The following is a 56,064-nucleotide window of genomic DNA, read 5'->3' on the forward strand; positions in this document are numbered from 1 at the left end:
ATGTAACGATTACTGGACTGTTTTCAATATCTGCACGTAATTTATCCTTGTTTGCAGTAAGTCCATCAATTAGATTGGCAGAAAATATTGGCAAGAAATTCTTTAACATATCTGTTGACTCTAACATGCACTTTAGCATTCCCGGCAACATTACATTAAGCTCAAACTGACCACTTTGTGCTGCATAGGATACTGCAGTATCGTTTCCAATTACATTAAAGCAAATCATATTCATACATTCAGCTAATGATGGGTTTACTTTACCTGGCATGATTGATGAACCTGCATGAACTGCAGGAATTCCAAGTTCTGCTAAACCTGCAATTGGACCTGATGCCATTAATCTAATGTCATTTGCAAGTTTACCAATCTCTAATGCCAAATTACGTAATGCTCCTGAACAATTTGCAACAGCATACTTGCTTTGCAGTCCATGTTGCATATCCTTTTCAGGCTTTAATGATAATTTTGAAATTTTTGCAAGCTCTGATATTGCAATTTTTCTGTAACCTTTTGGTGTGTTAGCCCCAGAACCAACAGCAGTTCCACCAAGTGCAACATTTTGTAGTTCTTTTTGTGATGCAGCAATTTCGTTTCTTGCTTTAGTGATAGATGTGACATAAGCTGCAAACTCACTACCTAAAGTTACTGGTAGTGCGTCCATGAGGTGAGTTCTTCCAATTTTCTTAAATGATGAAAATTGTTTTGCTTTCTTTGATAATGATTTTATCAAAATATCAATAGCTGGAATTGTTTCTTTGAGATTCATCAAAATTGCAACATGCATTGCAGTGGGATATGTATCGTTACTTGACTGTGACATGTTGACATGATCATTTGGATGTAAGAATTCATACTGTCCTTTCTTTTTACGCAAAGTCTCTAATGCAACATTTGCTATAACTTCATTTGAATTCATATTAAACGCGGTTCCTGCTCCAGAATTTATCATATCTACAACAAATTGATCAACATGCTTTCCTGCCAAAATTTTATCACACGCAGAAACTATTGCTTTTCCACGTTTACTGTCAATAGCCTTTGTTTTCATATTGGCTACTGCAGCTGATCTTTTGATCATTACAAACGACTTTACCAAATTCTCATGAGACTTGTTTCCTGTAACGTGATACTGTTTGATTGCTCTGCCCGTAAATGCTCCATAATATGCGTCTGCAGGAATTTTGACTTTGCCTAGTGAGTCTTGATCTAATCGAAACTTCATTCTATACTCGGTTGTTTTAACCCATTATTCATTCTTTTTCAGAGATCTTCATATTTTCATATACCAATAATGGGAATTATTATATAGGATTCAGGGGGCACCGTGCTTAATGAATAAGCGTGTTAGTATGCTCTTTACAATTGCAGCAGTAGCTGTAATGGGCGCAACCTTATTCGGAAGCACATACACACAAACCCAGATTACTGGTCAATCCCTTGACATGTCCCAAATGGACGTCGATGTCATGGATAAAATCAGAAATATGGGAGGTTTACAGCTTGTAATGCCTGAAGCATTCGCAGAAACTGATTGTGGTGTTCTAGAAAATTCTGGTAGAAAAGTAGTCGAGTTCAACTTGACTGGTGAAAGTGTTGAACTTCCAATTATGGGAGGAAAAACTTACAACGCCATGACTTTCAGTGGAACAGTCCCAGGACCAACCCTTAGAGTCACACAAGGTGATGTTGTAAAAATGACACTTGTAATTCCAGATGATGAAGTTACTGGACACGGTAACGACATGCACGCATCACAAATGTCAGCAGGAAACTTTGAATCAGTTAATCCTGGTGAAACAAGTCAGTACTGTTACATCGCTGAATCCGCTGGTATTTTCAAATACCATTGTTCTGGTGTTAAACTCATTGGTATGGACCAACACGTACTTTCCGGCATGTACGGAATTGCAATCGTTGATCCAGCAAATGGTTACAAGAAACTAATGGTTGAAAAAACAAGTGGCAGTGGTGAACTTGACAGAAAATTCTATGATGCAGATGCATTAGAGTTCCAACTCCAATATAATCAGTTGTACCTTACACCTGAAGGCAACTATGATGCAGGAGCAATGTTCCAACATCATAACACTGCAACAGTTGTTAACGGAATGCAATTTGGTTATGTACCAAACATGGCTCATAACTTACTCGTCAATGGCGATGTAAACAAGAACATCTTTGTTGCACAACCATGGAACGGACTTGAACACAAGCAATACCAATCACAACTCTTATTTGTTGAAAATGATCAACACGTAAGATTATTCGTTGAAAACCAAGGTAACGAACCAGTATTCTTCCACATTGTTGGTGAAATATTGGATAGAGTTGTCCAAGGTAACAGAGTACAATCCGCAGCAACTGAAACATGGTTACTCGGTGGCTCACAAGGAATGATTGTTGACTTGGTATTTGATGAACCAGGTGCATATGCAGCAGTAAACCATGATTATGCAGCAATTTACACTGGCGCAGCTACAGTCTTTGTAGCAGGTGACCCATTCGGCTTGAACCCAGTTCTAGTTGAGAAAGGAGTTATCCCAGCACCAGTAGCATCTTATGCATATGCTTTAGGCAACCCAAGTGATGCTGTCCCACCAATGGGAATGAACAGTATTGCTCATCCTGCACTAAACATTCACGGTTTATACACTGATGAAGTAGCTTCTGAAATGCAAGCAAGTGGCGATTATGTCGCATTATGGGAAGTAATTCCTGTAGTAGCAGAAATCCTAACTTCTTGATCATTTAACATCTTTTTCTTTTTATTATTTTGAATGAATTATATTCCGTAGCTCCGTTTTGAATTTCATGGGATTTGATGATTCTGTACTAATCTGTGATGAAGTAGATCCAATTTTGAATAAAATTTTACAAGATAATGGATTGAAGGTGTCTTATGAACCAGAGATCACTCCTGAACAAATATTAGAAAAAATTTCTGATTACAATATTGTAATTGTTAGAAGCAGAACTACTATTACTAAAGAAATGATCGATAAGGCAGATAACTGTAAAATCATTGCACGTGTTGGAGTTGGACTTGATAATGTTGATCAAGAAGCTGCCAAAGCAAAGAACATCCGAGTAATCAATGCTGTAGAAGGTGCAATGAACGCCGTTGCTGAATTAGTATTGGGTTTGATGTTAGCCCTTGCAAGACAAACCGCCAGAGGTGATAGAGGAATTAGAAATGAACAGTGGCTCAAAAAAGAATTGAAAGGAACCGAACTTGCAGGAAAATATCTTGGAATTATTGGATTAGGAAATATTGGAAAAAGATTGGGAAGGCTTGCACGTGCACTTAACATGAATATTATTGGTTATGATGTTGTTCCAATCGATGAAGAATTTTCAAAAGAAGTTGGTTTGATGAAAGCTGATTTGAATACTTTGTTACAAAGTTCTGATTATATCTCAATTCACGTTCCACTATTAGATTCGACTTATCATCTCTTAGATGCACAAAAAATGTCTACTATGAAAAAGACTGCCAAAATCATCAACACTTCTAGAGGTGGAGTAGTTGATGAAGATGCACTTTATGACGCACTCAAAAATGGAACTTTGGGTGGGGCAGCTTTAGATGTATTTGAAAAAGAACCTGCTATTGGAACAAAGTTGGCAGAACTTGATAATGTTATTTTAACTCCTCATATTGGAGCTCAAACAAAAGAAGCACAATCTTTGGCTGCAAATGTAATTGCTGAGAAAATCGTCCAAATTTTAAGAGGCGTCATCTAATCATTCCTGCGTGATTCTTAAAAATACGCAAAAAAGTTGACTTTTACGTGATTAATTATCGTCTCTTTGTTTTTAACACCAATTTGGAGGAAGTCAATCGTATTGAACAATCATAGTATCACTCAATTACAATCTGAGAGATTGAGAAATCTGACCAATGGGAATACTTTGCTAAAAATCTCACTAGGACTGATCTTCTTCACTTTGCTTTCTTCAGCTTTTGTATATGCTGAAACAATTTCAGTTAATGTGGATGGAACTAGTTACAATGTTGATTATACTGCAACTGGACTGTCCGTATCTGGTATCGAATCAGACCCTGATTTCATTTCACTAATTATTACTGTTGATGTGACTGACTCTCCCGGAGTTTTAGATATTACATTTGATAGAACCTTCTTTGATTCTATCTATGAAGGCGTAGATGATGACTTTATTATTTTGGCTGATGGTGATGAGCCAAACTTTTCAGAAACTGAAACTAATTCTCAAAGCAGAACTTTGAGCATTGAATTACCTACTGGAACTGAAGAGGTAGAAATCATTGGTTCTGTATTTGGTAGAACCATAGAAGAAACCCCTTCTGGAACTGAGGAAACTCCTGAAGAAACTGTTTCTGAAAAACAAATTCCTGCAGCATTTGTAGATCCTTCAAAAGATCCAAAGTTCTATGTTGAACGTTATGTTACTGAATCATCCTACAAGGATTGGTTTGAAGACAATTATTCTGATTACACTTTCCATGAGGCTTTAGATATCTCAAAATCTGAATTAGACAAACTAATTGCTGAAATTGAAAAAGAAAAATCTGAACCTACACCTGTAGAAACTCCAAAAGAACCTACTAAAACAACAGAATGTGGTCCTGGAACAATTCTCAAAAATGGTGTATGTGTTTTAGATGAAAGATGTGGTCCTGGAACAATTCTCAAAGATGGAATGTGTGTTGCTGAACCTCAAAAATCTTCCCCTGCAAGTACTACTGGACTTGGTAAGGAATTGGGTTATGGATTAATTGCAGCATTTATTGTAACTGGAGCAATTGCAATCATCTTGGCATTAATGTCAAAGGCTAGTAAAAGCCGAGATTAATCACAAGTCAAATCTTCAGCATTCATAATTTCATCAAATTCAAATCCTGAAATTTGTGTAGTTGATGAATATGGAATTATGCCTAGAATTGGCGTTTCAGTTTGAATTACTACCACAAACTTGTTGGCATCCATTCTCATTTCCCCTGAGTCAAATGAAAAATCAAAATTCATGAAAATATGTTGTGCTTCTTCAAAATCTTCAGATGAAAAAACTCCCTCTTGAATTCCTGACGATGATGGATTAAGTGTTAGAGGTTGAACTACATATGATCCAAGATATCGTTCCATGTAAAATACCGAAACTTCAAATTTTTCAAATGTCACCCAAAATGGCAGTGTATTGCAAAACTCTGTTTCACCATGATTTAACATTGTAAAAAATGAAAAGATTCCAGGAGAATTCCATCTGTATTCTAATTGTTGACTGCCAACAATATTCATTACAGAAAATACAAACGGAGTAACTATTACTATAATTGCAATTATGGTTATGACAGAATATTTGTTCATATCTCATTTCCTGTTTCTTGATTAAGTGATATTATGTTTCTCTCGATGAGATTGTTTACTGCATTAACTAAGTCCTCATCTGAAATCAATTCTTCAAGCCACCAGTATCCAACATTTTTCACCCATTCAGGAATTCTTACATCATAAACAGTTGTTTCGTTTATCTCAAAAGGAATTTTGAAAATACCTTGCTCCTCTGTGAATTTTTGGAATGCATCAATTAAAAACCCATCTGATATGTTTCCTGAAAGCCAATTTGCCATAATTGGTTTTACTACTTCTGGAATGCATACTTTGTTTTCATCAATTAATGTAAATTCTGCTGTTGTTTGTACTCCTTCATATTCAACATCAATGAAATATTTCCCTAATGGAAAAATTTCCTTTTCAAAAGCAACTCTTGATGGTACTGGATTTTCTAATTCAGTTATTGGAAATGGAATTGCACTACTTCCTTTACCTACTTCATCTCTGATGTGAATTATTGCAGGATTTCCTGTAATTTCTGAAACCTTGATTGTATAGAATAATTTCTCACAGTAACTGTATGTTGTTTTTTCCATAATAATCTCTACTGTAGACTCTGCATATGCAGATGGCAAAACTGTCAAACTAAGTGCCAAAACTGTGGCTATGACTACAGTTGTGACTTTCATCTTTTTTCTTGTTCCATCTGTTCAATAAAAATCTCAAATCAATTCTCAGGAATCCTTTTTAACAACTCTGGCGTGATTAAATTATCGAGTTTTCTGCGGAAGCAACTCTTAGAGTGCGTGGAATGTGATGCCCCACTCAAGAGAATTTTAATTACTTAGCCGTGCTCAGATTTGTTCGATTTACAGTTATTAAAGGGAGTTTTACTATGCCCGATATGCCTAGTCGTCAAGACCAAGTATGGATCAGACTCTGGAAGGAAAATGCTCCAGAACTACGTGAACGTATAGTTGGCTGGCGTAAACAAAATGCTATTACTCGTATCGACAAGCCTAGCAGAATACAAAGAGCAAGAAGATTGGGATACAAAGCAAAACAAGGCATTATTGTTGTTAGAATGAGAGTTGGAACTGGTGGTATGAGAAAACAAAGACCTACTGGTGGTAGAAGACCAAAACATCTGGGCGTTACCAGAATCAAAGCAGATGACAATATGAAAACTGTTGCTGAACGAAGAGTTAGTGAAAGATATCCAAACATGAAACTTTTGGGTTCCTACTTTATCTATAAAGATGGAAAACACTATTGGTTTGAAGTCATCTTGGCAGATCCAGATCATCCAAGAGTTGCACAAGATAAAGAATTAACTAAACGTATTTCTCAAACAGCATAAATTGAAAATAATATTCTTCATTCCGTTACTTTTACTTTTGATAGTATCTCCTGTGTTTGGTCAAATATCTGATAAAACGGGATTACTAACTCGTCTTGATGTAGATACAAGCGGTCATAATTTTGAAGTTGTCACTGTTTCAAATTTTGAGATTTTAGAACATGAGTTTGAAAAAAATGAAAAGCGCTTAACTCTTTTCATTAAAAGTGGGTTGGAAAATAATCTTGGTGAAGTAACAATCCCAATTAATTTACTTAGTGGTAATTTCACTTTTTACATTAATGAAATTGAATCCATTCAAAAATTCAAATCAAATGAAAGAATTTCATTCATAACATTAAATTTTACTGGAATTGGTAATAACAAAATCGATATCATTGGAACAGATGCACTTGTTGGCGTAAAAGAAATTGTAGAATCTGTTTCTGATGATGAAGAGACTTATGAAGAGCCTGGTGGTGGATGCTTAATTGCAACTGCAACGTTTGGTTCTGAACTGGCACCTCAAGTCCAACAATTAAGAGAGTTAAGAGATAACAAATTGTTAGCAACAGAATCAGGAAAGTCGTTTATCACTTTATTCAACACGTTTTACTATTCATTTAGTCCTCAAGTAGCAGATTATCAAAGGGAGCATCCAATCTTCAATGAAATAATCAAAACTGGACTTACTCCTATGATTACAACTTTGTCTCTAATGAATTACGCAGAAACAGAATCTGAAATTCTATCTATCGGAGTATCGTTAATTCTTCTAAATATTGGAATGTATGTAGGATTACCCACAATTGTGATTTTAAGAATTAAAAGAATCTCAAATCTATTTTTTGAACATAATCCATAATCTTGTCCCAACAAAAATCCCAACTGCTGCTGCAATTAACAATGGAACAATAATTTGTCCTTCTTCCATATTTTGATTTGTTTTAATTTGAATTAATGTTTTTTACAAATCCTTAAAATTTAGACATCAAAATCGAATCTTGTGGATAACTCAAAAATCGCTATTATTGGAGGATTTATCACAGCTGTAGCGCTATCTGTTGCTGTTATTCTAATAAGGTAACCTAGTCTTCGTTGAGTAGTTTTTGAATCATTGATTCTGCTTGTCCAACTTGCCCAAATGAAACATCTCTTAGAATTCCTTTTCTGTCTACTAGAATGGTTGATGGAGTTCCTTGTAGTGCAAACTTTTCAAACGTTTCAGCAGAATACTCTTTTGATTTCATATAATCTTTGACTCTTTGTATGATTTGATTTCTGTATTCTTCAGGTTGTGAGTCAAATTCTGGGATTTGTGGATAGATAAATTGCATTATTTTTTCTTGGCTGATTTCTCCTGTAGTTTTTACCAAATTGTCCATTGCTAAAGGAAATGGAATTTTGTATGGCAGTTTGTTTCCTTCTTGTAATTGTCCGCTCATTTGAAATGCACTTTTAGTTTCTCCTATTACCTCTCCTGTTTCTGCAAGCATTTTCAAATTATCTAGTGTGTTTTTATCAAAATCCTCAAAAGCAGTTGCAATTCCAATTACTCTTACACCTTCATCTTTGTACTTGTTGTAAATCTCAATTGCTTCAGGTAATGCATGCATAAAACACCCTGGACAGTTTACTTGGAAGACCTCCACTAGAACAATATGGTCTTTTTCCTGATCAAAATTTGTTGGTGCCCCTTGAACCCACTCTGAGACCCCAAAATTTGGTACTTTTTCGCCAATTACTGCGCTCATGAGAAATTATCGTATTTTTTCCATTAAATACATACCTCAAAAATTTTAGAATTTCTTCTGATTAACTAAATATAGGACACAAAAATCTCAAAAAACGTTGCAAGTAGTTACTGATGATCGATTGACACTTTTTGCTGAAATGGAAAAAAAGTATGAGCAAAAGGATACCGAATACTTTGTAAAACTTTTAGATCATCCGGATTATGTAGTTAGAACAAGAGCCACTTGTATCTTAGTTGATTTTGGTGGGGAAGATAAAGTCCCCTATATTGCCAAAGTTTTGAAAGATGATGAAAATGAATTGGTAAGACACGAAGCTGCATTTTCTCTAGGGCAAATGTGCTATTCTAGTTCAGTTCCTCCACTAACTGATGCAACACTCAATGATCCAAGCATGTTTGTTAGACACGAAGCTGCAATTGCATTAGGTGTTGTTGGAAATAAAGATGCAAAAGATGCCTTGGAAAAGGCATTAGATGATCCTGATAAACCCGTTGTAGAATCTGCAATTGTTGCACTATCTAATATCGAATTTATGGAAAAGTTAAGTAAGAATGAGAAGTTTGCAAAGTTAACAGGTGGATGAGATGAATTTTTCTTATGGAATTATAGGTGTAGTTGGAGTACTTGTTGCAATATCTATTGGATTCATTGCAATGTCTCCTGATGAAATTATTGAACCTAGAGTAGTTGAAGAAAAACCCACTGTTTGTACTATGGAGTGGGATCCCGTATGTGGTATTGATGGTGAAACTTATGGTAATTTGTGTATGTTAGAAGCAGCTGATGTAAAATTTGTTCATGATGGTGAATGCAGTATTGATGATCCTATAGTTAAACCGAAAGTTGAGACTGTGATGCAAGAGATTTCTGTTACTCCTATGCCTTTGCCTCTTTTAGCAACTGAAGGAAGTATATTGGAAATTGAATCTGAGTTTATTGGTGATGATGGTAAAATAGTCAATCATGTATTTTACACAATTACTGCAACACAAGATGGAAATGAAATCTTGTATGAAGAATCTCATAGACACACAACTGTTGATGATGCTGGAAATCTAGTTGAAGTATACCCTGTTCATCAAACAACTCCCTTAAGTAATTCTGATGTAGTGATCAAAATTCTAGTTACCGGTCTTGGACATGGTGATAATGTTGCAACACCAATTACCACTGAGTATGAAATGATTGTCACTCCAGAATCAAAGGTTGCTGAAGAACTTGACACACAAGTTTTGGGTGAAGTTACATCTGCAGTTCCTGCTCCTCCACAAACACATGTAGTTGAAACTGCAGAAGGCTCTGGTGGTCCAGGATGTGAGGAAACAAACGAATGTTACTTGCCATACACAATCACAATATTTGTTGGCGATACTGTTCAATGGAACAATGTTGATACAGCTGCACATACTGTAACTAGTGGTTCAATGCAAGATGGTACTACTGGGGTATTTGACTCTAGTTTGTTTATGGCTGGAGAAACTTTTGAATTTACATTTGATAAAACAGGAACTTATGATTACTTTTGTATGGTTCATCCTTGGATGACTGGTAAAGTAATTGTCAATGAAGTGACTGAAATGGTTGTAATTGAAGAACCAACAGAAGAACCAGTATCAATGGAACCAGAAGCACTTCCTGAACCAGAATCTAAATCCAATTTGCCAATGTCATTAACCGTCTCTTCACCTGAAGGTTCAGGTGTTCCTGGATGTGAAGAAACTAACGAATGTTACTTGCCATATGAGGCAACTGTGGCAGTTGGTGCAACAGTAACTTGGAGTAATGATGATACTGCAGCTCACACTGTAACAAGTGGAAATATCAATGCGGGTACTACTGGAGTATTTGATTCAGGATTATTCATGTCTGGCGCAACTTTTGAATTTACATTTGATAAAGCAGGAACTTATGATTACTTTTGTATGGTTCATCCTTGGATGACTGGAATTATTCACGTAGAATAATCACAAAAATTTTCTTAGTTTAGTAATACAACTTTACTACCTTGCTCAGATGATTCAAATTTGTAAATCTGTTCTACTGTAGAATCCTCAAAAATCTCTGCATCATGTGTAATTATGATAAATTGCATTGGTGTTTCAGAATTTGAAATGTTTGATAACTGAGAAAGTACACCTACCAGTGATTTTTTTCTCTCTGCATCAAGATGGGTAGTAGGCTCATCTAGAATCATTAGATTAAGATTTGATGCGCCAAGAAGATTTGCCATTCCTAATCTCAAGGATAATGCTACGCTGACCTTCTCTCCTCCACTAAGTGATTCTAAATCCAATTCATCACTTTTAGAATTACAAATTATTGAAATGTCTCTTGCTTTCTCAGTGAGTTGAATTCTTTGTATTTTTGTATTAAGTAATGCAAGATATTCTGATGCCTTTGCTGAAATTGCATTTAGTGCCCATGATCTTAAACTTGTAGCAACCGGACCGTCTCTACTAAACACATTATTTTGAATCTCATCAAGATTTCTAACATATTCTTTTACAATGCTTAGTTCTGAAATTGCATTTTCAAAAATTCTAGTTTGCTCAACTCCTTTTGCAATTTTTTCTAAAATTGCCCCTATTTGCTGATCTATGCCTGATAATTCCATCTGTTTTTCATTAACATTCTTCTTAAGATTCAAAAATTCATGTTCGTCAAAACCACTTGTTTCTAATTCTAGTTTTGAAATGCTCTCAAAAATCGTTCTTGCATGTGAATCAATTTGTGATATTTCAACTAGATTTGTATTGGAAGGAATTTTTTGTATGTTTTCTTTTTTTATTTGTATTTCTTCTTGAATTCTGTCTAATTGTTCTTTAGAAGAAATTGAATGCGCTCTTAGTGTTGCTTCTGCATCTCTTGAAAATTGTAGTTTCTCTGAGAATTCTTTTCTTTTTTGGTTATACATTTGATGCTCTTTTTCTTTTAAAATTATTTGTTCTTGTAGTGACTTTAATTCTTGTTTTAGATGTTCTTCTTGGAATAACGGATTTAATTTTTCTACATCTGAATCACAAACAGGACATTTGTTATCTTTTAGTTGAAGCTTTTCTGCAAGTAATTGTTTTTCTCTAAGAGATGCTTCTTGACTTTTCATTTCTTGCATCTTCTTTAATGTGTCTTCTACGGCTTGTTCTACTTTTTCAATTTTTGATTCTAGATCCTCTTTTAGACTTACATGTTCAAAACACCCTTCACAATCACGTATTTTACGCTCATTTTCACTAATTTCTTGTTGGATTTCATGAATTGCCTCTTTTGCATATGCCACCAGTTCTTTTTTTCTTGATTCTAGTTGATTGAGTTTATCGATTTTTGGTGAATCTGTTTCTACTTTTTTCCTTAATTCATCAACTTCATTTTGTAATTGCTTTTGTTTATTTTCTAATTGTATTTTTTGAGGTTCTGATTCTTTAATTTCCTTTTGATATCTTTCTAATTCTCTTGATAAAATTTCAATATGTGTGTCATCATATCCAATTTTACTTCGAATATTCTCACGAAATTCTTTGTTGACTACTTTCATTGATTCAGAAGCTACATCAAGCTTGTCAATTCCTATGATTGCATTTAGTAACTCTTTGAATTCTTTTGGCTTTGCATTAATTATTGCATTTAATTCACCTTGTTGTACAATTGATGCTACTTTTAGTTTCTCAAAATCAAGACCTATTGCTTTTTCAACTTCTTCTGTCATTGACTCTCCAAACTGCTTTCTTTCACCTGCAGCAATCTCTACTCTTTCATCTCCAACAATCTCTGTGAACTTTGCTGATAGTGTACCTTTACTGTCAATCTTTCTTACTGCCTCAAAGGATTTCCCATTTACAGAAAAATTAACTTTGGAATATCCTTGAGTTGAACCACGTTTGATAAGACCCTTGTTAGATTTTCTTGTATGCTGCCCAAATAATGCAAATGTAATTGCATCAATAATACTTGATTTTCCTGCACCGTTATGCCCTACAAACACAGTTACTCCATTATCAAACTCTAGTTTTGTATCTGAATGTGCTAAAAAATCTCCCAATTCAATTGATGTGATCATTGTTTTCTCTCCTTTTTGAACTTCTCAAAATTTTCAATGATTATCTGTGATGCCTCCTGAATTTGCCCTGACGCTAGAACTGGGAGAAGTTCCTTGATTGCAAGATTGGCAGCATGTTCTGAGCCTAATGCATCAACTGAGAGTCTGTACATTTCATCATCTATGATGTTTGGTCTGTCTAGAAAAACTGAAGAATCAGAAACTTGCTTTGTGCTGATTCTCCAAAAACATCTCAAGACCATTGAATTTAGTCTTGCGATTTGTGCCTGAATGTGATCTGTTTCTATATTTTCTCCATGAATATTTACTTCTACTATGGGTTTTTTTACAAAATCTGTAATTTTCTCAGAAATCTCATCAACGGTCTTTGCTAATTCTTGATAATCTGTTTTGAATGAGAATTGTGGTCTTGTATCTAATTCAATCCAGTTTGGTTTTGCTTCTTGTCCTGAAATGTCTACTTCAAAAAATCCTTTTTTAGTTTCTTTAATTCCTTCACTTGTTGTTAGTTCAATTGAACCTGGATATGCAATTGGTCCGTTTAGATGATTGAATTTTTTAACATCCATGTCGTGAAGATGTCCCATTGCATAATATGTGAAGTTTTTTGGAAGATCCGTTGACTGTAACTCTCCTGCAAATTTGTTAAATTCTGTTATTCCTTGATGTAAAACTAAAATTTTGTGTCCTGTAAAGTTTTTTGCAACTTTGTCTACCTCTGCAAATTTTTCTTCATACTGTGGAATCTCTGTTTTTCTTATCTTGTCAAATCCTGCAAGAAGAATTCCTTTGTATTCAATTGGTTTACCTTGACCAATATATTTTGAGAATTCTAAATTATGATATACATAAGGAATTGGTGTTGTTCTAATTCTACTAATATCATGTTCTCCTAAAATGAAAAATGAATCAATATTATTTTGCTTTAACCTCTTTAACCCATTTGCCATTTGTACAATTGCAGTGCCGTTTGGATTTGGCACATGAAAAATATCTCCTGCAAAAATTACAAAATCGACATGATCTTTAATTGATGTGTCAATTGCTTGATTAAATACATCATAGACGTCCTGCGCACGTTCCTCTGACCCATATTGCACTAATCCTAAATGAGTATCTGAAATATGTGAAAATTGCATTAGTCTAACAACAAATCTTTTTGAACTAGTCCTTGTGTTGATTCTACTGCCACTCCATTCATCTTCTCTGCATTAGCCCATGCATTTACTGCACTTTGGTCTGCTCCCATAATCTTCTCTTTTACTTCTTCAACATGTACTAGTGATGGCAAGTTTGTCCATTGTCCAACAAGGACTGCATCACCTACATTCAATGAGGTCAATTGGGCAATCAATTCACGGCTAGTTGACTCTGTTGCTGAGGCTATTTGGCGTTGATCATCTTCTTGAATTATCTTCATAATTGCAAACGAACCCATTTGACTGAGAACATTAAGGTCTACACTTCGGGGTCTTTGAGATACAACTCCTAACCCTAATCCAAATTTTCTTCCTTCTCTGGCAATTTTTGCTGCCCAATATTTTGCACTTGTGTCATGATCTTTTGGGATGAAGACATGTGCTTCTTCAATAATTACAAAAATTGGAGAATTGAATCTATAGTTTCTTTCTCTTTTGCTTTTCCCGTGTCTTGCAATACTTGCATCTTTTCTATCTTTGAGTAGTTGTTGCAAATAAAATGCAACTGCAACATTTGCTTGTTTCTCAGACAACTCTGAAATATTGAGAATGTTGGTGCGTCCCTCTTTGATGAAACCAATTGGGTCTCCCATGTCTGGATCCAAAATGTCTTCAAATCTCTTCTGTGCTTCTTCTATAATGTCTTGAACTCTGTATGCTGATGTTCTGATTTCTTTTAGTTTTTTATCCTCTGAATTTACAATAAAATCAATTTCATTTTCTAGCTTACTCCAAAATTCTTTTGATTCCTTAACGTGTTTTGTAAATGCCATCCTCAAAACTCTTTGCTGAACGTTTGCACCATCTCTAATCTCTAAAACTTCTGAAAGTTGATCTGCATCTAACAATCTTGGATTAATTTTTGCGTCAACTACATTAATTCTAGGAATGTTTAGTGTTGTATAGTCATTGTGATAATCAAAAATTATTACTGTTCCTTTTAATTTTGAAATTTGTTTTGTAACTAGTGATACAAGATTACTTTTACCCATACCAGTCATTGCCAAAATTCCTAAATGTCTTGAGACAATTTTATCTAAATTCACTTTTGCATCAATTGTTTTGTTTCTCAAAAGATTTCCAATCTTTACCCATCCATTATTTTTAGGACTGAAAATTTCCTCAAGATCTTGTTTGCTTGGCTGAGTGATTTCTGTGCCTGGAATTGGTGGGATTGCAGGAATGATTGACTGTCCTTTTCTCAAATTCTCTAAAAATCCTAAAATTCCAATGTGTGCAGTAAACGTCTTATCTCTTTTGTTTAATTCTGCAATCTCTGTACTTTCTACAGCTTCATCAAAATTTCTAACATCTGCAAATGCTGCACTTGTTACTGCTGATTTTTCTACTAATCCTAAAATTTCACCTTCATCAGAACCAATCTTGATGTATTCTCCAACAGACAAAGCTCTCGATGTAATTGCAGTCACAAATGTTGGTTTTGATTCACCGATTACGAATCCTAAACTCAACCTAATACCTCACGTGATCCAATCTCATTACTTAGACCTAACAAACTAACCATTTTTGCAAGTTCTTTATCAGATATTTTACAGTTATTATGTGCAAGTTTCAATGCGTATGGATATCCGCCGACACTTGTTTTGTATAATTTGTTCAAAACTGATTTTATGTCATTTTCATCATGTTGTTCTCCTAGAAATTCCAATTTTATTATCGGTGTAGAGTCACTAAGTCTAACAAATGTAGATGATATCACTTTGTCCGAACCATACTTTTTTTCTACAAACAATTTACTAAATCCTGGTCTGTTTGTAACATGATTATAGTAAAAAATATCTCCTGCGAGGGAACCCAATTTTTCAAATTGTTTTTTTGTATTTGATGTTTTTGCAATGAAAATCACATTGTCTCTTTTTTTCATTGTTCTAACTACCTGTGCATCCAATGCTGATTGTCTTGTCATAAATTGAGAATGCAAAGAACCATCCATTAAAACTAAATCTACTTGATCTACTGTCTTCTCACACGCATCAATCTCCATCTTACTTGCGATTCGTGAAAGATCAGTATCTGAACCTAATCCTGACTCATGTAAATCTACTAGTACTTCTCCGTCTGCTTTGATGGATACTGCTGTAGTTGCCCAAAGCTCAATTCCTTGGAATTTTGTATTGTTAAAACTTGAATCTATACCTGCAGTAACTACTTCTTCTTTTACAGGAGTAAATTCTATCCAATTCTCTCTTGCTTTTTGTATGATCTGCTCAAATTTTGGACCTTTTAGAATAGATAACATCTTGTCCCTATTGATGATGGCATCCTTGTATACGGTATTGAGCACAACAATAGTTCGTTGGTTTGAATAAAATCTTTAGGTTATACTGAACCTTGACAAAACTGATCCATTTATCCAATTTTTCCTTTGAAAATTACTTTTTCTTCAGTTCCTGATGGTGTACTTTTGTCAATGTATCTAATTTCATACTCGTCTCCGATGTGAATTGTTTTACCATCTATTTCTCTTGGAATTTTGATCTTTACTTCAAATGTGTTTGTGTTTGGTCCAGTTTCAATTAATGCCCAAGAGTTTGCATCAAATCTTGGGTTGGCTAAAGTGGTTCTGATTCCTCCGTCTCCTCTATATTCAAATGAACTAAGCGGAATTTTGTCCTCATCTTTTGAATCTTTGTTTGCATCTGGTTCGTAGATTCTCAATGTAAATTCATGGCCTATTCTAGAACCACCTCCTGATGTTTCGACTTTTGCAAATGTTTTGGTTAAGGTGATTGATTTTGTCAAAACTCTTTTTTCTCCAGAAGGATCTGTTTGATCTAAATATCTGATCAAAACAACATCATCTTGTTTGCTTGTATCTGGCAACTCTAATTTCAAATAAAATTTACCTGTATCTACCCCTGTCTCAATCATTGTATCTGGTCCTTGTATTGGGACACCATTGATTGTAAATTCAAAAAGTCCTTCTGTACTAATTACATCCACTCCACTATGACTTGTATTTAGATCATCATCTAAAATGTAATAATTCACTATGGAATTTTGAGATGCAGGTATAGTTTCAATTTCTCTCTCTGCTTTCTCAAATTTCTGGATAATTTGTATCCAGCCTCTCTCTTCTAGCCTTTCTGCAGTTGTTGGTTTAACACAAACAGGCATACCTGATATTTTTAGCATTAAAACTAGTCCTTCATCACAAGTAATTTTTTCAGGCATAACCCCTAATTTCATCTGTTTTCTCGGTGATTCGATATCTGCGAATGATGGTTGAATTATGATTAAGAGAAATATTGTAAAGACTATTCCAATTTGAAAATACATGATTTTTTCCAAATATCTTTGCATAAATAACTTGATGATGATTTATTCTCTTTAATTTCAATACTGAAAATCAATGGAGAAAATACGAAAACTGATTATATTTGATACTTTTTTACATTAAACATGCAAGGCATGTATTTTATGTTAATTGGGGTTTTGCTAACTGCTATGATTCTTCCAACAACTGTCTACGCAGAACATGTTTTAGATATTGAAGCATTTGGACAATACCTTGACATTTCACAATTAGAATCTGAAAAAGTCACGTTTGTCTTTGATGAAAAATCATATGATGTCTACTATGGATTCCGTGGCAGTCTTGATGATATGAGCTCTCATACCTCATACCCTATATTATCTTCCATGGATATCAACGAGGAAAACAAATCCATTGACATTGTTATGGAATCTGTTCCAGGGAAAACTGATTTTTGGGTTAGAATGCCTGATGATGTAATTTATGCAGAAAATGAAAAATTCACAGTAATAGTTGATGGAGTTGATACTAGATATGATCTAATGAAATTTCCAACAGATCATGTAATTGGATTCATTATTGATGAGGATACCAAAAATATTCAAATCATTGGAACTCGAGTCATACCTGAATTTGGAGCCTATGCCACTCTAATTTTGGCAATTTCTATTATGGGATTGGCATTCTTTGCTAGGAAATTCCCCTTTGCAAATAGTTTACCTAGAATTAATTAAGTGATGTTTTCTAGATATTCTGTTTGAAACGAGTAGCACTTTTAGGATGTGGTTCGATGGGAACACAAATTGCATTGGCAATTGATTCTGAAAATTTTCCCGCAACTCTCACTCACGTTTATGATGCCTCAAAGGATGCCTCTTCTTCTCTTGTTGAAAAACTAAAAAACAAACCAGAAATCGTTGAAAACTCTCACTTGTTGTCTTCTCAACCTATAGACATTGTTGTAGAGGCAGCATCGCAAGACGCTGTAAAGGATGTCGCACTAAGTGTTCTGCAAAACAAAAAAGATTTGATGATAATGAGTGTTGGTGCATTGCTTGATGAATCAATCTATGATATTTTATCTGACGCATGCAAAGATTTCAAAAAAACAATCTATCTTCCCTCAGGTGCTATTGCAGGGCTAGATGGAATAAAATCAATCAAAGGAGAGCTAGAATCTCTCTCTATCACTACAACAAAACATCCGCACTCATTAAAGGGAGCAAAGTTTTTTGAAACTTCTGAAATTAATCTTGATGAAATTACCTCCTCAACTGTTGTATACAGAGGAACTGCAAAAGAAGCAGTTACACTTTTTCCTGCAAACATCAATGTTGCAGCACTTTTGTCTCTAACTGGAATTGGTAGTGAAAAAACCAGTGTAACAATTGTTGCAGATCCTAACACTGACAAAAACACTCACCACATTGAAGCTACAGGAAAGTTTGGAAAGATGACCTTTATCATAGAAAACATTCCTGATGCAAATAATCCTAAAACAAGCCGGTTGGCAATCTTGTCTGCCATTGAAACTCTGAAAAAATATTGCTCAGATGATATCCAAATTGGCACATAACATGGCAATAATTGCCACTATTATTCACATATGTGAAAATTCTAGGCGCGATCCCATTCTTTAAATCCCCACAACCCAAATTTTCAATGGTTTATGCTCGTACAACAAACCCCTAAACTCAAAGAAGAGATTGAACGTCTCAAAAAAGAGAAAGATGTAGTCATTCTTGCTCATAATTATCAAATTCCAGAGGTTCAAGATATTGCAGATTTTACAGGCGATTCTTTAGGATTATCAAGGCAAGCCGCAAAAGTTCCACAAAAGACAATTCTTTTTTGTGGTGTGAATTTTATGGCTGAAACTGCAGCAATTATCAGTCCTCAAAAAAAGGTAATTTTACCTGATTTGGAAGCAGGATGCTCTTTATCTGATTCAATTACTGTTGATGAATTGCGAAATTGGAAGAAACAACATCCTGGTGCAATTGCAGTTGGATATGTTAACACTACTGCAGAAATCAAAGCAGAACTTGATTATTGTTGTACATCCTCAAATGCAGTAAATGTAGTTAAAGCAATTCCAGAAGATAAGGAAATTTTGTTTTTACCTGATATGTTTTTGGGCTCTTATGTTGCAAAAATGACTGGCAGGAAAAATATTCACATATGGGCAGGTGAATGTCATGTCCATGCAGGAATCACTCCTGAAGATGTTACAAAAAAACTAGATTCGATGAAAGATGCAGAATTTGTTATTCATCCAGAATGTAGTTGTACAACTCCAATGATGTATGATGTTGCTGATGGAAGCTTTGACAATCAAAAAGTTTCAATTCTTTCAACTGAAGGAATGTTAAACCATGTAAAAGAATCAAAAGCTAAAAACTTTGTTGTTGCAACTGAGACTGGAATTCTATATAGAATGAGACAACAAAACCCTGAAAAGAGATTCATTCCGGCTTCAGAAAAAGCTGAATGTCAATACATGAAGATGATCACACTTGAAAAAGTCTATGATGCCCTCTTAAATGAAAAAAATATTGTAACTGTTCCAAAAGAAATTGCAGACAAGGCACGTTTGGCAATTGACAGAATGCTTGCAATAAGCTAATTGTGTGACTGTTTTGGTTGGATTATTTAATAGAACTCCTAAGGATCCTAACCAAAAAAGAAATCAAGAAAAATTTAAAGAATTCAAAAAACTTGCAAAGCAAAAAAAGTATGATGAGGCACTAAAGTCAGGCACCGAATATCTCCGAATGGTGCCGAACAATCACGATGCTTTGTTTACTGTGGGTGGAATTTATTATTTGAAAAAAAAATACAAGACTGCAATTTCTCATTTTGATAAAGCTCTTGAAATTGGCTCATATGATGTTGATGTGTTGCTTTTGAAAGCATACTCTCACCAGAAATTAGGTGAAAACAAAAGGGCACTTCAATGCTGTGAAAAAATTCAAGAAGTTGATCCAAAAAACAAGGCAGTTACTGAATTGCTATCTCAATTAAATCTCTAAACTCATGTCAATTCCTTTAACAGAATTTGTAATGCTTCCAACAGAAATTATGTCCACTCCTGTTTGTCCATATTTGGAAATGTTTTTGGAATTAATCCCTCCTGACGCTTCAAGTAAAACTTTATTTCGCAATTTTTGATTTTTTAGAACTGTGATTGTTTTTCTGATCTGATTTGGAGTAAAATTATCTAACATGATTATTGTTGCACCTTCTTTTGCAGCAAGAACTGCATCTGCAGTATTTTCTACTTCAACTTCAAATTTTTTGTACTTTCTCTTTGCTTTCTTGATTAATGATTCTAGTGAATTTCCTACTGCAATGTGATTGTCTTTTATCATGACCATTTCATCTAGTCGTAATCTGTGCTTTTTACCTCCTCCAATCTCCACTGCTTCTTTGTCAAAATATCGTAGTCCTGGAGCAGTCTTTCTTGTTGCATAGATTTTTGTTTTCTTTGGAATTTTTTTTACAAGTTCGTTTGTTTGAGTTGCAATTCCACTCATTCTTGTCAAAAGATTAAGTGCTGTTCTCTCACACGTTAGAATTTTTCCTGCATCTCCTGAAATGATCATTATTGTTTGATTTGGTCTCACTTTTGAGCCATCTTTTCTCAAAATTCTTGCATTACATCCTTTGATTTTAAAAATCTGCTTTGCATGTACAACTCCTCCAACAATTGCTGGTTCCCTTGAAATTATTCTAACTGTGATTCTTTTTTTTGGTAGTAATGCACTTGTGATGTCTCCCTTACCAATATCTTCAGCTAGAAATTGTGATAACTGCTTTTTGGAATTAAATGACAACATTATGATAAAACGTAAGTTTGATTTTAAAGATTTAGAAATTTTATGTTACTTTGATTGCATACTTGCCTTTCTGAGTAATGCCAAGTGTTTTTGAAATCTCAGAGTTTGTTGGATCTACTACTAGTACTACTCCGCTCCAATCTGGTGTTAAATCTGATGATTTGCATACTGGACAAACTTTTCCAACAGTTACATACTTGCATTTTCTGCATGCCATTTCTCGTGCCATCTTAACTTGCCTCTACTTTAGCTTCTTTTGCTGGTTCTTCTGCACCGCCAGAAGATTTCTTAATCTCTTCTTCAATCCACTCGTCTGCACCAAGGAATGGTTGTCTGCATGTGATTCCGATTTTACCCATTGCAGCTGCTTTGCCTAATGATACTGCAGTGATTCTTGCACGAAGTGTAGAACCAACTTTTAGTGTTCTTCCACTTTGATTGGCCAAAATCATTCCAGACTTTACATCACTCTTTAGATAATCATCCATAACTTGTGACAAGTGAAGTAATGCATCGGTTGGACCAATTCTTACAAATGCTCCAAAGTCTGTAATGTCTACGATTTCACCTTGTACAATTTCTTGTAATTTTGGATAAAATGTCAATGCTTCAAATTGCACTCTATGGAATGTTCCACCGTCTCCGGCAATCATCTTTCCCATTTCGTCTACTTTAGCATCTAAAATCATAATGATGTAACCTAAATCTGCATTAATCATACTCTCGTACTTTTCTTTGAGGATGTTTACTGCTGCCTTTTTGAGTGTGGTTCCAAACAAGCTTGGAGGAATCCTGACAACGTCAACTAGGGTAGATATAGAAAACAACTGTGCTGTTTTTCTTGAATTTCAATTTATGAATCTTTGGGTAATTTGAGCGCATTTTTCCAAAGATTTTGCTAATTTTGCAAAATTATGACAATTTCTTTTTGTCTCCGACTTATGTTTAAATAATGTAAACGGGTTTTTTGACGCAATGGTTGGCATAGATCAAGTTCTTGAAAAACTCAGTACTGTAATTGATCCTGACTTGAAAAAAGACATTGTATCGATGGGAATGATCAAAGACTTGGAACTCAATGATGGCAATTTGAAATTTACATTAGAATTAACTACTCCTGCATGTCCTTTCAACGTCGAAATTGAAGATGATGTAAGAAAAGCAATTGGCGAACTTACTGAATTGAAAAATTTTGACATGAATGTAACTGCAAAAGTTATGGAAGGACGTTCACTTGATGCAGACACTGGAATGGCTACTGTCAAAAACATTATCGGTGTTGCAAGTGGAAAAGGTGGTGTAGGAAAATCAACAGTGTCTTTGAATTTAGCTTTAGCACTACAACAAACAGGTGCAAAAGTTGGATTACTAGATGCTGATATCTACGGGCCAAGTATTCCTTTGATGCTTGGAATGAAAGATGGATTCATGGAAGTTGAAGACAACAAACTTCAACCAGCAGAATCAAATGGACTCAAAGTTGTTTCATTTGGTTTTTTTGCTGAACAGGCACATCAAGCAGCAATTTATCGTGGTCCAATTATTTCTGGTATCCTTAAACAATTTCTAGTTGATACAAATTGGTCTGACTTGGATTATCTTATTGTTGATCTTCCTCCAGGAACTGGTGATATACCATTAACTCTTGCACAAACAATTCCTATTACTGGAATTCTGGTTGTTACTACTCCTCAAGATGTTGCAAGTAATGTTGCAGTAAAAGCAATTGGGATGTTTGAAAAACTAAATGTCCCAATCATAGGTGTTGTTGAAAACATGAGTCACTTTATTTGTCCTAATTGTGATGAAAGACATTACATATTTGGTGACGGTGGTGCAAAGAAAATTAGTGAACAGTTTAACATGCCTTTCTTAGGTGAAATCCCATTAAACTCTGGAATCATGTCTGGCTCTGATGTAGGAAAACCAATCATGATTACAACTCCCGATTCTCCAAGTGCTGAAGCATTTAGAATTGCTGCTAAGAACATTGCAGCACAATGTAGTATTCTTGCAGCAAAACTTCAAGAAGAGATGGAGTCTGAAGGCTCTAATGAAGAATCAGCTCCAGAGGCAAGTACCAACTAGAATCGATTTTTGTGAAGTTACCTGATTCTCTAAGAGAGCAAATGAAAATTCCTTTAGGTATTCTTTTACCTGAAAGTCAAGCTGATAAGGAAAATATTCTCAAACACATTGAACAAAATTCCTACATAATTACAGTTGGTGATAGAACCACTGAAAAGATGATTAGTTTTGATTTAATCCCCTCATTGCAAATTGTAGATGGTATAGAAAAAAGAGAAAAAAGAGAACCCCCAAAACTTGCAAATGCTACTGAGATAACTGTTGAAAATCCTCCTGCAGAAATTACCTCTCAAAGTATTGATGTAATCAAAAAGGCATTTTTGATGGAATCTCCAATACGGATTCTTGTTACTGGCGAAGAAGACCTTTTGGTCTTGCCAGTTTGTATTCATGCTCCTGAGAATTCTGTTGTATTGTATGGTCAACCAAATGAAGGACTTGTGATAGTCAAAATTACCTCCGAAATTAGAAATAAAGCACAAAGTCTACTTGACTTAATGGAATAACGGGGTATGATGAGACGGTGGCTGTATGATTCGTGATTACACTACTAAAACCTCTGACCCTATTAATTCCTAATTTTGAAGAATGAAAATCAACCAAATTTCTTACAACAATTGACATTCCAAGATAAACACAGATTGCATGATTGGATTATGTGAAACTTGATCCTGAACTGAAATTGCAAATTTTAGAAAAAGTTGGAATTTACTCTAACCGATTTTCCATTCCTGAACCTACAATTCTATTAACTACAAAAGAAGTTCTTGATGCTCCAAAGGCGATGACAGAAGGAAGACGTACATCTGCTTACAAGTATTATGGAGTATCATATCTTCAACACAATCTAGTTTTCATAAATGTAAGAAAAATACCTGATGAGAAGACTCTCGAAAATACAATTGTTCATGAATTGATCCATATGCGATTTCCATATCTTGCACATGGTAAAAGATTCAACAAGCTTGTAAGACAAGGATTACGTGGCAAATCATTTTTGCCATATAGGAAAAGAAGCATAGTCTCCGCTATTTGATTTATATTTCCCAGAAATGGGCAAGCGAGTATTAACATGGAAATCGCTGAGATTCTGCCATTTATCGCAGGAATTGCATCATTTTTAGTTGCTGGTGGATTAGTTGCCTGGATTTCAAAGCAACCTTCTGGAACAAAAGAAATGATGGATATCTCAAATGCAGTCAAAGTTGGTGCTGCAGCATTTCTAAAAAGAGAGATGAAAATTATCATACCTGTTGCAATTGCATTAACTGTGATTATTGGGGCATTTCTTACTCCCTCAAATGGTCTTGCATTTGCAGTTGGCGCAGCATTATCTGCTGTTGCAGGAATTATTTCATTAAAAATTACAGTAAAAGCAGCAGTAAGGGCTGCACATCTTAGTAGTGATGGACTTGGAAAGACATTTGCTATGGCCTTTAGAGGTGGAGCAACTGTTGGTCTTGCAGTACCTGCAATGGCATTAATGGCAATTGCTGGTTTGTATGTTATATTTCCAGACCCAATCACAATTGCAGGCGTAGGAATTGGTGCAAGTCTAATTGCATTATTCATCAGAATTGGTGGTGGAATATTCACAAAGGCTGCTGATATGGGTGCAGACTTGGTAGGAAAGGTTGAGGCAAACATTCCTGAAGACGATCCTAGAAATCCTGCAACTATTGCAGACAACGTAGGAGATAACGTTGGAGATGCAGCAGGAATGGGTTCTGATGTTTACGAATCCTATATTGTTACAATTTTAGCAGCATTACTTATTGCAGCATTAATTGGTGCACCAAACTATTTCCTTTACCCAATACTTATTGGCTCATCTGGAATGATTGCATCAATCATTGGTGTTGTCATTGTTGGCTCTAAAGGAGTAACTGATGTCATGAAACCGCTTAATCGTTCGTTCTATGTTTCAGCTGCAATTGCAATTGCATTAAACTATGTATTTATCACACAATTCATTGAACAATCAACTGCAGGAATTGCATTGTTTGGAACAACTGTAATTGGTGTTATTTTAGTACCTGTTATTCAAAAAATCACAGACCAATATACTAGTTACAAACATGGCCCTGTAAATGAAATTGCAGATTCTGCAAAGTGGGGATATGCATCATTAACATTAATGGGAATTATCAAAGGAATGCAATCAACAGGACCCTTCATGATTGCACTAGTTATTGCAATTATCATCTCATACAGTATTGCTGCCGCTGCAGCTCCTGAAGGTGCAGACCCAGTACTCTATGGAATCTTTGGAACTGCCCTAACTGCAATGGCCATGCTAAGTCTTGCAGGAATTGTTCTAAGTATAGATGCATTTGGTCCAATTGCAGATAATGCCGGTGGTATTGTTGAGATGACCGGAATGGGTGAAGAAAATCGTAAAGTCACAGATGAAATTGATGCTGTAGGAAATACTACTAAAGCAGTTACAAAGGGATTTGCAATTGCAAGTGCCGCATTAGCTGCATTGGCTATGATGCAAGCATTCCAGTTTGAGGCTGCTCACATCTTTGAAGGTGTTTTAGATTTAGATTATAGTTTAACAAATCCAGCAATTATTGTTGGTCTTTTGATTGGTGGATTGATTCCATTTATCATCACAGGTCAACTAATCAATGGTGTATCTCGTGCTGCTGGAAAGATGGTCGATGAGGTAAGAAGACAATTCAAATCCAATCCAGAAATTCTTACGGGTAAATCTAAACCCGATTATGCTAAATGTGTAGATATTGCAACTGTTGCTTCAATTAGAGAACTTTGGAAACCTGCACTTGTTGCAATTATTGCCCCAATAATTTTAGGTGTTTTGCTAGGTCCAACTGCAGTAGCTGGATTACTGATGGGTGCTGTAGTTACAGGAATTCTACTTGCATATCACTTGGCAAACACTGGTGGCGCATGGGATAATGCAAAGAAACTAGTTGAAATGAAAGGTGAAAAAGGTTCTGAAGTTCACAAAGTAGCAGTTGTCGGTGATATTATTGGTGACCCTTACAAAGATACAGCAGGCCCTGCACTTAACACTGTAATCAAACTCTTAAACACAATTGCAATTGTGTTCGTATCTGCATTTGTTGCAATTATTGCACTTTAATTTTCATCAACAATCAGAGTCATATCCAATTCGTCAATCTGAGCTTGAATTGCTTTTTTCAAAGTTTCATTGTGTGCATCACAGAATTTGAAGTAATTGTCTGCAGTTTGAAAACAACCGCAAATCCACCTTGTTTTCTTTTCTCCTTCCACTGTCCACTTTGAATATTTTTGTTCATCCATGAAACGAAATATGTTGTTGATCTAAAAAATGTGTCTTGTAGAAAAAGGAAAAAGTGTTTAAGGACAGCCTTCCATTTTTTGGATAAAGTAGCCGTTTTCCTTAATTGCCTGTTCAACAGGCTCTGGTGCACCTTGGGAGTGACAGAACTGACATTCATTTTGAGTCATTACTGCATTTTCTTCCCCAATTGATTTTAACCACTCTTTACCATATGTGATGGCCTTTTCGTGATCTTTTTCACCAGTAATTACATCAAAGTGCATGGTATGACCGTCTGCTGCTTTGACATAAGTGTCGTATACGTGAATTTCCATAAATTTAATCAAAAAAAGGCATATTTAATTCAAAAAGAAAGTCTGCGTTCCTAACTAATTTTTATGGAACGCCCTGTTGATTTTTTTGGGATTTTGATTTCAAGCCTACCTTTTTGAAATTTGGCAGATATCCCTTTTGTATCTGCCATGTTTGGCAGTGATACTGATTTTTTGAAATACTCAAACTTTGAGACTTTTCCTAGTTTTTCTTCAGAGTAGTTTTCCTTTAGTTTTGCTTCCACATTTATCATATTTCCATCAAAAGTTACTTTGATGTCTTTTTTGTTTACCATTGGCAAGTCTAATTCTAATGCCCAATGATTGTCAAATTCTTTTAGATATGACAATGGAGACAAAATTCTATGTTCTATATCATCAATCAATGAACTGATGGATGGTAAGATTGTTCTTATCTCAAAATCTTCTTTCATTTAATCACCTGTATATTTGAGGTGTACTTCCCTGTTTTTCTTGTTGTTGTAATGTACGAATTGTCTCTTCCATTAAATTTCGATGTTGAATTCGTAGTTTGTCTATCTTATTTTTAATATCTTGAATGTCTACTTTAACATCTAAAATTCCTGCAACTGTTTCTATTGCAACAATTGACGCTTCAGGATCTGGAAAAAATGGATGGCATTCTGCATATAATACAAGTGCTGGGATCTTTGTTTTTCTGAAAACGGAAATAATTGCAGCATCTGTTCCAAAAATTGAACCGTCTAAGAACTTTGAAATCTGATTGTTGTATAATGTGTTTTCTAAAATTGAATGTGTGACTAGACCAAAAATCTTTGGTGAATCTTTTTCTTTATTTACCGTTTCCATGCCACTGACAATGATTATTTTCTTTACACTGTTTCTCTTACAAAATTCATGTATTGCATGTGCAAAACCTTCTGCCAAGTATTGATTAAATGGAACATCTGAAATTATAACAAAAATATTTTTTTTGTTATAGACTCTGATTGGAGCAAGAATTTCACCATTCTCTACAAACAAAGTAGATGGCAAGTCTGGTACTTCAATTTCTCCGATTTGCCTCATCTTTAACGAATGAATTAGATATGAAATTGCAAATGTCCCAACAAGCCCATTACTTGGGAATCCCACAAGCAATGTGTTTTCTTGAGTATCTGTTTTCACCATTTTCAAATTATCATCCCTCAAAAATTCAATTACTTTGCAATCAGAACTGGTATTTTTGATTTATGCAACACGTAATTTGATGTACTTCCAAAGAACATTTCTTTTGCAGCTCCCATCCCTCTAGACCCAATAACTATCATGTCAAAATTATTTTTTGCAGCAACCTCTACGATTCTTTTTCCTTCATCACCATATGATACTCTGTCAAAAAACATTATCCCTTTCTTTGCTGCCTTTAGTTTTGCTTTTTTCATAATTTTTTGAGCATGCTCTAATAGAATTTTTTCTACAGGTGTGATTGGGTCATTAGATCTAGGTTTTGTGATTCCAAGTATGTATATGCCTGTTATTGTGGCATGACATTCTCTTGCCATGTGGATTGCCATGTCTAAACCTCTAAAAGAGTTTGAAGACCCATCCAGTGGAACGAGAATCTTTGAAATCTTACCTACCATGATGTTATTACTGAGAATTTTTGATTTAAAAACAATTATGATTCTCTTTAATGATTTTCATCCTTGATATTCTGGAAGAGTATAAAATAACGAATTATTGTAATTAATATGTAAAATGGCTGATGCAAAAACCCTGACTATTGGTGATATAATGACAAAATCTGTCATATCTGTCGATTCCTCTATGAATGTAAATGAGGCAGCAAAAATGATGGAAGATGCAAAGGTTGGGGCAATTATTGTGATGGAAGATAATACTCCTGTTGGAATTGTTACTGATAGAGATTTTTCGGCAAAAATTGTTGCACATGCTTATCCTATAACAACTCCTGTAAAACAAATTATGTCCTCTCCAATGTTCTCAGTTGGTTCTGATGATTCTATTAGAACAGCTGCTGATTTGATGCATGAAAGAGGAATTAGAAAACTACCTGTTATTGATAATGACACTGTAGTTGGAATTATTACTGCATCTGATATTGTTAATCTTTTAGCAGTTTCTACTGAGGATGACATTCGAGACATCTACTTTCATTCTGTTGCAAAGATTTTTACAAATTACAGTCCATATAATTAGATAGAAATGGTACTGCCAATTGTTGTATTGATTGTTATTCCTATTTTTCTTGGAATCACTTATGTTGCTCCTTTTGATCAACCTGGGGAAATTCAAGAACCACCAATTCCTGAAAATTCTGGTGCTATGATTCTTTATGTCCTATTGATGGGAATATGGGTTGTCTTTTTACTAAGAATTGTAATCTTGATGAAGAGGGGTTCTTATAAGATCACTCAGAAATACTGATATGAACACGGCACCTTATTGGAACAAAAACATCTGTTCTGATTGTAAAAGAATCAAATGTCAAAAAGGATGTATTTGTGATTGCCATCAATTGCGAGACAGAATAAACTAAGTATTCTTATGTATGTCAAATCTTTTAGGAAATTATGAAACATACTGTGCATGTTGATGTTGATTCGACAAAAATAATTTTAGAATTAGATGATTCTCATTCTCCAAAAACTGTGAATGAGTTTATTGAAAAATTACCCTTTACAGTAGATCTTAATGTTTGGGGCGATGAAATCTATTCTTCAAAATCTCCAATTAGCCAACCTGAAGAAAATGCAAAGTCTCCTGTAGAACTAAATGATGTTGCATATTGGCCAACAGGCAAAGCCATCTGTCTGTTTTATGGACCTACTCCTATAGGCAAACCTGGAGAAATAACCCCTGCATCTCCTGTAAACATTCTTGGTAAAGTGGTTTCTCCTGACAAATCTATACTTGGTATGGCTGATGGAACAAAGGCTACCTTTAGCAAGGCCTGATTATTTTTCTACAATTGGAATTTCTTTAATTTCTGATTCTAAAACATATGCTCTAAAATTTTTGTTTGCTCCTGAGTAAATTATCCATGCAACTGGATTGCTTTGCATAAATTTTTTATCTGTATTTGATGGGTATGCCTCAGAATTTGGATGTGAGTGGAAAATTCCTATTACACTCACTTTTTTCTCTTCTGCAATCTTGTATCCTTCTATAAGTTGCTCATTTGAAATGGTAAAGTTCACTGGTGACTCTTCAATGTTTTTTGTTAGAAATACATCTGAGACTGTATTGTCATTACCAAATAATATTGCACATGACTCATTTGGTTTTTCATTTTCAGCATGCTCTGTTAGAATTTTTTTATCTGAACTTGATAAGATGATTTTCTGCAAATCTATTCTACGTTAACAGTTCCTATCATCCATGGATGGAATGTACAGTAATAATCGTAACTTCCTGCTTCAGTAAATGTAAATTCAAAATTATCTCCTGCCATCATCATTTCTGAATCAAACACTCCTGTTGCATCTGCAGGTGGCATACCTGATGTTACAGTGTGTACTGTGCTATCTGTATTGTCCCATAGAACTGTATCTCCTACAGACACTGTGACTACTTCCGGATCGTAATAGATTTGACCATCTTCTGGAATTGCTGCACCTTCTGGCATTACTACTTTGATTGGCTCTTTTGCGCCTTCAATAGTTAGTGTTGCAACCATCCAAGGATGTACAATACAGAAGTATTCGTATTCACCAATTTCTAAATTAGTTGTATCAAGTGTAAATGATTCTCCTGATCCTAGCAGTCCTGTATCAAATGTCTCTCCAAAGTCTACAGAACTAGTTGCAGTATGTGCAACAGAATCTACATTTGTCCATTCTACAACGTGCCCTTGTTGAACAACTGCTGCATCTGGTGCATAATCTGGATTTCCTTCCTGGGCTGAACCTTCAAGAATTTCAATAGCAAATATTGGTCCTGTTGGTGCAACATCTTCAACACTTGGTTCTTCGACTGCAACTTCATCGGGAATCAAGTATGTGTCAGGACTAACAAATCCAAATGCCACCCATGCAATAATTCCTGCAGCTGATGCCATTCCCACTATGGAACCTACTGGTTTCAAGTATTGCGGGTGCTTCATTGCAAGATATGCTATGATGATTGCTGGAAATGCTATTGCCATCAAAATTCCAGCTATTGTAACCGTATAAGCCGAAGTATTCATTGTAAATGCAAACATTCCAAATCCTAAGGAAATGGATGCAACTACCAAAACTGTTGCCTTTGCTCTATTACTAGTTGAAACCCCTCCATCTAAGATGCCTGTTGCTAAGAAGATTAATCCTACAAACATGGTAAGACCCGTCAAGGCATGCATTCCATCAATGAATGTGTGTGCAATCTCAGCATATGATATGACAACTCCTGCCAATCCTATGGCTGTGAGTCCCATTCCTGGCATCATGAGGTCCCAATTACTCATTTAACGTAGCTGGTAGGGCTGAGATACTTATTCCTTTTGAAATGGTACGGATCAATGGACGAAGAAATTAAATGGCTTTGGACTAGGATAGAGTGAGATTGGGATTTAATGAAATAATGGAGATATCCAAACCAAGGATAGTAGTTCTTCTGGTAATTACTGCAGTTACTTCGATGTATGCTGCAAGTAAGCTTGTTCCAGGTACTCCTGAACTAGATTATTGGTCATACCTGCATATCATTATAGCTGGCGCATTGGCATCAGCTGGTTCTAGTGCTTTGAATCACTATTATGACCGAGACATTGATCCGAAAATGGAGAGAACCAGCAAAAGACCAATTCCATCTGGACGGATGGCGGCATCTAATGTTTTGATTTATGGTTTAGCTGTTAGTTGTATCTCTGTAATTTACGGATTTTTTGCATTAAATGCAGTTTCTGCATTCTTTATTGCAGTTGGAATTTTCTCGTATGTTATTATTTACACGGCTTGGCTTAAACGCCTAAACACATCAAACATTGTAATTGGTGGTATTGCAGGTAGTGCAGCTGCATGGGCTGGTTGGTCTGCAGCTACAGGAAGCATGGATCTTTTGGGATTCTTGGTAGGTTTCCTGGTTTTCGTTTGGACTCCTTCACACTTTTGGTGTCTTGCAATGAAAATTAAAGACGAATATGCACAAGCTGAAGTACCAATGTTGCCTGTTGTAATTGGAATGCAAAAAACTTCAAAGTACATTCTAGGAAACACAATAATCTTACTTCCTTACTCTTTGATACTTTCCTTTATTCCCGACGGAATGGGAGTTGTATACACTGTAATTGCAGCTGTGTCTGGCGGATTAATGTTGGCGTATCATTACAAACTTACAAAAACTCCTACATCTGAGTTTGCTTGGAAAGCATACAAAGTAACTGCACCTTATCTTACAATAATTTTCGTAGCAGTTGCATTGGATGCGGCATTCCACATTCCTTTGTTTTAAGAATTATTTTTCAAAACCTGGAAAACTTGCTTCATAGTCTTTTTCCATCATTTCCTTGTTTTGCTCATCTATTTCATCTACTTCTTCTTTAACTACGAAAACCTCAATTCTGCGCTCATCTTTTGTAATCCAAGACACTTTGATGAGTCCAAGAATTTCTAAATCTAATAAAATTTTGTTAAATTTGGCTTCTGCCATAGTAAATCCATCTTTTGTTAAGACTTTGTAAAGCTCAACATCTGTTAGTGATCCTGCATCTTTAATTTTGTCAAATACTGTATTTCTGATTGGAATTGCCATTTTTATCCGTAGAATGTTTTATCTCCTGTCTTTGGTACTACGTTAGATATACTTTCCTTCACTGATTTGTACCATTGATCAACTTCTTTTGTAATTGAAGGTCTGACCTGTTTCAAACTGTTTGCAAAGTCTTGACTTGATATCTTTGATGCATTATTTTGCATGGCTTGAACTGCAGCTTCTCTACATAATGCAGCTAAATCTGCACCTGTATAGTTTTGAGTTGCAACTGCAATCTCTTGTAATTTTACATCACTAGTTAATGGCATCTTCTTTGTTAAAATTTTGATAATCTCTAATCGTCCTTTCTCATCAGGTGGCTCAACATACAAGACTAAATCTAGTCTTCCTGTTCTTAACAATGAGTTATCTACCACATCTGGTCTATTTGTAATTCCTATTACTACAACACGTGAAGAAGTTCCCTCTTCAATTTCTGTAAGTAACTGGCTTAGTATATTTTCACCAACTCCGCCTTCGCCTGATTTACTACGTGCTAGTGAATCTAACTCATCAAAAATAACCACACATGGGGATGATGCTTTTGCTTTTCTGAAAATTTCTCTAACAGCTTTTTCAGATTCTCCAACCCATTTAGAAAGAATTTCAGGACCTCTAACTAAAATCATATTTGCGCCCGTCTCTGTTGCAAGTGCTCTTCCAAGCAAAGTCTTTCCACATCCTGGTGGTCCGTAAATCAATGCACCCTTTGGCGGTTTAATTCCCATTTTTGTAAATTTACTTGGTTCATTCATTGCTAAAATTAGATTATCTGTCAATGCTTTTTTGATTTCATCTAATCCTCCTACATCTTGCCACCAAACTTTAGGTCGCTCAACATAGACTTCTCTCATTGCAGTAGGTACCACCTCATGCATTGCATCGTAAAAGTCGATTAATTTGATCTTCATTGATTGCAATACTTCAGAAGGAATTTTTTCTGTTTCAAGATCTATTTCTGGTAGATATCTTCTGATTGATTTCATTGCAGCTTCTCTACATAGTGATTTGATATCTGCACCTGTGTATCCGTGTAATTCTGATGCTAAATCTTTTAGATCAATGTCATCATCAATTGGCATTCCTCTTGTATGGATCTGAAGAATCTCTATTCTTCCATCTTCATTTGGAACCGAAATCTCAAATTCTCTGTCAAACCTACCTGGTCTTCTAAGTGCGGGATCAACACTATCTGGTCTATTTGTTGCTCCAAGGACAATTACGTTTCCTCTATCATTTAGTCCATCCATTAAGGCCAAAAGTTGTGCAACTACTCTTTTTTCTACATCTCCGTATGCCTCTTCTCTTTTTGGTGCAATTGCATCAATCTCATCAATGAAAATTATGCTTGGAGAATTGTCTTTTGCTTCTTTGAAAATGTCTCTTAACTTTGCTTCTGTTTCGCCGTAATACTTGTTCATAATTTCTGGACCGTTAATTGGGAACATGTTAGCTTCTGATTCACTTGCCATGACTTTGGCAAGCAAAGTCTTTCCACATCCTGGTGGTCCATAAAGTAAAATTCCACTATGTGGCTCTATTCCTAATCTGGAGAATAATTCTGGATGTCTTAATGGGAGTTCTACAATCTCTCTCATTGCTTTTACTTTTTCACCCAATCCTCCTACTTCTTCATATGTCACTCTAACTTTTCTATCCACTGCAGTTTCAGTTGAAATGTTTAATGTGGTGGAGCGGTCAATCTTTACTACTCCCTTTGGTGTAGTTTTTGTAATTTTAAAGTCCATTGAATTTCCTAAAATCATCACTGAAATTTCATCACCATGTGTAATTGGTAATCCTTTTAGTCTATTTTTTACAAAATCTGTGAATTCTTTATCTACTGTAACTGAATCATTAACTGGAGTTAAAGAAACAGCTTTTGCAATCTTTGATGTAACTTTTCTAATTTTTACAATGTCGTTTAATGATGCGCCAACATTTTTTCTTGTTTGTCCATCAACTCTTATGATGTCTGGGAATTTTTCATCTTCGTCTACTGGCCAAATCACAGCACAACTTGTTCTTGAACCCATAACCTCAACAATGTCTCCTGGAGTTACTTTGAGAAAGTCCATTGCTTCAGGACCGATTCGAGCTCGTTTTTTACCTACGTCTCGTTGTTTTGCTTCTCCAATTCGCATTTGCAAAGGTTCTTCTTTGCGTACCAAAAAATCACCTATTTCATGTCAACTGACATACGGCTCATGTTAAGAACCTCAAATTCACTTACGCCTTCAGTACCTTTAACAGCATTTTCTAATGCGTCACTTTGACCTTCTTTGTCTTCTAACACAAATTCTGCTTTCAAAAATTCTAAACCAAATGCTAATGGTTCTTTTGCATGTCTCTTCATTGTGATTCCTTCTGGCAATGTGTTCTTTAGAGTCTCTGCTAGTTTGTCAAGATCTACATCGGTTCCTTCTGGGAGAATTTTTGTGATAAATAGTAATTGTGCCATTTTCTAAGGTCCCTGTGTGTTACATGATGAACAAGTGTAATTTCTTGCTGACTCTCTGCAACTTTGACATCTCCAAATTAAATCTGCACCACAATCTGGGCAATTGAATTTTACACATTTATCATTAGGCATAATATGTCTGTGGCAACAACTACATGTTGGCAATGATATTGTTGATGATGACATACCACGATTTTCTGCAAACATCATTTATACCTTCCTTAGCATTTGGGCGTGTTTATCGAAGTAGTTTTTTGAATTCTCCGCCAATTAGAGTTTGAGCTGTTTTAATTGATCCCTTCAACCCCAACAGTTTCACAATAGAACTTGTGTGAAAATCAAAATCATCTTTTTCTGATATGTCTTTTAGAATTTCTGGTGTGATTGATTCAAATAATTTATTGATAGTATTGTTGTCTAGTCTTTCTAAAATTTTTCTTGCAAAAATTTGTTTTTCAAATTCTTTTCCAAATCTATCTGTCCATTTTGTTTGATATTCTTCTAGTTTTGATCTGTCTCCTGTTTTTAGAAATTCTACTATTGCTTGTCCTGCATAAACTCCTCCCATACCACTAGTGAAAATACCTCCTGCTGTAGTTGGTTTTGCTTGTCCTGCTGCATCCCCTACAATCACTATGTTATTTTCTACAAATTTTTCAATTGGTCCTTTTATCCAAATTGGCGCAAAAATCTTTCTTATTGTGGAATATTCTCCTTTTTCTTCAAGAATTTTTTCTATTGTTTCAGCAACATTGATTCCCCTTCCTGCAACGCCAATTTTTCCTTTTCCCTCACTAGATGGAATTATCCATGCAAAGAACCCTGGATACTTTTCCTGATCAAAAATTACTTCTACTTTTCCTTTTTTTATCCAGTCTGCATAGATTTCATATTGTGCAGATGATAAAATACCTGTTCTGTCTTTATGGATTAGAGATGACACTCCTCTTGCATCAACAAAAATCTTACAATCAATATTTTCTTCATTTGTTCTAATTCCTGTTTCTGTCATTTCCTGAAACCTGGTTCTAACTTTGATTATAGCTCCATTCTTTTGGGCCTGAAAAGCAATTTGTTTATCTAATTCCCTTCTGCTGATTTCTATTACCTTTTGATTTTTTGAGTTTATCGAAAAAATTTTTCCATTCGGAGCCGTAATCTCTGCTGATTCTATCATATGATCAAATGTTTTTCTAAATGGAATTATTCCCAGTTCTTCTAATCCTGAAATACTGACTAATCCTCCGCAATGCTCTGGTGTGCCTATCTCGTAATCTTCTTCAACAACTAAAACTGAAAAACCCTTTGCAGCAATCTCTCTTGCACAAAGTAATCCTGCAACACTGCCGCCTGCAACCACTGCATCAAAGTACACAGTTTTTGTTTCTTTGTCAATTATTTAATTCAAAAGTTTTTCATTATGCCTGTTTTTGATATTAGTATGGGGGATATCAAACAGGTTATTGTTGTTAGAACTGACCTTGAAATGGGAAAAGGAAAAATCGCTGCACAAGTAGGACATGCTTGTGTTCTTGGTGCAGAACATGTGAGAAAATCTCACCCAGAGTGGTATGAACAATGGTGGGGAGGACAAGAAAAGGTAGTAGTCAAAGTTTCTGGTATCAAGGATTTACAAGAAATAAAAAAACATGCAATTGATTTGAATTTACCTTGGTCTGAAGTTACTGATGCAGGCCATACTCAGATTGCCCCTGGAACCACAACATGCATTTCAATTGGTCCAGCTCCTGAAAATCTTATTGATAAAGTGACTGGAGATTTGAAGTTACTCTAGATATTTGGAATAAGATATAACAAGGAAAGTTTGCTTTTTTATTTGTGAAAAAACAGACCAAAGGGATTTTGGCTTTTGCATTTTTAGGTGGAATTATGGTGACTTCTGGAGTTGTAATTGCAATTCCTGGACTCACTCCTGAAGATGATAATCCTGAACTTACAATCACTGGAACTCCTGCAGATAATTTCCCTGATGAGGATCGTCCTAGGTTTTGCGGTTCTGGAAATGCAAAGTCTACTGATTTTGTAACAGAGTATTCTATTCCAACTGAATGTACAAATCCTTTGGCAATTGTTACTGACTATGATGGCAATGTTTGGTTTGCCCAAACAAATACTGGAAAATTAGCAAAATTTGATCCTAACACTGAAACATTTACTGAATATGACAATCCTACATGGCCAAAAAATGGACGTTCCATGATGTGGGGAATAGATTATGCACCTGATGGCTCTGTATGGTTTACTGATGAGACATTTGATTCTGTCTGGAAATTCTCAACGATTGATGAAAAATATGATAGACTTGGTTATCCCTCTGAAACTGATTCTTTGCCTCAAAGACTTCACATTGATGGGTCTCAAATAATTATTAATGATTTTACTGGAAACAAACTCACATTCTTTGATATAGGTCAATCCACAGGTGATGTTGAATACATTAGCCTTCCTTCTCCTGTTGATAATTCTGTAACTGCTGATTTTACATTGGATGGAGATGGCAATGTATGGTATACAAATTGGCTATTTCAACAAGGTGGTGTTTTAGTAAAATTTGATCAAAACGGATATCGAAACGCAGTTCAAGAATCTGGAAAAGAATTCTTTGCAGGAGAAATGTTTACTGAAATTTACCAATTGCCTGTAGAATTACTAACTCCGAATGGGGCTGTTGTATCTGATGATGGAAAAATCTGGTTAGCTGATACTACGTCTTCTTCTTTCTTTAGTTTTGATCCGATATCTGAAGAGTTTACTCAATATGTGACAGCAGACCCATTACTTAGCACATATGGAAATCAAACTGGCGTGATCAAAACTCCTATCTCTAGACCTTATTGGATTGACTCTGATGAGCAAGGCAGAATTATCTTCAATGAACAAAACGCAAACAATATTTCTGTATTTGATCCAAAATCTAATTCTCTAGTTGAATATCATGTCCCTTCTAAGAATCCTTTTTGGGGTGACTGTGATCCTGGAACTGGTTTAATGGTTGCAGATTGTGGATTGGCACAAATTTTTGATTTTGCAGTTGATGGGAAAAAAATATGGTTTACTGAATGGGTTGAAAACAATATTGGTGTAGTTGATACTTCTGTTCAATTACCGCTTGAAATTCAATTAGAATCTGAAATAATCTCTCTTAATCCTGGCATTTCTCAAAATATTGACTTTGTAGTTTTGCCGAATTCAAACGGTGAAACATTAGGTGGTTCTCTAATACTTGGAACTACCCATGACTTTTTGAATGTAGAACTTAATCCTGACAATTCCCAGTCTTTCCAATTGCTTTCTGGTACTCCGCAATCAATTAATGCAAAAATTTCTGCATCCAATGATGCACTCCCTGGAGAATACAAAGTTCTAGTTGGAATACAATCTTCTGATATTGCAATTAGCAAATATGTTACAGTGACAATAGAGTGATACCCACTTTAGATTCTCAAATTGGAATTTCTGTTTATAGTACAAAATTTGATGGTATTGGTGGAAAAATACGTGTAACTCCAGAAGATTTTGAAGTATCTGAAAAGATTTTAGAAAAAACACAGAACTCTATTAATCAAGAAGAAGGTTATACTGTTTACAAATTAAAAAAGAAAAAAATTGATACAAACCATGCATTATCTGATGTTTTTAAAAAGAAAGGAATTAGATTAAAGTCTCTAGGCCTAAAAGATGCATCTGCAATCACTGAGCAATTTGTTTGTTCTGGGAATAAAGGTAAAACAATAGAAGATTATTCTACAGAAAAATATTCTTTGAAAAAAGTTGGTTTTGTAAAAAAACCCCTTTCAAAGAAAGATATGATTGGTAATCATTTCAAAATTAAAATCTCTGAGTGTTCTCATGGATTGTCTTCTTTTACAGAATTTGAAAATGTTCTAAATTTTTATGGTTATCAGAGATTTGGTTCAAAAAGACCTGTGACTCATTTGATAGGAAAAGCAATACTTCAAAGAAACTTTGATGAAGCGGTTAAACTAATTTTGTCCTTTACTTCTGACTATGATTCAAAAGAAAATAATGAAATTCGAGGTAAACTTGCTGATAAACAGAATTACAAGCAATATTTTGAAAAAATTCCAAAGCAAATGGATATTGAAAGAATTGTTTTAAAAGAACTGATTGATCATGATGACCCTTTCCGTGCAGTACGTGCAATCCCACTATCTTTGAGGCGATTTTATATCCAGGCATATCAATCCTTCATCTTCAATAACTCTCTAAGTGCTGCATTTACTGATGGTGAAAATCTGTTTGAGGCCAAATCTGGTGATGTGTGTTTTGATCATAAAGGGATAATTGGGAAATTCATCCAAGGGTTAGATCAAAATCTTGCATTGCCTTTTGTTGGATATTCCTATTACAAAAAAACAAGATTTGATAATCAAATCTCACAGATACTCAAACAAGAAGAAGTATCTCCAAAGGATTTCTTTATCAAAGAAATGCAAGAGGTAAGCAGTGAAGGTGGATTTAGACAGGCTGCAATTGATTGTTCTGATTATTCTTCACATGATAATGTCGTAGAATTTACATTATCAAGAGGTTCTTTTGCAACAATTCTGCTGAGAGAGATAATGAAACCATCTGATCCAATTTCTGCTGGTTTTTGAGAACTGTTTTAAAATTTTTTTTCTTATGTGTTAAAGTTATGTCTTTGAAATATTTTAGATGTCAAGAAATACTGTATGTTAATTATCTGTGAAATTGGAGAGGAATAATTTTATTCTGAACTAGATGTTACTTAAGTCAAAAACTGTCTGGTGACTTTTGGCAATTATCCTACTGATTTGGTGCAATAATTTGCTTTAACCATGCTCTTTCTGCTTGTAAGATAATTTTGTTAACTCTCTCTTCTTCTAGAATTTCTGCTATTGGCCTGTCATCTTTTTCAATTCCAAAATATGCATTTCTTAGATCATATTTTGAATCCATCAGACGTTTCATGATTTCTTGAGCTTTTTGTTCTTCTACGGTCATCATCATTTGTATCTCAGGATTACTCAATTTACTAATTTTATTTCCATATTCCCAACTTGTTGAATCTTCAAAGTCACTATATTGTTCAATACATAATGGGCAAGTTTCTAATAGTTGGTTCAAAGCTTCATTTGATAGATTTTCTCTATATTCTGCAAAGTCTGAATGCATTCTATCAAATACTAGAGTCTCATCATCCTGAATTCTTTCTTGTTTAATGTAATCTTTCATCCATATTCCATACTGGAATGTCCATGAATCTCCAAACTCGTCAACAGCTGTGGTTTTACTTGTTTCAGTTAAGTGGTAGATATGCCCTTGATTAATTCCCTCATGTTGTTTTGCTGGATTCATTGATGTTCCGATAATTTCAATTCCATGATTATAGTAATTTTGCCATGCTTGTCTAGAATAATCCCAAACATCAGTAGATACAATGTTAAAATCTAATGGTTCTCTGAACATGTGATTTATAGTTATTTCAAGACATTGGGTTGAACCTCCATTACATGAAACCTTGTCAGTTGTAACTGAAACGTTATCAAGTGCATTTTCTGGATCAGTTATGGTTACTGTTTGAGTTCTATCTCTTGCAAAATCAACTTCAATCATTGCCTGACTTTGGGAAATTATTTCACCTTTGCCTAAACCAAATGCAAATGTAAAGTGAGCAATATTATCTGGTCCTCTATTTTCATAAATCTTGAATATTGCTGTGTTTTGTTTTCCTACTTGTGATGTAATTAGTGGATATGGTGTAAAGAATCTCTCAACATCAATAGAGTAACCGTTGTATGTGAATCCATCATCAACAACTCTTTGTCCGTTTGGAAGTACTCCTAATGTTGGTTCTTCACAATCTCCATCACATCCAGAACCTCCACTTTTTGATTCAGTTTTTGCAATGTTGTTGGTAACTGATTGATTACTAAAAGTTGCTAAAGCATTTCCAGTCGGGGTAACTGTATCTTCAATATCATTTGCTCCTCCTGGGGCTGTATAATCTACATCCAATGTTTCTCCAAATAATAATCCGCTAACTGTTAATGTGATTTTGTTCCCTGAAATTGATACTGCAGTTGCAGTATGAGCTCCTGAAGTAGAACCATCTACATTCCATGCAGATGGTTGTGATGTTCCTTCGAATTCAACATTTTCAGACATTGTAACTACGACCGTTGTTGTTGATGTTGCTTCTGCAGATGAAAAAACTGGAGCAACTCCATCTGTGGTACTAGTAAAAGTCACATCTCCCAAATCGTCTCCGTTACCGTCAACTGTTCCATCTGATGCTGCAATTATTGAACCTCCTGAACAGTTTGCAACAGCATAAACTACATTAGGAGTATCACCTGTCCCGAATGCTGTAGTTGTCAATGTAATTGTACTTGAACCACCACCTTCTGTAGTTCCAATGTCAGTTCCACTACTTACTGTGTTGCCTCCAATCCTAAAACAAGAAATGTAACTGGTACCGGTTCCACCTTCATTGAAAACAGGTCCATTGTTAAAATTCACAGTGACTGTAGTTGTTGTTGCTGTTGCTGCAGTATTGATAGTCGGAGTAAGTGCATGTGCCTCTTGCATCATAAAATTAGGAAAACCACTAGTAAGTAAAATACCGAAAAATAACATTAAAAATACTCTTGAAGATTGCCCTTTCACGTACAAACTCGTATGCTTTCAAGTTATAACTATTTCTCAAATAATTACAAAAAATTGATAACTTAACCAAGTTTTTTTTGATTTGGGCTTTAATGATTTTGTTATGACTTTGTAGAATGTATAATTGGACTGACTCGTATGAATCACACGATCACAAATACTTGGGATTAATTTTATTTGGTGCTTCTGCCTCTCTTGCAGTAATTCTATTTCTAATATTCCATCCTCAAATTGAAGAAATTAACAAACAATCTCCAATTCTCATCAATATTATGTTCATTCCTGCAATGGCAGTTGGTTTTCTATATGGAGTAAGGATTACAGAAAGAGCTGTAAAACCATCTGAAATTAGGAGTCCTCTAAAGCGATCAATTGTTAAAACCTTCTTGTTCTTTTTTGTTATAGGTGGTATGTTTAGCTCTGTAAACTTTGCAATAAATGGCGGAAGTATCATGCCTGATATGTCTATTCTTGAGGATGGATTGCTGCCTTGGGCAAATAATTTCATTACTGCAAATGGTGGTGCCACATTTCTGATTATTACTAGCATTACTCTGATGGCAGCAGCTACAAAAAGAATTGTTGGGATGAACTTTGGCTTTCTTAATAGATTGGTAACTTCAGTTGGAACCTTTGTATTTTTCACAATGTTGGCTCTGAGTTTTACAAAATCTGATCCTACATCTTCAGGTGTATTCTTGTATACGTTTTATCAGGCAGGAATTGTTGGTGGTGCATTCTTTGCAATGAACAGACTTACAAAGAATCAAAACATGCTTGAAGATTTCTCAAACGGATATTAGAAATTATTCATCCAAGTCTACGTAAATTCCTGAGATTTGATTGTTGATTCTATCCCAGTATTTTTCACAACCTTCTGTTTTGAAATCATTTACTTTACATTCGTTAAAGTGCTTTGTGTGGTCTCTTTGTAAATTATCTGCATATAATACATCATCTGCCATAAACAATCCCATTATTCCAATAACTGCTAATGAAGCTGCTACTGCAATCATCCCGTATCCGACTTTTGCATGATTGTGAGGCTCTTTCATTTAAAAAAAATCAATCACTCTTGAATTTAATCTTTTCAAGTTCATATACTGCGATCAATTTCATGGCACTAGGCAACTTTCTAAGAAAAGGAGAAAAGACAGTTATTCAAAATACTATTGTTGAGTATTCAAATTTTACAATATGAGTTCCTTGGCCCTATTCCACTTGATGAATGGGGTCCACCAATGGAAAAACTTGTGTTTCTAATCATGGCTAGGGATAAGGATAGATTCAATATTGTATATGCAGGCGATTGCGAAAAAACAGATGATAAATCATTTTTTGTACAACATTCCGGTTTCAAGTGTTGGGTTGAAAAATCGGGCTCTGAAAAATCATTATACTTGGCAATATTGCCTTTATTTGATGCAAGTAAAGATCATCGAGAAAGTGTTCTAAATAAAATCAAAGTCCGATACAACCCACCATGTAATTCTCGTGATGTTACTCAACCCAAACCTGATTATGTTGTTAGGAAATCCCCCGAATCCTCTAAAAAATTTTCATGTCCTTGTTGTGGCTCTGAAATGAAGGCAGAACAATTTCTAGAAAAATCCACACTCTATAGATGTAGTAGTTGTGGAATTAGTGACACAAAACTTAATTCTTGACTTTATTTTGAACATCAAATAGTTGCAATGTTAGTAAATCAATTGCTTTTTTCAAATGACCAAATTCATTTATTGAATGAATTTGTCCTTCTACCAAGGCCCTCATGATTTTAATTGAATTTTTTTGAAAATCATCTGACGCAACAATTTCCATGGCGTTAATTTTTGACAATAAATTGTCTAATTCTTTTATCATCTCGTCTGATGGTTTGTGTTTTTCCATGAGTATTCAAAATGATTTTGATATATGAATTGTTACAACAACTCTTCATCAATTTCTTGTATTGGATCCAAGTATTGTTGACATGTACATGTTGGAATTTGACATTTACCCATTTTCATTAATGAATTACTTTGTTCATTTGGAACATGTGCTTCATCTGTATGATGACATCTATTACAATTCATACTGCCAAACATTCACTCCGATATTTAACTAGTCAAGGAATCAAAACTGCTCTGGCTTCGATACTTGAATCTTTTAATTTTTTGAGAACTTCATTTGCACTCTCTAAAGGAAATGTTTCTGTTATTACTTCAATATTTTTTTCATCACATATCTTGATTACTTCTTCCATATCTGCAGTTGAACCAATAAGCGTGCCTCTAATTGTCTTCTCTTCAAATGCCATGAATGCTGGATTCTCACCAACCGTTGCAATGACTATCATCCCTCCTTTTTTTACTGCTTTGATTGCAGTATCAGTTACAATATCTGCCGGTGCAAACACAATTACTGCATCAAGCATTCCGTGTTTTTCTTTTAATTTTTTCAAAAACTCTTCTTGATTTTTAGAAAATTGTATTGCATCATCTGCACCTAATCTCTTTGCAACATCTAGGTGATTTTGTGATCTTGAAAATGCTATGACCTCACAATCTTTTACTTTGGCAAATTGTACTGCCATGTGTCCTACTCCTCCAATCCCAAAAATTCCGATTTTTTTGTGAGTCTGTGGTTCTGCAGCTTTGACTGCTTTGTATGCCGTAATTCCTGCACAAAATAGCGGTGCTGCATATTCTGGTTTCATATGCTCAGGAACTTTGGTAGCAAAATCTTCAGTTACTGTAATGTATTCTGTATATCCTCCTTTGAAAGATTCTCCTGTAATTGTTGATGATTCACAAAGATACTCTTTTCCTTCTTTACAATATTGACATTCTTTACATGCTTCTAACAACGGAGTGATTCCTGCCCTATCTCCAACTTTGAATTTTGTAACTTGTTCTCCTATCCCAATAACTTTTCCAACAACCTCATGTCCCGGAACTGTTGGTAGTTGTGGTGGAATACCAAGGTCTTGCCAATCCCCCTCAATACCGTGAAGCTGTGAATGACAAACTCCACATGCTTCAATTTTTAGCAAAATCTCATTTGGCCTTTTAATCTCATGTCTATCAATTTGAGTTAGTTTTAATGGATTAGTCTCTATTGCCCCACATCTTTCAAGTACCATTGCACGCATCTTTTCCATAAACTTGAAAATTTTTCATGGAATTTTAAGATTCGCTAATCCTGAATTCATATTACTGTAAATCAGGCATTATCAATTTTTTAAATCAGTCAAATCAAGAAAAAAACCAATCCTGTTATTGCTCCAACAATTCCTATGAATAACAATGCATTTCTTTTTTGATGTGCAACAAGTAGTTGACTCATATGGTAAACAGTACTTAATAGAATTTAAATCACTTTCAAAATATATGAAAATTTGTCTTAAAAACTTGGTAAATTATTCACAATTGTTTACATATATGGTTTCATTTACCTACTAATTCATTAGAAAAATAAAGGACACTGAATGTCTTGAGTTGTGGATAAAATTACTGACGAAGATAAAGAAAGAGTAGAATTACTGCGTCTTGTATCTAGTTCTAAAAATGAATTCAAAAATCTCACTCTTGAACAACTAAAACGCTTACAGGAATTAGTTGAGAAAAAAGATTACAGTCATGATAAAAAAGCTCATAAATCCAAAGTAAAATTACTTGGAAAAATTAATGTTAGAATTTATGAAATAACTGAAGGAAGAGGAATTTGGGGTTAACCCTTTAGGTACAAATATCAAAACATATCTGAAAAACTATGGCAGAAAATAATCTTATTCATGAAACTAGTCCTTATCTTCTTCAACATGCGCATAATCCAGTTGATTGGTATGGATGGAATGATGAAGCATTAAAAAAAGCAAAAGATGAAAACAAGCCCATCTTTCTTAGTATTGGTTATAGTTCTTGTCATTGGTGTCATGTAATGGAACATGAATCATTTGAAAATGAAGATGTTGCAAAATTCATGAATGATAATTTTGTAAACATTAAGGTTGATAGAGAAGAGCGCCCCGACATTGATGACATTTATCAAAAAGTTTGTCAAATAGCTACCGGTCAAGGTGGATGGCCTTTGAGTATTTTCTTAACCCCTGATCAAAAACCATTCTATGTAGGAACATATTTCCCTGTATTGGATTCTTACGGTCGTCCTGGATTTGGAAGTATATGCAGACAACTCTCTCAAGCTTGGAAAGAAAAACCAAAAGACATTGAAAAATCTGCAGAAAACTTTCTTAACGCTCTAAATAAAACTGAAAAAGTTTCGGTTCCATCAAAATTAGAAAGAAGCATTCTTGATGAAGCTGCAATGAATCTGTTCCAATTAGGTGATTCTACTTGTGGTGGATTTGGTTCTGCCCCTAAATTCCCCAATGCTGCAAACGTTTCATTTTTGTTTCGTTATGCAAAATTGTCTGGTCTTTCAAAATTTACCGAATTTGGGCTCAAAACTCTCAAAAAAATGGCAAATGGCGGAATCTTTGATCAAATTGGAGGTGGTTTTCATCGATATTCTACAGATGCAAAGTGGCTTGTACCTCATTTTGAAAAAATGCTTTATGATAATGCACTGATTCCTGTAAATTATGCTGAGGCATTTCAAATAACAAAAGATCCTTTCTATCTTGATGTTTTGAAAAAAACACTTGATTTTGTCTTACGTGAAATGACTTCTCCTGAAGGTGGCTTTTATTCTGCATATGATGCAGACTCTGAAGGTGTAGAGGGCAAATTTTATGTCTGGAAAAAAAGTGAAATCAAAGAAATTCTTGGTGATGATGCAGATATTTTTTGTCTGTTTTATGATGTTACTGATGGTGGAAATTGGGAAGGAAATAACATTCTCTGCAACAATCTGAATATTTCTACAGTTGCTTTTAATTTTGGAACTACGGAAGATAAAGTTAGAGAAACCCTTCAGCATTGTTCTAAAAAACTTCTTGATATTCGTTCCAAACGCATTCCCCCTGGATTAGATGATAAAATTTTGGTTTCATGGAATTCACTGATGGTTACTGCATTTGCTAAAGGATATCGTGTAACAAATGATTCAAGATATCTTGATGCTGCAAAAAACTGCATCTCTTTTATTGAAAATAATTTGTTTTCAGAAGGTAAGTTATTGAGAACTTATAAAAATAAAACTGCAAAAATTGATGGTTATCTAGAAGATTATTCTTATTTTGTCAATTGCCTCTTAGATGTGTTTGAAATTGAACCTGATCCAAAATATCTAAAATTGGCAATCAAACTAGGCCATCATTTAGTAGATCATTTCTGGGATTCAGAAAATAATAGCTTCTTTATGACTTCTGACAATCATGAAAAATTAATCATCAGACCCAAAAGCAATTATGATTTGTCATTGCCTTCGGGAAATTCTGTTTCTGCATTTGTCATGCTTAGACTATTTCACTTTTCTCAAGAACAACAATTTCTAGAAATTACCACAAAAATCATGGAATCTCAGGCACAAATGGCTGCTGAAAATCCGTTTGGATTTGGATATTTACTAAATACAATTTCACTTTATTTAGAAAAACCTGTTGAAATTACGATTATCAACCCCGAAAATTCTCAACTATGTAACTCAGTCATTTTAGAATATATCCCAAACGCAATTATTGTCACTGTACAAAATTCTGATCAATTATTTGCACTCTCTACATATCCTTTCTTTGCAGGAAAATCTTTTGAAGAAAAAACATCTGTGTTTATTTGCAAAAACTTTACTTGTTCGCTACCTTTGCACACCATTGATGAAATAAATTCTGATCTTTAGATTTTCTTTAAGTTAACTTCAATCGTATTGCCTACTTGTGGTCTTCCCATTCCGTCATATCTTGATTTTGGCATCGCAATTGTAATCTGAGTCTGTTGATATGACTTGATGTTTACTGTGGGCTGTGCTTGCAAAATTGCTTCTAATAATGGCATAACCTGCTCTTTTGTTTCTTGATCAAGTTTTTTTGAAACATTTTCAATAATCATCTGTTTTTGTGAAATTGGCTCTGTTGAAACATTTTCAATTAAAGTCAATTGTACCATCTGACCGTTGTCTACAATTTGAGTTATTTTGAATTCATTTGTTGCTGACATACATTGTTAGACTTTCTTTATGATTTATCTTTAACGAATCGAAAAATATAATGCAACTATTGCTGTGACTACTGCTGCAGCAGTTCCTCCCCAAAAAATTATTTTACTGCCATCTACGTTCATGTTTTTACACCATTTTTTCAGAATTAAACTGTATTGATTTTTTAAAAATAATTCTAAAATCTTTATTGTTCTTTGATTTCTTCAGTTTCTTCTTTTGCTTCTGTTTTATGAGGCTCAATTATGGCCTTTTTTATTAATGCAGCACGATTTTTTATCATTTCATTAAATTCTCTTATATCTTCTAAACTTGGAGTTTGTTGCTGGTTTTGATATGCTTGTAAGAATCCCGAATATACACATCCCGTAATAATTCCAAATGCTGTATCTGGAACAGATTCAACTTCTGGAACAAAGTTTTCTGCAATCTGAGTATATGCTTCAGATTCGCTAATGTAATAATCAATTAAACTGTCTATGAATTCTTTGTTCTCTTTTGAGATTGCCATACTTTTCTTTAACTCCTGTTTATTTAACTGTCTTTGATTAATCGTTTATTTATTCATGGATTAATTTTTAGATGTTGTGGAAGTTAGAATTAGACGAGGAATATTTTCGCATATATGATTCAAATAAAATGATTGCAGGATATTTTGATCCTGACTATGGTGATATCTATCCTAAAGAAAATTCTGAACAAATCATTTCTTCTATGCTAAAAAACCATGATATGATTTCAGGAGGAATAATGATGATTCCTCTAGTAAAATTTGGCTTGTTTGATAGGGATTTAGATACTAGCATTTCAGATGTTCATCAAAATGTTACTAGAGTAAATACACACTTGGAAAAATGGAATAATGTTTTGTCTGAAATAAATTCCAAATTTCATTCAGTACGAATATCTCACACTGATCAAGATATGCTGACAATAACTTTTCCTATTTTATTTTCAAAACCTACTCCTTTAAAAAAAGAAGAATTGATCAAAGAGATTTTTCCTACTTTAGATTTGTTGCAGAAAAGAGATTTGTTATAATTCTTCCAGAATACCGTGTAATTCCAATATATGCTGATAATGTGAGTATGAGTACGATAACTGTGCCTATGGGAAATTCTGGTACTGCTGCATATTCTTCAGACTCTGCAATCAACACATATTCTTTAATTTCTTCAGTTTGAATTTTGTCTGGGACTGATAACAAAAAGAATGCACTGTCTTCTACTCTTAGATAATCTGGTTTAGGATTAACTTGTGATACTGCTGCAACATTTCCTTGTTTGTCATAAAGTGTGGCAATAACTGATATCATATTTGCTGTTATCTCTCCGTTATTTACTACAGTGCCTGTAATCATCAAATTATTATGATTATCTCTTGAAAGTGATGACTCTGTAATGTCTATGACTTGACTTTTTGGAGGGCTTACTTGATAGTTCAATTCCATTGAATACGATTTTGCACTTTTTGCCTCATTATCTGTTAAAATAAGATCAAATGGACCTTTCATACCTGGCATTATTGTATTTACTAAAGATCTTGTCTCTTTTTGCTGAATTAGTTGTTGATTCTCATCAAACAAATCAATTTGTACTTGAATTTGGTTTAGAGGTATGTCTAGATTGTTTACAATTTCTCCTACGATGTGGACCGAACCATCATCTCCCACATATTGTTGATCATTTTGAATATAGACGTCTGCAAATACAAGTGGTGTCATGCTTGTAAAAATAATTACTATGATGAAGATCTTCTCCACAATTATTCTTGGTCTGATTCTTTAAAGTACTTTTTGTGGATTTGATTATTTCTTATGGGAGATGTTCTATTTTCCATTTTTTAGCCTCATTTATGCAGTTAAACCACTCTACTTCTATTTCGTCGGAATCAAATCCTCCTAACTCATTTTTGAATTCTTCATTGCATTTGCTTGCCATATTTTCTGCTACTTGGATTACTTTTTGTGTCAATCCTGCTTGTGGAGCTTCAAACTTTGCATCTTCATCATAGTTTTTGATACCTGTTTTTGCTGAATAAAACTCAACTAAACCCTGTAACTCGTATTCTACTGATTCTTGGAACTGTGTATCTGATCTTATTTTAGCTGATTCGTCTCCTGTTTCGATCCATTTGATATATTCTGAATCACTTGACAACTGTGTCTCTGATGAAATCTTTAGCAATTCTACAGAACTCTCAAATAATTCTGGTGCATCAAGTTCATCATATTTAGAAATGATTTCATTGAATTCATTTAGATGTTCATCGTAAAATTCTAACAATTCTTCTTTTGTTATGTCCCCTTCTTCCCACTTTGTTTTCTCTGAATAAAATTTGATTTGCAAATCTTTTACATCTTGTTGAATTTGTTCTAACTCTACTCCAAACTGTAATCCTTTTTGTTTGGTTTGATCTATTGAATAATTGTATGCTCCAATTGCACCAATAATGCTAATTGCAATCACTACAATTGTTATATTTTGAATCTTCTTTTTCTTCAAAGATAATCTATGTAATTTCCATCTTCGTCTAATTTTAATTCAATTGTAAATTCCGTACCGCTAATAAAAGAATCATTTCGTGTTGATCTGACTCTGCCTATTACAAGCTCATATGGCCAAATTTCAACTACAATTGAGCCTATCTTTGCAGTTGGGGTCTCTGTAATTTCCATATCTTCGCGTTTTACCCCATGTCTCTCTAACATGTGTATGGCGTGATCTAAAAGTGGTTTAGGATTATTGTAATTTAGTACCCATACTGGTGCTTCATAATCAATTTTCTGCAATTTGATTCAATCCTGAATTTTCTCATATAACAATTATTCGGGGCGAATTACATTTAGTGTCATTGTGCTGACCACTCTGGATAATTTTCTAATTACTGCAATTGCTTTTTCAAATCCATCTTGATTTTCTGTCTCTATTTCTGCAATGACATCATATGCCCCAAAAGTTAGATATGCATTTTTCACATCTTGCATATGATTTAACTCATCTACAATGTACTCTTCGGCTCCTAGATCACAATTTAATAAAATGAATCCTTTGTGCATTACTTTACCTTGAATTAATTATGTAGTTGTGGTCTTTAAGTTTTACAGTTACCATCTACTACGGCCGCCGTAACTATTTCTGTTACCGCCTCTATCATTATATCTTCGTCTACCGCCTCTATCATCTCTTGAATCTCGTCCACCTGATCTTCCATATCCTCCAGAACGACCTCCTCTTGAATAGTTTGATCTTGATTGACCTCCGTATCTTCTTGATGGCATTTGTCTTTTTAGAGGATCTGGAATTGAAATTTCTATTCCCATCTCTTCATTCAAATCTTTGATAGGGACTTTGATTTGTCGTTTAATAAGATTCCAATCTCCTACTGATGAATATGAAACAAATGTAATTGCTTTACCCTTTGCTCCTGCTCTTGCAGTTCTTCCAATTCTGTGAAAATATGCCATTTCTTGATTTGGAACATCGTAATTAATTACCAACTCTACTCTTGGAACATCTATGCCTCTTGATGCAACATCTGTTGCCACTAGAATGTCTGCCTTACCACTACGGAATTTTCCCATTGATTGCTCTCTTCTGTGTTGTGACATGTCTCCTTCTATTGCTACTGCATCAAATTTTTCTTGGTGTAAGAATTTTGCAACATCTCTAGTTCTATATTTTGTTGAGCAAAACACAATAGATTGGCCTTTTACTGGTTTGATAAAATCAATTAGATACTTGAATTTGTCCCTGTCTTTTATGACTAGATATGATTGATCAATTCCTTCTCCGCTGAGATCATCTGCATCTAACAAGAATTGTTTTGGGTTTTTCAAATATTCCTCAGACAATCTAAGAATTTCAGTTGGCATTGTTGCTGAAAACAACGACATAACTCTGTCTTCTGGTGCTAAATCTAAAATAAATGAAATATCATCAACAAATCCCATATCTAACATTGTGTCAGCTTCATCCAAAACAATATGTGAAACGTCTCTGAGTTCTATTGATCCTCGTTTGAGATGATCAATTAATCTACCTGGTGTTGCTACAACAATTTCCACTCCTCTTTCTAGAGCGTCTAATTGAAGTCCCATTCCTTGTCCTCCATAAACTGTTGCTACTCTAATTCCAGTGTATTTTCCAAATTTTTTAATCTCATCTGTAATCTGCATAGCAAGTTCTCTTGTGGGGGCCATGATCAAACCCTGAATTCCGTTTTTTGGTTGAATTTCTTGCAGCATTGATAAGGAAAATGCTGCAGTTTTACCCGATCCTGTATGTGCTTGTCCTACAACATCTCTTCCTGTAAGTAATACTGGAATTACTGCCTCTTGAATTGGAAATGCTTCTTCAAATCCAAGGTCTTTAATTCCTTTTAGTATGTCTTCTTTTAATCCTAATTCTTGAAATTTTGTCATTTTATTATCTTCTCTTTAGCAATGACGAAAAGCTCATTGCCAGCCGTCATTATTCCGATGCGTAAAGTTACAGTTTAGGTCTAATAAACGCTTGTTATTTTTTATGCCTCTAGTTGTGCATCAATAACTTTTTTGAAACTTTCAAAGGGCTGTGCACCTTTTAGTTCTACATACCCTATCTCGTCATTTCCTATAAAAAATCCTGGGGTTCCTGTGACATCATAACTTCTACCATCATCAAGATCGTTTCTTATCTCTTCGATGTATTTTCCACTTATGAGACACTCATCAAATGTTTCTTGTTCTAGTTGTATTTGAGATGCATATTGACTAAACACAGATAACGCATCAACTGTTTCTAGATTATTCCATTGATTTTGATTATCAAATAATATGTCGTGCATCGCTTTGAATTGTCCTTGCTCATTTGCACACTCTGCTGCTACTGATGCAGGAAGTGCATTTGGATGAATACTTTGTATTGGAAAGTCTCTAAAGACTAGTTTCACTTTACCTTGATCAATATATTCTTCTAAAAGCAATGGAAGTGTCTGCACATGGAATCGTGCACAGAATGGACATTGAAAATCAGAAAATTCTATTATTGTTATTGGTGCATCTGGATTTCCAATTACTGGGTCATCATCTGCTGAAATTTTTACAGGCTGTGATGGTTGATTTGTTGGTAGTCTGTTTTGTAACATTTTGAGTTCTAGTTTTGCAATTGCATCATCAAGATCTTCTTGTGAAATTTGATTTGAATTCATATTTGAAACATACATTCCTGCAAAAAATGCTGCAGCACCCACTGCAACAATTAATCCAATTATTAGGCCATTTGATTTTGATTTTTTTTGATAATTTTCATCTTGTTTGATCTCATTATCTTCAAAACTCATGTATGATTGCTCCAAAATCCAGCATAATTAACCGTATTGCCAAATTATCATTGAAAATTTAAAGCCAATGATGGGATCTGAACCCATGACCTTTCGCTTACAAGGCGAATGCTCTAGCCAGGCTGAGCTACATTGGCACGAAGTAAAATGAAATTTTTGAAGGTTTAAAGTGTTACCTGTGTTCTTTTTGTAAGGCTTTTTCTGGAAAATATCTCAACCGTCAGTTTATAATAATGCCATTTTTTGATACCTGTTATGCGATACATTGAACCAACCAGAGTCAAAGTTTTGATGATGATGTTCTTTGCAACTGGTATTTTGGGTATTGTAATTGGATTGTCTCCGATTGCAGGAAAGGAACAAACAATATTCATTACATTCATGGGGGTTGTCAATGTTGGATTGGGAGCATTTTTCACGTTCATCTTTTTAACACAAGAAGCAAAAGCTCCTGATAAAAGAAAAAAGAAAAAGAAACGAGATTAGTTTTCCAAAAAAACTTGCACTATGACCTTTTCATAAAACGAAATTCAGAATTTAATTAAAGTTAAATACTAACCCTCTTTCTAAAATTTTGAAAATGCTGGATTTAGTTGCAAAGAAATTATTTCTCACAAAAGGAAAAGGCATACATGAAGACAGGTTAACTAGCTTTGAATATGCCCTAAGAGATGCTGGTATTGCAGGAACAAACCTGGTATTGATTTCTAGTATCTTCCCTCCAAAAGCAAAACTAATTTCCAGAAAAGAGGGACTAAAACAAATCAAACCTGGACAGATTCTGTTTACAATTTATTCAAAGAATCAAACTAATGAGCCCCATAGAATGTGTGCTGCATCTGTTGGATTGGCCCAACCAAAAGATACCTCAAGATATGGTTATTTGTCTGAATACGAGTCTTTTGGACAAAATGAGACTCAGGCAGGTGACTATGCTGAAGATATTGCAGCACAAATGTTGGCATCATCATTGGGAATTCCATTTGATGTTGATAAGAATTGGGATGAAAAAAGACAACAATGGAAGATATCTGGAGAAATTTACAATACTCATAACATTACCCAATCAACACGTGGTGATAAAGATGGGAAATGGACTACTGTTTTTGCTGCGGCAGTACTTTTACTATAATTATTTTCTATACCCTTTAAGATAAAACAATGCGGCTGCAATTGCAACTATTGAAATTATTATCACCACTACAAGCGATTCATCTGATGATTCTTGTTGTGTAGGTGGTACATCTCCTAATGAAAACTTTAACTTGTCTTTGTTAACTGAAGTTTCTTCTCCGAAAATATATTTGCCTTGAATTCTTTGTCCTTCTTGAGGATCAAAAACCCATCCTTGTTTTGATACGTCTGTTGGAATTTGTTCGTTATTCACTGTTTGTGTTGGAACTATATTTCCTCTAATGTTTGAAATTATTTCATCCTCAGGTGATAATATGACTACTTGGATGATTGAATTGAGTGGATAAAATCCTGAAGAAAAATAATCTGATCTGCTAATTGTATCTACTTTTAACAAATCTAATGGACTAACTTCAGAAATTGTAGATGCCTCATTAGGGTAATCAACTGACAATTTCAACTGTAACAGAGATTTTGAATCTAAAGGTATTATTGAAAATGTCATTTTTGCATTATCTTCAAATGAAAGATTTTTTGCAATTTCATAAAATCCTCCACTATCTCTGATTATTTTTGGAATTAGAATTGCTGATGTCTTTTCATACATCGCATTGGTGTCTTCTGGTGGCATTGTGTATACTACTGAAATCATTCCTTTTCCTGAAATGACTCCTGATGTCTCAAATGCCTCATTGGATGCATCATCACTATGTACAAAAACTGAATGAAGTTCTGCCTCTGTGTCAAAGACTTGGTTTATCTCATCAATGTATGGCATTGCAACTTCTTTAGCTGCATCCTGAATCTCTATGATTCCTTTTGCTGATGGGTCTCTTACTACGTTAATCATAATACATGATTCATTAAAAACTCCTAAAACACATTGCTCTTGATTTGTAACAATTACTGCTTTAACCATTTCATCCTCTCTAAGCTTCTGTTCTAACTCTGCTGGAATTCTAATCTCTTGAATGCTTGTACTTTGTAGAGTTACTGAGGCAGTTACATTTTGAGATATACTTCTATCTATTATTACTTGGGCGGTTTCTTGAAACGTTGCTAAACCCATCTCCTGTGAATACACAAGATTTGTTGAAATTCCAATAAATGTAACTGATAATAAAATCCAAAGCATCTTTTGCATTGGTTGTTCCTCTAATCTTGAAATTATTAACCTTACTCTAGTTGGTTCATTTTTCGAATCCATTTTTGATGAATTTTTTTTATTTTTTTTCCGAAAATTAGTTATCTCTTAACTAATATTCTCTCTTTATGGGATAATGATCAGTATTGGCTCTAATTCCGTTTCTTGTTGATATATTTCAAGATCCAATTTTTTCTATTATTGCAGTAATTGGGGCATTTGGGGTTGGATTACTTCAAGGAATAATTTTGGGACGTGCAATTCTTGTTAGATTTCCACGATTGCAAAATCATCTAAAGACTGTATCTGTTACTTTGTTTGTTTTGTTTTTGGCAAATGCAATTCTTAGTGTACCTAGATTTGCATCTCCTGAAAAAATCGAACTTTCTAATATCTCTGCTGGAAGCCCTGCAGAACTTGCATCTGTATTGTTTTTAATTTTTGGAATGAATACTGGTTTTCTAACAGTGTTGGCAATTTCTGTGACTGTGATGACTTTTGTTATTTTGAAATTTACAGATATTCGTGGAATTGTAAAATTATTTGTCTTCTTCTTTAGTTCTTTATTGTTGATATTAACTGGAATCAGTAGATTCACAGATCTTACTCCTAGCACATTTGAAGTTTTATTGTATTTTCTATATCAGTTGGGAATCACAATTGGAATATTGGGTGGCACCCTTAGAAAAATCAAACCTAAAAAAGTGGACTTTGAATAATTTCAAAGGTTTAAATCAGATAATTTGTGATGTCGTTTTGACATCGAATTCAAACCGTTCGGGGAACAAGCTGGCAGTCCTTGCGTTGGACTGTCAGCCCCATTTATTAAAAATCTAATTTAATGATGAGAGTGTTTTTACTTGCTTGCTAACATAATCAAAACCTTCTTGCCAAAATTTGGTAGATCTGATATCTAATCCGTGTTCTTGAAGGAGTTTCTCAGGTTTTTTTGAACCGCCTGCTGCAAGAATGTCTATGTATGCTGGAACAAAATCTCGGCCTTCTTTTTTGTATCTTTGGAATAATGATAATGCAAGCAA

The 56,064-nt window shown here is 34.6% G+C and carries 69 protein-coding genes and 1 tRNA gene (2 of these 70 running past the window's edge); 30 read left to right on the top strand and 40 right to left on the bottom strand.

Annotated features, from left to right (window positions below; all coding sequences use genetic code 11):
* A protein-coding gene (locus Nisw_RS07435) for an aspartate ammonia-lyase (RefSeq protein ID WP_141977858.1) crosses the window boundary here: on the bottom strand, window positions 1-1,225 show its 5' portion. The gene continues 137 nt to the left of window position 1, outside the view; 1,225 of the gene's 1,362 nt are visible here — the first part of the coding sequence; it begins with the start codon at window positions 1,223-1,225; the stop codon falls past the left edge of the window.
* A gap of 127 nt (window positions 1,226-1,352) precedes the next feature.
* Between Nisw_RS07435 and Nisw_RS07440 the strand changes: the two genes are divergently transcribed.
* The 3 genes from Nisw_RS07440 to Nisw_RS07450 all read left to right on the top strand — a co-directional run bounded on the left by Nisw_RS07440 (window position 1,353) and on the right by Nisw_RS07450 (window position 4,839).
* On the top strand, window positions 1,353-2,747 hold the full coding sequence (locus Nisw_RS07440) for a multicopper oxidase domain-containing protein (RefSeq protein WP_141978566.1): 1,395 nt from the start codon (window positions 1,353-1,355) through the stop codon (window positions 2,745-2,747).
* A 67-nt stretch (window positions 2,748-2,814) separates the two neighbouring features.
* Complete coding sequence (locus Nisw_RS07445) at window positions 2,815-3,747, top strand: D-2-hydroxyacid dehydrogenase (protein ID WP_141977860.1); 933 nt, start codon at window positions 2,815-2,817, stop codon at window positions 3,745-3,747.
* A gap of 102 nt (window positions 3,748-3,849) precedes the next feature.
* Window positions 3,850-4,839 (top strand): hypothetical protein, encoded by a 990-nt coding sequence (locus Nisw_RS07450; protein WP_185736602.1) that lies wholly within the window; start codon window positions 3,850-3,852, stop codon window positions 4,837-4,839.
* On the opposite strand, the gene Nisw_RS07455 is transcribed toward Nisw_RS07450, so the two are convergent.
* Together Nisw_RS07455 and Nisw_RS07460 are read right to left on the bottom strand one after the other, a co-directional pair.
* Window positions 4,836-5,351, bottom strand: a complete 516-nt coding sequence (locus Nisw_RS07455; protein WP_141977862.1) for a thr operon leader peptide — start codon at window positions 5,349-5,351, stop codon at window positions 4,836-4,838. The two genes, Nisw_RS07450 and Nisw_RS07455, sit on opposite strands and share 4 nt — an antisense overlap.
* Entirely contained in the window at window positions 5,348-6,007 is a 660-nt protein-coding gene (locus Nisw_RS07460; protein ID WP_141977864.1) for a hypothetical protein, read from the bottom strand. The genes Nisw_RS07455 and Nisw_RS07460 overlap by 4 nt, the downstream gene beginning before the upstream one ends.
* 215 nt (window positions 6,008-6,222) lie before the next feature.
* Between Nisw_RS07460 and Nisw_RS07465 the strand changes: the two genes are divergently transcribed.
* Together Nisw_RS07465 and Nisw_RS07470 are read left to right on the top strand one after the other, a co-directional pair.
* Window positions 6,223-6,678 (top strand): 50S ribosomal protein L15e, encoded by a 456-nt coding sequence (locus Nisw_RS07465; RefSeq protein ID WP_048079256.1) that lies wholly within the window; start codon window positions 6,223-6,225, stop codon window positions 6,676-6,678.
* 1 nt (window position 6,679) lies between these two features.
* Complete coding sequence (locus Nisw_RS07470) at window positions 6,680-7,522, top strand: CFI-box-CTERM domain-containing protein (RefSeq protein WP_255430753.1); 843 nt, start codon at window positions 6,680-6,682, stop codon at window positions 7,520-7,522.
* A 223-nt stretch (window positions 7,523-7,745) separates the two neighbouring features.
* On the opposite strand, the gene Nisw_RS07475 is transcribed toward Nisw_RS07470, so the two are convergent.
* Window positions 7,746-8,411, bottom strand: coding sequence for a redoxin domain-containing protein (locus tag Nisw_RS07475; protein ID WP_141977866.1), 666 nt, complete (start codon window positions 8,409-8,411; stop codon window positions 7,746-7,748).
* A gap of 97 nt (window positions 8,412-8,508) precedes the next feature.
* On the opposite strand from Nisw_RS07475, the gene Nisw_RS07480 reads away from it, so the two are divergent.
* Window positions 8,509-8,997, top strand: coding sequence for a HEAT repeat domain-containing protein (locus Nisw_RS07480; RefSeq protein WP_141977868.1), 489 nt, complete (start codon window positions 8,509-8,511; stop codon window positions 8,995-8,997).
* A gap of 1 nt (window position 8,998) precedes the next feature.
* A complete protein-coding gene (locus Nisw_RS07485; RefSeq protein WP_255430754.1) occupies window positions 8,999-10,378 on the top strand; it encodes a plastocyanin/azurin family copper-binding protein in 1,380 nt (459 codons plus the stop codon).
* Between the two features lie 14 nt (window positions 10,379-10,392).
* Here Nisw_RS07485 and Nisw_RS07490 read toward each other — a convergent pair whose 3' ends face one another.
* The 5 genes from Nisw_RS07490 to Nisw_RS07510 all read right to left on the bottom strand — a co-directional run bounded on the left by Nisw_RS07490 (window position 10,393) and on the right by Nisw_RS07510 (window position 16,967).
* On the bottom strand, window positions 10,393-12,468 hold the full coding sequence (locus Nisw_RS07490) for an AAA family ATPase (RefSeq protein ID WP_141977872.1): 2,076 nt from the start codon (window positions 12,466-12,468) through the stop codon (window positions 10,393-10,395).
* On the bottom strand, window positions 12,465-13,607 hold the full coding sequence (locus tag Nisw_RS07495) for an exonuclease SbcCD subunit D (protein ID WP_141977874.1): 1,143 nt from the start codon (window positions 13,605-13,607) through the stop codon (window positions 12,465-12,467). The genes Nisw_RS07490 and Nisw_RS07495 overlap by 4 nt, the downstream gene beginning before the upstream one ends.
* Window positions 13,607-15,139 carry an ATP-binding protein gene (locus Nisw_RS07500; RefSeq protein WP_141977876.1) on the bottom strand — a complete coding sequence of 511 codons (1,533 nt, stop codon included), beginning with the start codon at window positions 15,137-15,139 and terminating at the stop codon, window positions 13,607-13,609. The genes Nisw_RS07495 and Nisw_RS07500 overlap by 1 nt, the downstream gene beginning before the upstream one ends.
* Window positions 15,136-15,927 carry a DNA double-strand break repair nuclease NurA gene (locus Nisw_RS07505; RefSeq protein WP_141978572.1) on the bottom strand — a complete coding sequence of 264 codons (792 nt, stop codon included), beginning with the start codon at window positions 15,925-15,927 and terminating at the stop codon, window positions 15,136-15,138. Before Nisw_RS07505 ends, Nisw_RS07500 begins: the two co-directional genes overlap by 4 nt.
* 110 nt (window positions 15,928-16,037) lie before the next feature.
* Complete coding sequence (locus Nisw_RS07510) at window positions 16,038-16,967, bottom strand: hypothetical protein (RefSeq protein WP_370510664.1); 930 nt, start codon at window positions 16,965-16,967, stop codon at window positions 16,038-16,040.
* Window positions 16,968-17,090: 123 nt separating this feature from the next.
* On the opposite strand from Nisw_RS07510, the gene Nisw_RS07515 reads away from it, so the two are divergent.
* The 4 genes from Nisw_RS07515 (at window position 17,091) to Nisw_RS07530 (ending at window position 19,976) form a co-directional block, all read left to right on the top strand.
* On the top strand, window positions 17,091-17,678 hold the full coding sequence (locus Nisw_RS07515; RefSeq protein ID WP_255430756.1) for a PEFG-CTERM sorting domain-containing protein: 588 nt from the start codon (window positions 17,091-17,093) through the stop codon (window positions 17,676-17,678).
* 23 nt (window positions 17,679-17,701) lie between these two features.
* Window positions 17,702-18,520, top strand: a complete 819-nt coding sequence (locus Nisw_RS07520) for an aspartate dehydrogenase (protein WP_141977878.1) — start codon at window positions 17,702-17,704, stop codon at window positions 18,518-18,520.
* Between the two features lie 93 nt (window positions 18,521-18,613).
* Complete coding sequence (nadA, locus tag Nisw_RS07525) at window positions 18,614-19,570, top strand: quinolinate synthase NadA (RefSeq protein ID WP_141977880.1); 957 nt, start codon at window positions 18,614-18,616, stop codon at window positions 19,568-19,570.
* A 4-nt stretch (window positions 19,571-19,574) separates the two neighbouring features.
* Window positions 19,575-19,976: a tetratricopeptide repeat protein gene (locus tag Nisw_RS07530; RefSeq protein ID WP_141977882.1), complete on the top strand. Its 402-nt coding sequence runs from the start codon at window positions 19,575-19,577 to the stop codon at window positions 19,974-19,976.
* On the opposite strand, the gene nadC is transcribed toward Nisw_RS07530, so the two are convergent.
* From nadC to Nisw_RS07545, 3 genes are read right to left on the bottom strand one after another with little or no spacing between them, the layout of a single operon-like run.
* The gene (nadC, locus tag Nisw_RS07535; protein WP_141977884.1) at window positions 19,965-20,783 is read right to left on the bottom strand and encodes a carboxylating nicotinate-nucleotide diphosphorylase; all 819 of its coding nucleotides are present in this window, start codon (window positions 20,781-20,783) and stop codon (window positions 19,965-19,967) included. The genes Nisw_RS07530 and nadC overlap by 12 nt on opposite strands.
* A gap of 40 nt (window positions 20,784-20,823) precedes the next feature.
* Window positions 20,824-21,012, bottom strand: a complete 189-nt coding sequence (gene spt4, locus Nisw_RS07540; RefSeq protein WP_012215619.1) for a transcription elongation factor subunit Spt4 — start codon at window positions 21,010-21,012, stop codon at window positions 20,824-20,826.
* A gap of 1 nt (window position 21,013) precedes the next feature.
* Window positions 21,014-21,610, bottom strand: a complete 597-nt coding sequence (locus Nisw_RS07545; RefSeq protein WP_012215618.1) for a DNA-directed RNA polymerase — start codon at window positions 21,608-21,610, stop codon at window positions 21,014-21,016.
* A 148-nt stretch (window positions 21,611-21,758) separates the two neighbouring features.
* On the opposite strand from Nisw_RS07545, the gene Nisw_RS07550 reads away from it, so the two are divergent.
* The 4 genes from Nisw_RS07550 to Nisw_RS07565 all read left to right on the top strand — a co-directional run bounded on the left by Nisw_RS07550 (window position 21,759) and on the right by Nisw_RS07565 (window position 25,983).
* On the top strand, window positions 21,759-22,871 hold the full coding sequence (locus Nisw_RS07550) for an Mrp/NBP35 family ATP-binding protein (RefSeq protein ID WP_141977886.1): 1,113 nt from the start codon (window positions 21,759-21,761) through the stop codon (window positions 22,869-22,871).
* 41 nt (window positions 22,872-22,912) lie between these two features.
* On the top strand, window positions 22,913-23,377 hold the full coding sequence (locus Nisw_RS07555) for a GTP-dependent dephospho-CoA kinase family protein (RefSeq protein ID WP_141978578.1): 465 nt from the start codon (window positions 22,913-22,915) through the stop codon (window positions 23,375-23,377).
* Window positions 23,378-23,529: 152 nt separating this feature from the next.
* Window positions 23,530-23,907, top strand: coding sequence for a hypothetical protein (locus Nisw_RS07560; RefSeq protein WP_141977888.1), 378 nt, complete (start codon window positions 23,530-23,532; stop codon window positions 23,905-23,907).
* A 36-nt stretch (window positions 23,908-23,943) separates the two neighbouring features.
* Window positions 23,944-25,983 (top strand): sodium-translocating pyrophosphatase, encoded by a 2,040-nt coding sequence (locus tag Nisw_RS07565; protein ID WP_141977890.1) that lies wholly within the window; start codon window positions 23,944-23,946, stop codon window positions 25,981-25,983.
* On the opposite strand, the gene Nisw_RS07570 is transcribed toward Nisw_RS07565, so the two are convergent.
* From Nisw_RS07570 to Nisw_RS07590, 5 genes are read right to left on the bottom strand one after another with little or no spacing between them, the layout of a single operon-like run.
* Window positions 25,980-26,165, bottom strand: coding sequence for a hypothetical protein (locus Nisw_RS07570; protein ID WP_141977892.1), 186 nt, complete (start codon window positions 26,163-26,165; stop codon window positions 25,980-25,982). The genes Nisw_RS07565 and Nisw_RS07570 overlap by 4 nt on opposite strands.
* Window positions 26,166-26,222: 57 nt before the next feature.
* Complete coding sequence (locus Nisw_RS07575) at window positions 26,223-26,480, bottom strand: DUF2024 family protein (protein WP_141977893.1); 258 nt, start codon at window positions 26,478-26,480, stop codon at window positions 26,223-26,225.
* 50 nt (window positions 26,481-26,530) lie between these two features.
* The gene (locus Nisw_RS07580) at window positions 26,531-26,911 is read right to left on the bottom strand and encodes an Hsp20/alpha crystallin family protein (RefSeq protein ID WP_141977895.1); all 381 of its coding nucleotides are present in this window, start codon (window positions 26,909-26,911) and stop codon (window positions 26,531-26,533) included.
* A 4-nt stretch (window positions 26,912-26,915) separates the two neighbouring features.
* Complete coding sequence (locus Nisw_RS07585; RefSeq protein ID WP_141977897.1) at window positions 26,916-27,629, bottom strand: proteasome assembly chaperone family protein; 714 nt, start codon at window positions 27,627-27,629, stop codon at window positions 26,916-26,918.
* A gap of 29 nt (window positions 27,630-27,658) precedes the next feature.
* Complete coding sequence (locus Nisw_RS07590) at window positions 27,659-28,084, bottom strand: universal stress protein (RefSeq protein WP_141977899.1); 426 nt, start codon at window positions 28,082-28,084, stop codon at window positions 27,659-27,661.
* A 115-nt stretch (window positions 28,085-28,199) separates the two neighbouring features.
* Between Nisw_RS07590 and Nisw_RS07595 the strand changes: the two genes are divergently transcribed.
* From Nisw_RS07595 to Nisw_RS07605, 3 genes are all read left to right on the top strand, one after another.
* Entirely contained in the window at window positions 28,200-28,661 is a 462-nt protein-coding gene (locus Nisw_RS07595) for a CBS domain-containing protein (RefSeq protein WP_141977901.1), read from the top strand.
* 6 nt (window positions 28,662-28,667) lie between these two features.
* Window positions 28,668-28,889, top strand: coding sequence for a hypothetical protein (locus Nisw_RS07600; RefSeq protein WP_141977903.1), 222 nt, complete (start codon window positions 28,668-28,670; stop codon window positions 28,887-28,889).
* A gap of 146 nt (window positions 28,890-29,035) precedes the next feature.
* Window positions 29,036-29,419, top strand: a complete 384-nt coding sequence (locus Nisw_RS07605) for a cyclophilin-like fold protein (RefSeq protein ID WP_141977905.1) — start codon at window positions 29,036-29,038, stop codon at window positions 29,417-29,419.
* Here the strand turns inward: Nisw_RS07605 and Nisw_RS07610 are convergent, their stop codons facing one another.
* Together Nisw_RS07610 and Nisw_RS07615 are read right to left on the bottom strand one after the other, a co-directional pair.
* Window positions 29,420-29,812 (bottom strand): Mov34/MPN/PAD-1 family protein, encoded by a 393-nt coding sequence (locus tag Nisw_RS07610; protein WP_141977907.1) that lies wholly within the window; start codon window positions 29,810-29,812, stop codon window positions 29,420-29,422.
* Between the two features lie 2 nt (window positions 29,813-29,814).
* On the bottom strand, window positions 29,815-30,909 hold the full coding sequence (locus Nisw_RS07615) for a plastocyanin/azurin family copper-binding protein (protein ID WP_141977909.1): 1,095 nt from the start codon (window positions 30,907-30,909) through the stop codon (window positions 29,815-29,817).
* 98 nt (window positions 30,910-31,007) lie between these two features.
* On the opposite strand from Nisw_RS07615, the gene Nisw_RS07620 reads away from it, so the two are divergent.
* Complete coding sequence (locus Nisw_RS07620; protein ID WP_141977911.1) at window positions 31,008-31,895, top strand: heme o synthase; 888 nt, start codon at window positions 31,008-31,010, stop codon at window positions 31,893-31,895.
* A gap of 3 nt (window positions 31,896-31,898) precedes the next feature.
* On the opposite strand, the gene Nisw_RS07625 is transcribed toward Nisw_RS07620, so the two are convergent.
* Genes Nisw_RS07625 through Nisw_RS07645 form a run of 5 tightly spaced genes read right to left on the bottom strand, consistent with a single transcriptional unit; the run spans window position 31,899 to window position 36,031 of the window.
* Entirely contained in the window at window positions 31,899-32,195 is a 297-nt protein-coding gene (locus Nisw_RS07625; RefSeq protein ID WP_141977913.1) for a hypothetical protein, read from the bottom strand.
* A 2-nt stretch (window positions 32,196-32,197) separates the two neighbouring features.
* A complete protein-coding gene (locus Nisw_RS07630) occupies window positions 32,198-34,366 on the bottom strand; it encodes a CDC48 family AAA ATPase (RefSeq protein WP_141977915.1) in 2,169 nt (722 codons plus the stop codon).
* 8 nt (window positions 34,367-34,374) lie between these two features.
* Window positions 34,375-34,656 carry an elongation factor 1-beta gene (locus Nisw_RS07635; protein WP_141977917.1) on the bottom strand — a complete coding sequence of 94 codons (282 nt, stop codon included), beginning with the start codon at window positions 34,654-34,656 and terminating at the stop codon, window positions 34,375-34,377.
* A gap of 3 nt (window positions 34,657-34,659) precedes the next feature.
* The gene (locus Nisw_RS09535; RefSeq protein ID WP_141977919.1) at window positions 34,660-34,866 is read right to left on the bottom strand and encodes a zinc finger domain-containing protein; all 207 of its coding nucleotides are present in this window, start codon (window positions 34,864-34,866) and stop codon (window positions 34,660-34,662) included.
* Window positions 34,867-34,894: 28 nt separating this feature from the next.
* Window positions 34,895-36,031 (bottom strand): NAD(P)/FAD-dependent oxidoreductase, encoded by a 1,137-nt coding sequence (locus Nisw_RS07645; protein ID WP_141977921.1) that lies wholly within the window; start codon window positions 36,029-36,031, stop codon window positions 34,895-34,897.
* Window positions 36,032-36,097: 66 nt separating this feature from the next.
* Here Nisw_RS07645 and pth2 point away from each other — a divergent pair, with 66 nt between their 5' ends.
* Genes pth2 through truD form a run of 3 tightly spaced genes read left to right on the top strand, consistent with a single transcriptional unit; the run spans window position 36,098 to window position 39,296 of the window.
* Window positions 36,098-36,451, top strand: coding sequence for a peptidyl-tRNA hydrolase Pth2 (pth2, locus tag Nisw_RS07650; protein ID WP_141977923.1), 354 nt, complete (start codon window positions 36,098-36,100; stop codon window positions 36,449-36,451).
* Window positions 36,452-36,495: 44 nt separating this feature from the next.
* Window positions 36,496-38,103 (top strand): lyase, encoded by a 1,608-nt coding sequence (locus Nisw_RS07655; RefSeq protein WP_141977925.1) that lies wholly within the window; start codon window positions 36,496-36,498, stop codon window positions 38,101-38,103.
* Window positions 38,100-39,296: a tRNA pseudouridine(13) synthase TruD gene (truD, locus tag Nisw_RS07660; protein WP_141977927.1), complete on the top strand. Its 1,197-nt coding sequence runs from the start codon at window positions 38,100-38,102 to the stop codon at window positions 39,294-39,296. Before Nisw_RS07655 ends, truD begins: the two co-directional genes overlap by 4 nt.
* A gap of 169 nt (window positions 39,297-39,465) precedes the next feature.
* Here the strand turns inward: truD and Nisw_RS07665 are convergent, their stop codons facing one another.
* Window positions 39,466-41,298 carry a hypothetical protein gene (locus tag Nisw_RS07665; RefSeq protein WP_141977929.1) on the bottom strand — a complete coding sequence of 611 codons (1,833 nt, stop codon included), beginning with the start codon at window positions 41,296-41,298 and terminating at the stop codon, window positions 39,466-39,468.
* A 146-nt stretch (window positions 41,299-41,444) separates the two neighbouring features.
* Here Nisw_RS07665 and Nisw_RS07670 point away from each other — a divergent pair, with 146 nt between their 5' ends.
* Window positions 41,445-42,131, top strand: coding sequence for a hypothetical protein (locus Nisw_RS07670; protein ID WP_141977931.1), 687 nt, complete (start codon window positions 41,445-41,447; stop codon window positions 42,129-42,131).
* A 3-nt stretch (window positions 42,132-42,134) separates the two neighbouring features.
* Here Nisw_RS07670 and Nisw_RS07675 read toward each other — a convergent pair whose 3' ends face one another.
* Entirely contained in the window at window positions 42,135-42,383 is a 249-nt protein-coding gene (locus Nisw_RS07675) for a hypothetical protein (protein ID WP_141977933.1), read from the bottom strand.
* 120 nt (window positions 42,384-42,503) lie between these two features.
* On the opposite strand from Nisw_RS07675, the gene Nisw_RS07680 reads away from it, so the two are divergent.
* Window positions 42,504-42,995: a hypothetical protein gene (locus Nisw_RS07680; protein ID WP_141977935.1), complete on the top strand. Its 492-nt coding sequence runs from the start codon at window positions 42,504-42,506 to the stop codon at window positions 42,993-42,995.
* Here Nisw_RS07680 and Nisw_RS07685 read toward each other — a convergent pair.
* The 3 genes from Nisw_RS07685 to Nisw_RS07690 are packed head-to-tail and all read right to left on the bottom strand — an operon-like array spanning window position 42,985 to window position 44,470.
* Window positions 42,985-43,218, bottom strand: a complete 234-nt coding sequence (locus tag Nisw_RS07685) for a hypothetical protein (RefSeq protein ID WP_141977937.1) — start codon at window positions 43,216-43,218, stop codon at window positions 42,985-42,987. The genes Nisw_RS07680 and Nisw_RS07685 overlap by 11 nt on opposite strands.
* Before the next feature lie 32 nt (window positions 43,219-43,250).
* Window positions 43,251-43,403, bottom strand: a complete 153-nt coding sequence (locus tag Nisw_RS09250; protein ID WP_185736604.1) for a hypothetical protein — start codon at window positions 43,401-43,403, stop codon at window positions 43,251-43,253.
* Between the two features lie 32 nt (window positions 43,404-43,435).
* Entirely contained in the window at window positions 43,436-44,470 is a 1,035-nt protein-coding gene (locus tag Nisw_RS07690; protein WP_141977939.1) for an alcohol dehydrogenase catalytic domain-containing protein, read from the bottom strand.
* Window positions 44,471-44,809: 339 nt separating this feature from the next.
* Between Nisw_RS07690 and Nisw_RS07695 the strand changes: the two genes are divergently transcribed.
* Window positions 44,810-45,043 (top strand): hypothetical protein, encoded by a 234-nt coding sequence (locus tag Nisw_RS07695; protein WP_141977941.1) that lies wholly within the window; start codon window positions 44,810-44,812, stop codon window positions 45,041-45,043.
* 38 nt (window positions 45,044-45,081) lie between these two features.
* Complete coding sequence (locus Nisw_RS07700) at window positions 45,082-47,109, top strand: thioredoxin domain-containing protein (RefSeq protein ID WP_141977943.1); 2,028 nt, start codon at window positions 45,082-45,084, stop codon at window positions 47,107-47,109.
* On the opposite strand, the gene Nisw_RS07705 is transcribed toward Nisw_RS07700, so the two are convergent.
* Window positions 47,106-47,426 (bottom strand): hypothetical protein, encoded by a 321-nt coding sequence (locus tag Nisw_RS07705; RefSeq protein WP_141977945.1) that lies wholly within the window; start codon window positions 47,424-47,426, stop codon window positions 47,106-47,108. The two genes, Nisw_RS07700 and Nisw_RS07705, sit on opposite strands and share 4 nt — an antisense overlap.
* A 185-nt stretch (window positions 47,427-47,611) precedes the next feature.
* Window positions 47,612-47,935: a hypothetical protein gene (locus Nisw_RS07710; RefSeq protein ID WP_141977947.1), complete on the bottom strand. Its 324-nt coding sequence runs from the start codon at window positions 47,933-47,935 to the stop codon at window positions 47,612-47,614.
* A 71-nt stretch (window positions 47,936-48,006) separates the two neighbouring features.
* Here Nisw_RS07710 and Nisw_RS07715 point away from each other — a divergent pair, with 71 nt between their 5' ends.
* Complete coding sequence (locus Nisw_RS07715) at window positions 48,007-48,465, top strand: hypothetical protein (RefSeq protein WP_141977949.1); 459 nt, start codon at window positions 48,007-48,009, stop codon at window positions 48,463-48,465.
* On the opposite strand, the gene Nisw_RS07720 is transcribed toward Nisw_RS07715, so the two are convergent.
* From Nisw_RS07720 to Nisw_RS07750, 7 genes are all read right to left on the bottom strand, one after another.
* Complete coding sequence (locus Nisw_RS07720) at window positions 48,428-49,147, bottom strand: DUF3426 domain-containing protein (protein WP_255430758.1); 720 nt, start codon at window positions 49,145-49,147, stop codon at window positions 48,428-48,430. The genes Nisw_RS07715 and Nisw_RS07720 overlap by 38 nt on opposite strands.
* Before the next feature lie 91 nt (window positions 49,148-49,238).
* Entirely contained in the window at window positions 49,239-49,928 is a 690-nt protein-coding gene (locus Nisw_RS07725; protein ID WP_141977953.1) for a hypothetical protein, read from the bottom strand.
* On the bottom strand, window positions 49,925-50,215 hold the full coding sequence (locus tag Nisw_RS07730) for a hypothetical protein (RefSeq protein ID WP_141977955.1): 291 nt from the start codon (window positions 50,213-50,215) through the stop codon (window positions 49,925-49,927). The genes Nisw_RS07725 and Nisw_RS07730 overlap by 4 nt, the downstream gene beginning before the upstream one ends.
* A gap of 33 nt (window positions 50,216-50,248) precedes the next feature.
* Window positions 50,249-50,482: an Lrp/AsnC ligand binding domain-containing protein gene (locus Nisw_RS07735; protein ID WP_141977957.1), complete on the bottom strand. Its 234-nt coding sequence runs from the start codon at window positions 50,480-50,482 to the stop codon at window positions 50,249-50,251.
* A gap of 48 nt (window positions 50,483-50,530) precedes the next feature.
* Window positions 50,531-51,847: a DEAD/DEAH box helicase gene (locus Nisw_RS07740; RefSeq protein ID WP_141977959.1), complete on the bottom strand. Its 1,317-nt coding sequence runs from the start codon at window positions 51,845-51,847 to the stop codon at window positions 50,531-50,533.
* A 101-nt stretch (window positions 51,848-51,948) separates the two neighbouring features.
* Window positions 51,949-52,746 (bottom strand): DsbA family protein, encoded by a 798-nt coding sequence (locus Nisw_RS07745; protein ID WP_141977962.1) that lies wholly within the window; start codon window positions 52,744-52,746, stop codon window positions 51,949-51,951.
* 62 nt (window positions 52,747-52,808) lie between these two features.
* Window positions 52,809-52,883 (bottom strand) — tRNA-Thr (locus Nisw_RS07750).
* Window positions 52,884-53,001: 118 nt separating this feature from the next.
* Here Nisw_RS07750 and Nisw_RS07755 point away from each other — a divergent pair.
* Together Nisw_RS07755 and Nisw_RS07760 are read left to right on the top strand one after the other, a co-directional pair.
* On the top strand, window positions 53,002-53,232 hold the full coding sequence (locus Nisw_RS07755) for a hypothetical protein (RefSeq protein WP_255430759.1): 231 nt from the start codon (window positions 53,002-53,004) through the stop codon (window positions 53,230-53,232).
* Window positions 53,233-53,326: 94 nt separating this feature from the next.
* Window positions 53,327-53,878 (top strand): pyruvoyl-dependent arginine decarboxylase, encoded by a 552-nt coding sequence (locus Nisw_RS07760; protein WP_141977964.1) that lies wholly within the window; start codon window positions 53,327-53,329, stop codon window positions 53,876-53,878.
* Here the strand turns inward: Nisw_RS07760 and Nisw_RS07765 are convergent, their stop codons facing one another.
* Window positions 53,879-55,024 (bottom strand): hypothetical protein, encoded by a 1,146-nt coding sequence (locus Nisw_RS07765; RefSeq protein ID WP_141977966.1) that lies wholly within the window; start codon window positions 55,022-55,024, stop codon window positions 53,879-53,881. It abuts the gene before it with no gap.
* 146 nt (window positions 55,025-55,170) lie between these two features.
* On the opposite strand from Nisw_RS07765, the gene Nisw_RS07770 reads away from it, so the two are divergent.
* Entirely contained in the window at window positions 55,171-55,743 is a 573-nt protein-coding gene (locus Nisw_RS07770) for a hypothetical protein (RefSeq protein WP_141977967.1), read from the top strand.
* 114 nt (window positions 55,744-55,857) lie between these two features.
* Here Nisw_RS07770 and Nisw_RS07775 read toward each other — a convergent pair whose 3' ends face one another.
* Window positions 55,858-56,064, bottom strand: partial view of a M3 family oligoendopeptidase gene (locus Nisw_RS07775; RefSeq protein ID WP_141977969.1) — the 3' portion only. 1,566 nt of this gene lie beyond the right edge of the window; 207 of the gene's 1,773 nt are visible here — the last part of the coding sequence; its start codon lies beyond the right edge, outside the window; its stop codon occupies window positions 55,858-55,860.

It is taken from the genome of Candidatus Nitrosopumilus sp. SW (assembly GCF_006740685.1).
Taxonomy (GTDB): Archaea; Thermoproteota; Nitrososphaeria; order Nitrososphaerales; family Nitrosopumilaceae; genus Nitrosopumilus.

Excerpts from the sequence above, each read along its gene's own strand:
- Nisw_RS07755 (WP_255430759.1), top strand. The coding sequence starts at position 53,002 with ATGCGATACATTGAACCAACCAGAGTCAAAGTTTTGATGATGATGTTC.
- Nisw_RS07490 (WP_141977872.1), bottom strand. The coding sequence starts at position 12,468 with ATGATCACATCAATTGAATTGGGAGATTTTTTAGCACATTCAGATACA.
- Nisw_RS07515 (WP_255430756.1), top strand. The coding sequence starts at position 17,091 with ATGCAAGGCATGTATTTTATGTTAATTGGGGTTTTGCTAACTGCTATG.
- Nisw_RS07570 (WP_141977892.1), bottom strand. The coding sequence starts at position 26,165 with ATGGATGAACAAAAATATTCAAAGTGGACAGTGGAAGGAGAAAAGAAA.
- Nisw_RS07765 (WP_141977966.1), bottom strand. The coding sequence starts at position 55,024 with ATGCAAAAGATGCTTTGGATTTTATTATCAGTTACATTTATTGGAATT.
- Nisw_RS07440 (WP_141978566.1), top strand. The coding sequence starts at position 1,353 with ATGCTCTTTACAATTGCAGCAGTAGCTGTAATGGGCGCAACCTTATTC.
- Nisw_RS07585 (WP_141977897.1), bottom strand. The coding sequence starts at position 27,629 with ATGGTGAAAACAGATACTCAAGAAAACACATTGCTTGTGGGATTCCCA.
- nadC (WP_141977884.1), bottom strand. The coding sequence starts at position 20,783 with ATGTTGTCATTTAATTCCAAAAAGCAGTTATCACAATTTCTAGCTGAA.
- Nisw_RS07455 (WP_141977862.1), bottom strand. The coding sequence starts at position 5,351 with ATGAACAAATATTCTGTCATAACCATAATTGCAATTATAGTAATAGTT.
- Nisw_RS07465 (WP_048079256.1), top strand. The coding sequence starts at position 6,223 with ATGCCTAGTCGTCAAGACCAAGTATGGATCAGACTCTGGAAGGAAAAT.
- Nisw_RS07605 (WP_141977905.1), top strand. The coding sequence starts at position 29,036 with ATGAAACATACTGTGCATGTTGATGTTGATTCGACAAAAATAATTTTA.
- Nisw_RS07445 (WP_141977860.1), top strand. The coding sequence starts at position 2,815 with ATGGGATTTGATGATTCTGTACTAATCTGTGATGAAGTAGATCCAATT.
- Nisw_RS09250 (WP_185736604.1), bottom strand. The coding sequence starts at position 43,403 with ATGAATTGTAATAGATGTCATCATACAGATGAAGCACATGTTCCAAAT.
- Nisw_RS07720 (WP_255430758.1), bottom strand. The coding sequence starts at position 49,147 with ATGACACCACTTGTATTTGCAGACGTCTATATTCAAAATGATCAACAA.
- Nisw_RS07745 (WP_141977962.1), bottom strand. The coding sequence starts at position 52,746 with ATGAGTTTTGAAGATAATGAGATCAAACAAGATGAAAATTATCAAAAA.
- spt4 (WP_012215619.1), bottom strand. The coding sequence starts at position 21,012 with ATGGCACGAGAAATGGCATGCAGAAAATGCAAGTATGTAACTGTTGGA.
- Nisw_RS07685 (WP_141977937.1), bottom strand. The coding sequence starts at position 43,218 with ATGGAAAAACACAAACCATCAGACGAGATGATAAAAGAATTAGACAAT.
- Nisw_RS07670 (WP_141977931.1), top strand. The coding sequence starts at position 41,445 with ATGTATAATTGGACTGACTCGTATGAATCACACGATCACAAATACTTG.
- Nisw_RS07740 (WP_141977959.1), bottom strand. The coding sequence starts at position 51,847 with ATGACAAAATTTCAAGAATTAGGATTAAAAGAAGACATACTAAAAGGA.
- Nisw_RS07505 (WP_141978572.1), bottom strand. The coding sequence starts at position 15,927 with ATGTTATCTATTCTAAAAGGTCCAAAATTTGAGCAGATCATACAAAAA.
- Nisw_RS07460 (WP_141977864.1), bottom strand. The coding sequence starts at position 6,007 with ATGAAAGTCACAACTGTAGTCATAGCCACAGTTTTGGCACTTAGTTTG.
- Nisw_RS07510 (WP_370510664.1), bottom strand. The coding sequence starts at position 16,967 with ATGTATTTTCAAATTGGAATAGTCTTTACAATATTTCTCTTAATCATA.
- Nisw_RS07735 (WP_141977957.1), bottom strand. The coding sequence starts at position 50,482 with ATGCACAAAGGATTCATTTTATTAAATTGTGATCTAGGAGCCGAAGAG.
- Nisw_RS07550 (WP_141977886.1), top strand. The coding sequence starts at position 21,759 with ATGGTTGGCATAGATCAAGTTCTTGAAAAACTCAGTACTGTAATTGAT.
- nadA (WP_141977880.1), top strand. The coding sequence starts at position 18,614 with ATGCTCGTACAACAAACCCCTAAACTCAAAGAAGAGATTGAACGTCTC.
- Nisw_RS07580 (WP_141977895.1), bottom strand. The coding sequence starts at position 26,911 with ATGAAAGAAGATTTTGAGATAAGAACAATCTTACCATCCATCAGTTCA.
- Nisw_RS07495 (WP_141977874.1), bottom strand. The coding sequence starts at position 13,607 with ATGCAATTTTCACATATTTCAGATACTCATTTAGGATTAGTGCAATAT.
- Nisw_RS07625 (WP_141977913.1), bottom strand. The coding sequence starts at position 32,195 with ATGGCAATTCCAATCAGAAATACAGTATTTGACAAAATTAAAGATGCA.
- Nisw_RS07700 (WP_141977943.1), top strand. The coding sequence starts at position 45,082 with ATGGCAGAAAATAATCTTATTCATGAAACTAGTCCTTATCTTCTTCAA.
- Nisw_RS07710 (WP_141977947.1), bottom strand. The coding sequence starts at position 47,935 with ATGGCAATCTCAAAAGAGAACAAAGAATTCATAGACAGTTTAATTGAT.
- Nisw_RS07555 (WP_141978578.1), top strand. The coding sequence starts at position 22,913 with ATGAAAATTCCTTTAGGTATTCTTTTACCTGAAAGTCAAGCTGATAAG.
- Nisw_RS07715 (WP_141977949.1), top strand. The coding sequence starts at position 48,007 with ATGTTGTGGAAGTTAGAATTAGACGAGGAATATTTTCGCATATATGAT.
- Nisw_RS07690 (WP_141977939.1), bottom strand. The coding sequence starts at position 44,470 with ATGGAAAAGATGCGTGCAATGGTACTTGAAAGATGTGGGGCAATAGAG.
- Nisw_RS07475 (WP_141977866.1), bottom strand. The coding sequence starts at position 8,411 with ATGAGCGCAGTAATTGGCGAAAAAGTACCAAATTTTGGGGTCTCAGAG.
- Nisw_RS09535 (WP_141977919.1), bottom strand. The coding sequence starts at position 34,866 with ATGATGTTTGCAGAAAATCGTGGTATGTCATCATCAACAATATCATTG.
- Nisw_RS07590 (WP_141977899.1), bottom strand. The coding sequence starts at position 28,084 with ATGGTAGGTAAGATTTCAAAGATTCTCGTTCCACTGGATGGGTCTTCA.
- Nisw_RS07565 (WP_141977890.1), top strand. The coding sequence starts at position 23,944 with ATGGAAATCGCTGAGATTCTGCCATTTATCGCAGGAATTGCATCATTT.
- Nisw_RS07665 (WP_141977929.1), bottom strand. The coding sequence starts at position 41,298 with ATGTTATTTTTCGGTATTTTACTTACTAGTGGTTTTCCTAATTTTATG.
- Nisw_RS07635 (WP_141977917.1), bottom strand. The coding sequence starts at position 34,656 with ATGGCACAATTACTATTTATCACAAAAATTCTCCCAGAAGGAACCGAT.
- Nisw_RS07760 (WP_141977964.1), top strand. The coding sequence starts at position 53,327 with ATGCTGGATTTAGTTGCAAAGAAATTATTTCTCACAAAAGGAAAAGGC.
- Nisw_RS07600 (WP_141977903.1), top strand. The coding sequence starts at position 28,668 with ATGGTACTGCCAATTGTTGTATTGATTGTTATTCCTATTTTTCTTGGA.
- Nisw_RS07615 (WP_141977909.1), bottom strand. The coding sequence starts at position 30,909 with ATGAGTAATTGGGACCTCATGATGCCAGGAATGGGACTCACAGCCATA.
- Nisw_RS07595 (WP_141977901.1), top strand. The coding sequence starts at position 28,200 with ATGGCTGATGCAAAAACCCTGACTATTGGTGATATAATGACAAAATCT.
- Nisw_RS07485 (WP_255430754.1), top strand. The coding sequence starts at position 8,999 with ATGAATTTTTCTTATGGAATTATAGGTGTAGTTGGAGTACTTGTTGCA.
- Nisw_RS07575 (WP_141977893.1), bottom strand. The coding sequence starts at position 26,480 with ATGGAAATTCACGTATACGACACTTATGTCAAAGCAGCAGACGGTCAT.
- Nisw_RS07675 (WP_141977933.1), bottom strand. The coding sequence starts at position 42,383 with ATGAAAGAGCCTCACAATCATGCAAAAGTCGGATACGGGATGATTGCA.
- Nisw_RS07705 (WP_141977945.1), bottom strand. The coding sequence starts at position 47,426 with ATGTCAGCAACAAATGAATTCAAAATAACTCAAATTGTAGACAACGGT.
- pth2 (WP_141977923.1), top strand. The coding sequence starts at position 36,098 with ATGGGGGATATCAAACAGGTTATTGTTGTTAGAACTGACCTTGAAATG.